General features: G+C 59.8%; 55 protein-coding genes (2 of these 55 cut by a window edge). 25 read left to right on the plus strand and 30 right to left on the minus strand.

The features are described 5' to 3' along the window. The 4 genes in view from C5750_RS12635 to tsaD are tightly spaced (at most 30 nt apart) and all read right to left on the minus strand, a layout consistent with a single transcriptional unit that may run on beyond the window. Positions 1 to 74, minus strand: partial view of an EVE domain-containing protein gene (locus C5750_RS12635; RefSeq protein WP_105734242.1) — the start only. It extends 355 nt beyond the left edge of the window; the window shows 74 of its 429 coding nt (coding positions 1–74); its start codon is at positions 72 to 74; its stop codon lies off the left edge, out of view. A gap of 8 nt (positions 75 to 82) precedes the next feature. Further along, positions 83 to 373, minus strand: coding sequence for a YciI-like protein (locus tag C5750_RS12640; RefSeq protein ID WP_105734243.1), 291 nt, complete (start codon positions 371 to 373; stop codon positions 83 to 85). Between the two features lie 30 nt (positions 374 to 403). Continuing rightward, positions 404 to 1390, minus strand: coding sequence for an NAD(P)H-dependent glycerol-3-phosphate dehydrogenase (locus C5750_RS12645; protein WP_105734244.1), 987 nt, complete (start codon positions 1388 to 1390; stop codon positions 404 to 406). Then, positions 1387 to 2466, minus strand: a complete 1080-nt coding sequence (tsaD, locus tag C5750_RS12650) for a tRNA (adenosine(37)-N6)-threonylcarbamoyltransferase complex transferase subunit TsaD (protein ID WP_105734245.1) — start codon at positions 2464 to 2466, stop codon at positions 1387 to 1389. Before tsaD ends, C5750_RS12645 begins: the two co-directional genes overlap by 4 nt. A 96-nt stretch (positions 2467 to 2562) precedes the next feature. Between tsaD and hemC the strand changes: the two genes are divergently transcribed. The 6 genes from hemC (at position 2563) to C5750_RS12680 (ending at position 8744) form a co-directional block, all read left to right on the plus strand. Next, a complete protein-coding gene (hemC, locus tag C5750_RS12655; protein ID WP_105734246.1) occupies positions 2563 to 3492 on the plus strand; it encodes a hydroxymethylbilane synthase in 930 nt (309 codons plus the stop codon). After that, on the plus strand, positions 3492 to 4217 hold the full coding sequence (locus tag C5750_RS12660; RefSeq protein WP_105734247.1) for a uroporphyrinogen-III synthase: 726 nt from the start codon (positions 3492 to 3494) through the stop codon (positions 4215 to 4217). The genes hemC and C5750_RS12660 overlap by 1 nt, the downstream gene beginning before the upstream one ends. 107 nt (positions 4218 to 4324) lie before the next feature. Beyond that, positions 4325 to 5659, plus strand: a complete 1335-nt coding sequence (locus C5750_RS12665; RefSeq protein ID WP_105734248.1) for a COG4223 family protein — start codon at positions 4325 to 4327, stop codon at positions 5657 to 5659. 13 nt (positions 5660 to 5672) lie between these two features. Further along, on the plus strand, positions 5673 to 7358 hold the full coding sequence (locus tag C5750_RS12670) for a heme biosynthesis protein HemY (RefSeq protein ID WP_105734249.1): 1686 nt from the start codon (positions 5673 to 5675) through the stop codon (positions 7356 to 7358). A gap of 164 nt (positions 7359 to 7522) precedes the next feature. Beyond that, entirely contained in the window at positions 7523 to 7999 is a 477-nt protein-coding gene (locus C5750_RS12675; RefSeq protein WP_105734250.1) for a tellurite resistance TerB family protein, read from the plus strand. 10 nt (positions 8000 to 8009) lie between these two features. After that, positions 8010 to 8744, plus strand: coding sequence for a glutamine amidotransferase (locus tag C5750_RS12680; protein WP_105734251.1), 735 nt, complete (start codon positions 8010 to 8012; stop codon positions 8742 to 8744). A 5-nt stretch (positions 8745 to 8749) separates the two neighbouring features. Here C5750_RS12680 and C5750_RS12685 read toward each other — a convergent pair whose 3' ends face one another. Both C5750_RS12685 and aqpZ read right to left on the minus strand, forming a co-directional pair. Beyond that, the gene (locus tag C5750_RS12685) at positions 8750 to 9991 is read right to left on the minus strand and encodes an MFS transporter (RefSeq protein WP_105734252.1); all 1242 of its coding nucleotides are present in this window, start codon (positions 9989 to 9991) and stop codon (positions 8750 to 8752) included. 151 nt (positions 9992 to 10142) lie between these two features. Further along, the gene (gene aqpZ / locus C5750_RS12690) at positions 10143 to 10832 is read right to left on the minus strand and encodes an aquaporin Z (RefSeq protein ID WP_105734253.1); all 690 of its coding nucleotides are present in this window, start codon (positions 10830 to 10832) and stop codon (positions 10143 to 10145) included. A gap of 258 nt (positions 10833 to 11090) precedes the next feature. On the opposite strand from aqpZ, the gene C5750_RS12695 reads away from it, so the two are divergent. Then, entirely contained in the window at positions 11091 to 11381 is a 291-nt protein-coding gene (locus C5750_RS12695; protein ID WP_105734618.1) for a YggT family protein, read from the plus strand. A gap of 15 nt (positions 11382 to 11396) precedes the next feature. Further along, a complete protein-coding gene (locus C5750_RS12700; protein ID WP_105734619.1) occupies positions 11397 to 11720 on the plus strand; it encodes a DUF167 family protein in 324 nt (107 codons plus the stop codon). Here the strand turns inward: C5750_RS12700 and ppa are convergent, their stop codons facing one another. The 6 genes from ppa to C5750_RS12730 all read right to left on the minus strand — a co-directional run bounded on the left by ppa (position 11721) and on the right by C5750_RS12730 (position 20151). Further along, positions 11721 to 12257 carry an inorganic diphosphatase gene (ppa, locus tag C5750_RS12705; protein ID WP_105734254.1) on the minus strand — a complete coding sequence of 179 codons (537 nt, stop codon included), beginning with the start codon at positions 12255 to 12257 and terminating at the stop codon, positions 11721 to 11723. Between the two features lie 221 nt (positions 12258 to 12478). Continuing rightward, positions 12479 to 12985 (minus strand): GNAT family N-acetyltransferase, encoded by a 507-nt coding sequence (locus tag C5750_RS12710; RefSeq protein ID WP_105734255.1) that lies wholly within the window; start codon positions 12983 to 12985, stop codon positions 12479 to 12481. A 134-nt stretch (positions 12986 to 13119) separates the two neighbouring features. Next, on the minus strand, positions 13120 to 14949 hold the full coding sequence (gene typA, locus C5750_RS12715) for a translational GTPase TypA (protein ID WP_105734256.1): 1830 nt from the start codon (positions 14947 to 14949) through the stop codon (positions 13120 to 13122). 198 nt (positions 14950 to 15147) lie between these two features. Further along, complete coding sequence (gene mgtE / locus C5750_RS12720; RefSeq protein WP_105734257.1) at positions 15148 to 16533, minus strand: magnesium transporter; 1386 nt, start codon at positions 16531 to 16533, stop codon at positions 15148 to 15150. Between the two features lie 283 nt (positions 16534 to 16816). Beyond that, the gene (locus C5750_RS12725) at positions 16817 to 19258 is read right to left on the minus strand and encodes a GcvT family protein (RefSeq protein ID WP_105734258.1); all 2442 of its coding nucleotides are present in this window, start codon (positions 19256 to 19258) and stop codon (positions 16817 to 16819) included. After that, complete coding sequence (locus C5750_RS12730) at positions 19255 to 20151, minus strand: choline/ethanolamine kinase family protein (protein ID WP_105734259.1); 897 nt, start codon at positions 20149 to 20151, stop codon at positions 19255 to 19257. The genes C5750_RS12725 and C5750_RS12730 overlap by 4 nt, the downstream gene beginning before the upstream one ends. A gap of 175 nt (positions 20152 to 20326) precedes the next feature. Here C5750_RS12730 and C5750_RS12735 point away from each other — a divergent pair, with 175 nt between their 5' ends. Continuing rightward, positions 20327 to 21133, plus strand: coding sequence for a DeoR/GlpR family DNA-binding transcription regulator (locus C5750_RS12735; RefSeq protein ID WP_105734260.1), 807 nt, complete (start codon positions 20327 to 20329; stop codon positions 21131 to 21133). Positions 21134 to 21161: 28 nt separating this feature from the next. After that, entirely contained in the window at positions 21162 to 21731 is a 570-nt protein-coding gene (locus tag C5750_RS12740) for a methylated-DNA--[protein]-cysteine S-methyltransferase (protein WP_199537992.1), read from the plus strand. Here the strand turns inward: C5750_RS12740 and C5750_RS12745 are convergent. Continuing rightward, positions 21728 to 23113 carry an aminotransferase-like domain-containing protein gene (locus C5750_RS12745; protein WP_105734261.1) on the minus strand — a complete coding sequence of 462 codons (1386 nt, stop codon included), beginning with the start codon at positions 23111 to 23113 and terminating at the stop codon, positions 21728 to 21730. The two genes, C5750_RS12740 and C5750_RS12745, sit on opposite strands and share 4 nt — an antisense overlap. Positions 23114 to 23311: 198 nt before the next feature. Between C5750_RS12745 and C5750_RS12750 the strand changes: the two genes are divergently transcribed. Continuing rightward, positions 23312 to 23704, plus strand: a complete 393-nt coding sequence (locus C5750_RS12750) for a DUF983 domain-containing protein (RefSeq protein WP_105734262.1) — start codon at positions 23312 to 23314, stop codon at positions 23702 to 23704. Positions 23705 to 23740: 36 nt separating this feature from the next. Here C5750_RS12750 and C5750_RS12755 read toward each other — a convergent pair whose 3' ends face one another. Beyond that, positions 23741 to 24481, minus strand: a complete 741-nt coding sequence (locus C5750_RS12755) for an SDR family oxidoreductase (RefSeq protein ID WP_105734263.1) — start codon at positions 24479 to 24481, stop codon at positions 23741 to 23743. A 99-nt stretch (positions 24482 to 24580) separates the two neighbouring features. Here C5750_RS12755 and C5750_RS12760 point away from each other — a divergent pair, with 99 nt between their 5' ends. Then, a complete protein-coding gene (locus C5750_RS12760; protein WP_105734264.1) occupies positions 24581 to 25192 on the plus strand; it encodes a TetR/AcrR family transcriptional regulator in 612 nt (203 codons plus the stop codon). 29 nt (positions 25193 to 25221) lie between these two features. Here the strand turns inward: C5750_RS12760 and C5750_RS12765 are convergent, their stop codons facing one another. The 5 genes from C5750_RS12765 to C5750_RS12785 form a co-directional block, all read right to left on the minus strand. Further along, positions 25222 to 26397: an acyltransferase family protein gene (locus tag C5750_RS12765; protein WP_105734265.1), complete on the minus strand. Its 1176-nt coding sequence runs from the start codon at positions 26395 to 26397 to the stop codon at positions 25222 to 25224. A gap of 210 nt (positions 26398 to 26607) precedes the next feature. Then, positions 26608 to 27048, minus strand: a complete 441-nt coding sequence (gene rpsP, locus C5750_RS12770) for a 30S ribosomal protein S16 (protein WP_105734266.1) — start codon at positions 27046 to 27048, stop codon at positions 26608 to 26610. Between the two features lie 18 nt (positions 27049 to 27066). Then, positions 27067 to 27375, minus strand: a complete 309-nt coding sequence (locus C5750_RS12775; protein WP_105734267.1) for a chorismate mutase — start codon at positions 27373 to 27375, stop codon at positions 27067 to 27069. A gap of 2 nt (positions 27376 to 27377) precedes the next feature. After that, a complete protein-coding gene (ffh, locus tag C5750_RS12780; RefSeq protein WP_105734268.1) occupies positions 27378 to 28949 on the minus strand; it encodes a signal recognition particle protein in 1572 nt (523 codons plus the stop codon). A gap of 244 nt (positions 28950 to 29193) precedes the next feature. Then, a complete protein-coding gene (locus C5750_RS12785; RefSeq protein ID WP_162800133.1) occupies positions 29194 to 29502 on the minus strand; it encodes a BrnA antitoxin family protein in 309 nt (102 codons plus the stop codon). Between the two features lie 88 nt (positions 29503 to 29590). On the opposite strand from C5750_RS12785, the gene C5750_RS26825 reads away from it, so the two are divergent. Continuing rightward, positions 29591 to 29854, plus strand: a complete 264-nt coding sequence (locus C5750_RS26825; protein WP_245421092.1) for a hypothetical protein — start codon at positions 29591 to 29593, stop codon at positions 29852 to 29854. 197 nt (positions 29855 to 30051) lie between these two features. Continuing rightward, positions 30052 to 30873 (plus strand): lytic murein transglycosylase, encoded by an 822-nt coding sequence (locus C5750_RS12800; protein ID WP_105734271.1) that lies wholly within the window; start codon positions 30052 to 30054, stop codon positions 30871 to 30873. A 58-nt stretch (positions 30874 to 30931) separates the two neighbouring features. On the opposite strand, the gene C5750_RS12805 is transcribed toward C5750_RS12800, so the two are convergent. From C5750_RS12805 to C5750_RS12820, 4 genes are all read right to left on the minus strand, one after another. Further along, positions 30932 to 31342 carry a DUF4440 domain-containing protein gene (locus tag C5750_RS12805; RefSeq protein WP_130502081.1) on the minus strand — a complete coding sequence of 137 codons (411 nt, stop codon included), beginning with the start codon at positions 31340 to 31342 and terminating at the stop codon, positions 30932 to 30934. A gap of 3 nt (positions 31343 to 31345) precedes the next feature. Next, positions 31346 to 32014: a carbonic anhydrase gene (locus C5750_RS12810; protein WP_105734273.1), complete on the minus strand. Its 669-nt coding sequence runs from the start codon at positions 32012 to 32014 to the stop codon at positions 31346 to 31348. A 145-nt stretch (positions 32015 to 32159) separates the two neighbouring features. Further along, positions 32160 to 33044 (minus strand): pyridoxal kinase PdxY, encoded by an 885-nt coding sequence (gene pdxY / locus C5750_RS12815; RefSeq protein WP_105734274.1) that lies wholly within the window; start codon positions 33042 to 33044, stop codon positions 32160 to 32162. Positions 33045 to 33091: 47 nt separating this feature from the next. Continuing rightward, complete coding sequence (locus C5750_RS12820; protein ID WP_105734622.1) at positions 33092 to 33352, minus strand: hypothetical protein; 261 nt, start codon at positions 33350 to 33352, stop codon at positions 33092 to 33094. A gap of 139 nt (positions 33353 to 33491) precedes the next feature. On the opposite strand from C5750_RS12820, the gene C5750_RS12825 reads away from it, so the two are divergent. The 5 genes from C5750_RS12825 to C5750_RS12845 all read left to right on the plus strand — a co-directional run bounded on the left by C5750_RS12825 (position 33492) and on the right by C5750_RS12845 (position 41934). Next, entirely contained in the window at positions 33492 to 34112 is a 621-nt protein-coding gene (locus tag C5750_RS12825; protein ID WP_105734275.1) for a LemA family protein, read from the plus strand. 42 nt (positions 34113 to 34154) lie between these two features. Next, on the plus strand, positions 34155 to 34988 hold the full coding sequence (locus C5750_RS12830) for a TPM domain-containing protein (protein WP_162800132.1): 834 nt from the start codon (positions 34155 to 34157) through the stop codon (positions 34986 to 34988). A gap of 8 nt (positions 34989 to 34996) precedes the next feature. After that, a complete protein-coding gene (locus C5750_RS12835; protein ID WP_105734277.1) occupies positions 34997 to 35629 on the plus strand; it encodes a TPM domain-containing protein in 633 nt (210 codons plus the stop codon). Between the two features lie 107 nt (positions 35630 to 35736). Further along, entirely contained in the window at positions 35737 to 40530 is a 4794-nt protein-coding gene (locus C5750_RS12840; protein WP_105734278.1) for an NAD-glutamate dehydrogenase, read from the plus strand. Positions 40531 to 40566: 36 nt separating this feature from the next. Continuing rightward, complete coding sequence (locus tag C5750_RS12845) at positions 40567 to 41934, plus strand: MFS transporter (protein ID WP_105734279.1); 1368 nt, start codon at positions 40567 to 40569, stop codon at positions 41932 to 41934. Here the strand turns inward: C5750_RS12845 and purH are convergent. From purH to htpX, 4 genes are all read right to left on the minus strand, one after another. Further along, entirely contained in the window at positions 41924 to 43540 is a 1617-nt protein-coding gene (gene purH / locus C5750_RS12850; protein ID WP_105734280.1) for a bifunctional phosphoribosylaminoimidazolecarboxamide formyltransferase/IMP cyclohydrolase, read from the minus strand. The genes C5750_RS12845 and purH overlap by 11 nt on opposite strands. Positions 43541 to 43654: 114 nt before the next feature. After that, positions 43655 to 45364: a heparinase II/III family protein gene (locus C5750_RS12855; protein WP_105734281.1), complete on the minus strand. Its 1710-nt coding sequence runs from the start codon at positions 45362 to 45364 to the stop codon at positions 43655 to 43657. A 184-nt stretch (positions 45365 to 45548) separates the two neighbouring features. Next, positions 45549 to 46928 (minus strand): RsmB/NOP family class I SAM-dependent RNA methyltransferase, encoded by a 1380-nt coding sequence (locus C5750_RS12860; RefSeq protein ID WP_105734623.1) that lies wholly within the window; start codon positions 46926 to 46928, stop codon positions 45549 to 45551. Then, a complete protein-coding gene (htpX, locus tag C5750_RS12865) occupies positions 46925 to 47896 on the minus strand; it encodes a zinc metalloprotease HtpX (RefSeq protein ID WP_105734282.1) in 972 nt (323 codons plus the stop codon). The genes C5750_RS12860 and htpX overlap by 4 nt, the downstream gene beginning before the upstream one ends. Before the next feature lie 115 nt (positions 47897 to 48011). Between htpX and C5750_RS12870 the strand changes: the two genes are divergently transcribed. After that, positions 48012 to 48245 carry a DUF1674 domain-containing protein gene (locus C5750_RS12870; protein WP_105734624.1) on the plus strand — a complete coding sequence of 78 codons (234 nt, stop codon included), beginning with the start codon at positions 48012 to 48014 and terminating at the stop codon, positions 48243 to 48245. 10 nt (positions 48246 to 48255) lie between these two features. On the opposite strand, the gene C5750_RS12875 is transcribed toward C5750_RS12870, so the two are convergent. After that, complete coding sequence (locus C5750_RS12875) at positions 48256 to 49656, minus strand: MATE family efflux transporter (protein ID WP_105734283.1); 1401 nt, start codon at positions 49654 to 49656, stop codon at positions 48256 to 48258. A 191-nt stretch (positions 49657 to 49847) separates the two neighbouring features. On the opposite strand from C5750_RS12875, the gene C5750_RS12880 reads away from it, so the two are divergent. The 3 genes from C5750_RS12880 to C5750_RS12890 all read left to right on the plus strand — a co-directional run bounded on the left by C5750_RS12880 (position 49848) and on the right by C5750_RS12890 (position 52050). After that, positions 49848 to 50162: a type II toxin-antitoxin system RelE/ParE family toxin gene (locus tag C5750_RS12880; RefSeq protein WP_342588464.1), complete on the plus strand. Its 315-nt coding sequence runs from the start codon at positions 49848 to 49850 to the stop codon at positions 50160 to 50162. Further along, a complete protein-coding gene (locus C5750_RS12885; protein WP_105734285.1) occupies positions 50143 to 50430 on the plus strand; it encodes an addiction module antidote protein in 288 nt (95 codons plus the stop codon). Before C5750_RS12880 ends, C5750_RS12885 begins: the two co-directional genes overlap by 20 nt. Before the next feature lie 354 nt (positions 50431 to 50784). Continuing rightward, positions 50785 to 52050: an SAM-dependent methyltransferase gene (locus C5750_RS12890; protein ID WP_105734286.1), complete on the plus strand. Its 1266-nt coding sequence runs from the start codon at positions 50785 to 50787 to the stop codon at positions 52048 to 52050. Positions 52051 to 52089: 39 nt separating this feature from the next. On the opposite strand, the gene acs is transcribed toward C5750_RS12890, so the two are convergent. Then, positions 52090 to 54042 (minus strand): acetate--CoA ligase, encoded by a 1953-nt coding sequence (acs, locus tag C5750_RS12895; RefSeq protein ID WP_105734287.1) that lies wholly within the window; start codon positions 54040 to 54042, stop codon positions 52090 to 52092. A gap of 296 nt (positions 54043 to 54338) precedes the next feature. Between acs and C5750_RS12900 the strand changes: the two genes are divergently transcribed. Beyond that, positions 54339 to 54881 (plus strand): YcbK family protein, encoded by a 543-nt coding sequence (locus C5750_RS12900; protein ID WP_105734288.1) that lies wholly within the window; start codon positions 54339 to 54341, stop codon positions 54879 to 54881. Between the two features lie 10 nt (positions 54882 to 54891). Here the strand turns inward: C5750_RS12900 and C5750_RS12905 are convergent, their stop codons facing one another. Further along, entirely contained in the window at positions 54892 to 55557 is a 666-nt protein-coding gene (locus C5750_RS12905; RefSeq protein WP_105734289.1) for a YggS family pyridoxal phosphate-dependent enzyme, read from the minus strand. 119 nt (positions 55558 to 55676) lie between these two features. On the opposite strand from C5750_RS12905, the gene leuS reads away from it, so the two are divergent. Next, a protein-coding gene (gene leuS, locus C5750_RS12910; protein ID WP_105734290.1) for a leucine--tRNA ligase crosses the window boundary here: on the plus strand, positions 55677 to 56416 show its 5' portion. 1885 nt of this gene lie beyond the right edge of the window; the window shows 740 of its 2625 coding nt (coding positions 1–740); the start codon lies at positions 55677 to 55679; its stop codon lies off the right edge, out of view.

Raw genomic sequence — 56416 nt, forward strand, 5'->3', positions numbered from 1 at the left:
CCCTTGGCGCCCGCTTCCTTCTGTTTCTCCCAGGACCACGCGTCGGGTTCGGATTTGAAAAGCCAGAATGCCATGTTTGAACCTATTTGCTGTCTGGATTCTTGATTGCCCAGTTCCATGGGCGGATATCGACCGATGCGAAGAGGCCAGCCTTGGCATAGGGATCGTTTGCAGCGATTTCCCTGGCGCCGGCGACATCGGCGGCGTCGATCACAACCAGACTGCCGTTGGGCTTGGAATCGTCTCCAAGGAAAGGCCCAGCGAATTTCAGGCGGTCGCCGAGACCGTTGAGATAGTCAAGATGCGCGGCGCGGGTATCAAGACGCACCTGCAGATGGCCAGGCTTGTCGTTGCAAAGTAAGGCATAGAGCATTCGGTTTCTCCGATACGGACAATCAGATTTCTAATCTTCGTTTTTCAGCGGTCTTGCAAGCAGGGCTTCGACCGCTTCGTCAATAGTAATGCTGCGGTCCAGAATGCGCGCAACCGCTTCGATGATGGGTGCTTCGATGGAGTGCCGGGCGACCAGCTCCGCGGCGATGGCTGCCGTCGCCACGCCTTCCGCCAGCGGCCTGCCGGTCAGGTCGTCGCCCCGGCCAAGGGCAAGGCCGTAGGAATAGTTGCGCGACTGGGATGTCGAGCAGGAGAGCAGCAGATCGCCGAGGCCGGAAAGGCCCATGATCGTCTCCGGCCGGGCGCCAAGTGCATGACCCACACGCCGCAGTTCGACAAAGCCGCGGGTCACCAGCGCCGCCTGTGCGCTTGCGCCAAATCCCCGGCCGATGGCGGCACCGGCGGCAATGGCAAGCACGTTCTTCAGCGCGCCGCCGATCTCGACGCCGACAAGGTCATCCGTCGAATAGCAGCGGAATGCCGGACCCGAAAGGGCAAGCGCGATTCGGTCAGCCACGGTCTGGCTTTCGGCGGCAACGGTGACGGCGGTCGGCAGGCCCCTTGCCACGTCGCTGGCAAAGCTCGGCCCGGACAATGCTGCGATGAGCTGATCCGGGATGATCTCCCTGACCAGGCTGGACATCAGCAGACCGCGTTTGCGATCAATGCCCTTGGCGCAGATGATCAGCGGCACGGCTCTCGGGATCAGGGGCTTCAGCTCCTCAAGAGCGCTGGCCATGGCCTGCGCCGGAATGACGCAAAGAATGAAATCGCTGCCCGCAAGAACACTCGCTGCGTCCGTACTGGCGGTCAACGGCGCTGGCAGATCTATGCCCGGAAGGTAAGTTTCATTGCGGTGAAGCGCGTTGATGGAATGAACACTGGCGGCGTCGCGGGCATAAAGGCGCACGCTGTGTCCATTGTGCGCTGCCATGGCGCCAAGGGCCGTGCCCCAGGCACCGCCGCCAAGAACCGCAATGTTGTGTACGGGGCTCATGCCTTGGCTCCTCGACGCCCGGCGCCGATCAGGGGGGCGGATTGCATGTCCAGCGGCCAGCGCGACCGCGGCGCGATATCGAGCGAATCGGCGGCCATATGCCCGGCCCGTTCCACCCCGGCCCAGGCGATCATCGCGGCATTGTCGGTGCACAGCGCCATGGGCGGCGCAATGAAGCGGAAGCCGTTTCCGGAACACAGGTCCTGCAGGCAGGTCCGCAGGACCTTGTTGGCGGCAACGCCGCCGGCGACGACCAGCACAGGTTCCTTCACACCGGGAAACCTGGCGCGAAAACGGGCAAGCGAGCGCGATACGCGGTCATTCAGCGTATCGGCAACAGCGGCCTGAAACGCGGCGCAGATATCGTTTACATCCGTCTGCGACAGCGGTTCCAGTGTGGTTGCCAGTTGGCGCACGGCCGTCTTCAGGCCGGAGAAGGAGAAGTCGAGCCGTTCCTCGCCCTTGAGCGGCCTTGGCAGGGAAAAGCGGCTGGGATCACCCAGAGACGCCGCCTTCTCCACCTCGGGGCCACCCGGATAGGGCAAGCCAAGCAGTTTTGCTGTTTTGTCAAAGGCTTCGCCGAGGGCATCGTCGATGGTTGTGCCAAGCCGTTCATAGTCACCGAGGCCCTTGACCAGCACCATCTGGGTATGGCCGCCGGAAACAAGGAGAAGCAGATAGGGAAAATCGATCTGGTCGGTCAGACGGGGGGTCAGGGCATGACCTTCGAGATGATTGATGGCGTAAAACGGCTTTTGCGCCACCATGGCAATGGCCTTGCCGGTCATGAGGCCGACGATCAGCCCGCCGATCAGGCCGGGACCGGCGGTTGCTGCCACCGCATCCACCTCGTCCAGGGTCATGTGAGCCTCATGCAGCGCCTGCCCGATCAGCCGGTCGAGCACTTCCACATGGGCACGTGCGGCAATTTCGGGCACGACGCCGCCATAGGGTGCATGATCGTCAATCTGGCTAAGAACCACGCTGGACAGAATCCGTCCCTGGCCGTTGTGATCGCGCTCAACGACCGCCGCCGCCGTTTCGTCACAGCTTGTTTCTATGCCCAAAACCCGCATCGATGACCCTGACATCCTTCGCCGCATTGCCCGTTGCACAAAAGCCCGTTAGTTAGGGCCGGATAATTCAAACTCGCGTAACACGGACTGCGACTAATGCAAACAAAAACGCTCAAGATCGGTACACGTGGGAGTGCGCTGGCACTCGTACAAGCCCGTGAGACGCGTGATCGGCTGGTTAAAGCCCATGGCCTGCGCGAAGAGGACATCGAGATCGTGGTGATTTCGACCAGCGGCGACCGGATTCAGGATCGTCCGCTGTCGGAGGTTGGCGGCAAGGGGCTGTTCACCCTTGAGATCGAAGAACAGCTGGCGGATGGCCGCATCGATCTGGCCGTGCACTCCTCCAAGGATATGCCGACCTTCCTGCCCGAGGGCCTGCATCTCTCGGTTTTCCTCGAACGCGAAGATCCGCGCGATGCCTTCATCGGCCGTACGGTGAGAACGCTGGCGGAATTGCCTTTGGGTGCGGTTGTCGGGTCTGCCTCGCTGCGGCGCCAGGCGCTGATTCTCAAATCGCGGCCGGATCTGAAAGTTGTGAACTTTCGCGGCAATGTGGAAACGCGCCTGCGCAAGCTGGCCGATGGTGAGGTAGACGCTACTTTCCTCGCCTATGCCGGTCTGCGCCGCCTTGGCCTTGGCGATGCGGCGACTGCGCTGATGGATGTGGCAACCTTTCCACCGGCGCCCGGACAGGGCGCGATCACACTGGAAACACGAATCGGCGACGCGCGAATCGATGCGCTGGTCGCGCCGCTCAATCATTTCGCGACGTCAACGGCGCTGGCCTGTGAACGTGCTTTCCTCGGTACGCTCGATGGTTCGTGCCGCACGCCCATCGCCGGTCTTGCGACGATTTCCGGCAGCATCCTGAAATTTCACGGCATGATCCTGCTGCCGGACGGGACGGAAGCCCACGAAGTGACTGGCGAAGGCGATGTGGCGGATGCGGCGGCCATCGGGCAAGATGCCGCCGCACGCGTCCGGGCAAAGGCCGGGGCGCATTTCTTTACGGATTGGCTCTGATGGAAAAAACCGTTCTGGTCACACGGCCCCTGCCAGCTGCGACCAGAACCGCCGACCGGCTGCGCGCCCAGGGCTATGTGCCCCTGCTGTTGCCGCTCACGGAAATCGTTCCCCTCAACCCGGCATCGCCCGAAGGCACGTTCAATGCCCTTGTTGCAACGAGCGCCAATGCGCTGGCCCATGCCAGCGATGCGCTGCTTGCGCCGTACCTCCAGCTACCTTGCTTCACCGTAGGCGAAGCAACCGCGGATGCGGCGCGTGCCCGCGGCTTTGAGACAGTGACGACAGGCGATGGCGATGGAGAATCGCTGGCGCAAACCATTGTCGAAGAATTGTGTTCAGGTGCCTCCATTCTGTACCTGACCGGCCGGGTGCGGTCGCCGGGTTTTGAACGCGCGGTGGCGAAAGCGGGATTCCCGTGCGCTTCGTTGGCCGTCTACGATACCATTTCAGTCAGTTATACAACTGAGTTTTTGATCAAAACCCTCGGGTCAAGAAATATTGATTACTGCTTGCTGTATTCGCAGATGAGTTCGGATGTGCTGTCCACTCTGATCAAAGCGGCGAGATTGGCGGAACTCTTTGATAAGACACTATTTTTATGCCTGTCGCGGCGTATTGCCGATGGTCTCAAGGGCCTCAACGCGCCATCTATTGGGATTGCCCGCCGCCCCGATGAAGACGCGCTGTTCGACCTCCTGGCGGGGTTGCAGGGCGATGGATGAACGGCAATCGTCGCTGCATGACGTTTCCGAAGTGGAACTTCCCTGTTAGCTTGGGGTTTCAGTCAACCCAATTGTTCTGAAGCCCAATTGTTCTGAAGAGAGTGTCCATGGCCAAATCATCCGTTCCCCGTCATTCCAAATCAGCCCGGAAGCCTGTGACGATAGAACTGGAGCCATCGGACATTGTGAAGAGTACACCGGCCAGCACGAATGTGCCGCAGCCTGAACCTGTCGGCTTCAGCCCGAAGACCGACGCCAAGCCGCAGCCGCCGAAGGACGAGCCGGTCAAAGCCGCTTCTGCAGGCAATGCGGAGAAGCCCAACACAGACAATACATCGCAGCAAAGCCCGTCGTTTGGCCGGTCGCCATCTGCCGAAGCGCCGAAACAGGCAGCATCTGCATCTGCTGTCGTGCCGCCGAAGACGGGTGATCCGCTCGGGCGTTTAACGTCCGGTCTCATCGGCGGCGTGGTGGCTCTGCTTGGCGCTGCGACCCTGCAATGGGCCGGGGTGTTGCCATCGCCCAAGGCTGACCTCTCCGCCGTCGAGCAGCAGATTGCCGAATTGCGTGCGGCCGCTCCGGCGAAAGCCAGTCTTGATGAAGGCGCGCAAGTGGCATTGAATGGCGCGGTGGAAAACGCCAAGCAGGCTCTGGGTCAGGTGTCCGGCATTGCCGCTGACGTAAAAACCCTGAAGCAAACCCTGGCGGACGCCCAGACAAAGGCTGCAAGCGCCGGTGGTGCTGTTGATACCAGTGCTATCGATGCGCGTATCGCATCGCTTGAGACGCAATTGACCGCCAGCCAGCAGAAAGTGGAGCAGGCTGCCGGTGCACTTGCGGGGGAAGCGCAGGCGTCAGCGGCTTTGCAGACGCGGCTCGATGCGCTTGAGACCAAAGTGCAGGACAATGCGGGACAGAACACCATGGCGCTGGCCATCGCCGCCACCGGCCTGAAGTCGGCGATTGACCGGGGCGGGCCTTTTGCGGCGGAGCTTGATACATATCTTGCTGTCGCGCCGGCCTCTGCCGATGCCGAGGGGTTGCGCTCCGCCGCTTCGGCCGGTGTTCCGACCGTCAGCATGCTGGCGAGCCAGTTCGGCGACGTGGCGACGAAAATCATTGCGACAACGCGCAAGGTTGACCCGAATGCGGGTATTGTCGACCGGCTGTGGGCGAGCGCCAGCGGCCTTGTCGAATCGCGTCCGGTGGGCCTCGTCGAAGGCGAAGGTGTCGATGCCATCACTGCGCGCATAGAGGCGCATCTCAACGGCGGCGACTTGCCAGCCGCCATTGCCGAATGGGACAGGCTGCCCGAAACGGCCAAAGCCGTCTCGGCCGATTTCGCCAATGCCATGCGCGCCCGGCAGAAGGCCGGCGATATCGTTTCCAAGGCGCTCTCCAACGCGTTGACCGGCATGAAGACGCCGGCTGCGGCGCAGTGAGGGAAAGACGATCATGATCAAAGTCCTGTCCTTCCTCATCGTCGTTCTCGTGCTCGGGTTTGGTTTTGCATGGCTGGCCGACCGGCCGGGCGATCTCGTCGTCACCCTCGCCGGGATGCAGCACAAGGTCAGCCTCATGGTGGCCGCATCCGCCATCGTGGCGCTTGTGGCCGCTGTCATGCTTGTCTGGTGGATCATCAAGAGCGTCATTGGGTCTCCCTATGCCCTGCGCCGCCATTTCCGCGCCCGCAAGCGTGATCGCGGCTATCAGTCCCTGTCCACCGGTCTGATTGCAGCGGGTGCAGGAGACGGGCAGACGGCCCGGCGCATGATCAAGCAGGCGGAAAAACTGCTCAATGTCGACCAGGAGCCGCTGATCAAGCTTCTGGACGCACAGGCAGCCATGCTGGAAGGCCGTTCGGATGATGCGCGGGCGAAATTCCAGGCGATGCTGGATGACCCGGAGACGAAGCTGCTCGGCCTGCGCGGGCTTTATCTTGAAGCGCAACGCCTTGGTGCGCGGGAAGCGTCGCTGCAATATGCCGAACAGGCGGCGTTTCTGGCACCCAACGTCGAATGGGCGGCCACGGCGGCTCTCGGGCAAAAGACAGCCCATGGCGATTGGGATGGCGCTCTGGAACTGCTGGAGAAGCAGAAATCCACCAAGCAGATCGACAAGGATACGGCAAAGCGTGAACGCGCTGTTCTCCTGACTGCCAAGGCGATCGATACATTCGAAAGCGATCCGGCGGGATCGAAACCCATTGCCATCGAGGCGAACAAGCTTGCGCCGGATCTGATCCCGGCCGCCATCATCGCCGCCAAAGTGCTGTTCCAGCAGGGTGACCTGCGCAAGGGGTCGAAAATCCTGGAGCATGTGTGGAAGAAACAGCCGCATCCGGAAGTGGCGGAAACCTATGTGCATGCGCGCCTGGGGGATTCGGTGTTCGACCGCTTGAAGCGCGCCCGCAACCTGGCTTCGCTCTATCCGCACCATGCGGAATCGAACCTTGCCATTGCCCATGCGGCGCTGGCCGCGGGCGAATTGAAGGAAGCGCGCGAGGCTGCCGAGACCGTGTTGCGCACGGCCCCGCGCGAAAGCGCCTATCTGCTGCTGGCCGATATCGAGGAGGCGCAAACGGGCGATCAGGGCCGCGTGCGCCAGTGGCTGTCGCGGGCCGTCAAGGCGCCCCGCGACCCTGCCTGGACCGCCGACGGCTATGTTTCGGAGCGCTGGGCGCCCGCTTCACCGGTCACCGGCAAGCTGAACGCGTTCGAGTGGAAGGTTCCTGTCGAGCAATTGGGAACAATGATCGATGCGCGGGATGATTTTGACAGTGCGCTGGCCGCCAAACCTGTCCAGCTCGCACCCCGGCGCGAACCTGCAGAACCCTTGATCCCGGCAAAGTCCGTGGTGGTGCCTGCGGAAAGGCCCGCGGCACGGGTTGTTGAAGCGGATGGCTATATTGCGGATGCGGAAATCGTACCGGCGGAGCCTGCGGTGAAGCCCGTGGCGGCAAAACCGGAAGAGCCGCATGCCCATGAACGCATTGCGTCCGTCCTGCCATCCCTGGCGGAAACGGCGCCTGCCGCGGTGCAGCGCGAGGAAGAAAAACTGGTCATTCCGGTGCCGGATGACCCGGGCGTGCAACGGGATGACGAGGAGGACCGGCCCAACAAGAAGTTCCGTCTCTTCTAGAAGAGCTTTTCCGGTCCAGATGGCCGGAACTGCCCTGGTGTGTCGATCCTAACACATTAATTTCAATAGCGGTCTTTGCGGCAAGATGCACAATGACAGGGCCCTGTCAGCCAAGCTATCAGTTGATTCGGGTCATTGATAACAACGCTGAGAGATCTGTTTTGATGCTGGACCGCCTTGTCACCTTCTTCAAAGCTTTGCCGTCGGGCGAAAGCGGGAAAGGCCATTTTTCGAGGAACGATCCGCGCCTTGCGGCGGCCGCGCTGATGTTTCATGTTATGGATGCGGACGGAGAGCGGCGCAAGGTGGAGCGCAAGCGCCTGTCGCAGCTGATTTCCGAGGCCTACGGGCTCAAGGGCGAGGCGCTGAAGCGCCTGCTGGAGGACAGTGAGCAGGCGGATCAAGAAGCCGTCGATCTCTACAGCTTTACCAGCGTGCTCAAACGCAATCTTGACGAAGCGGCGCGCATTCACTTCATTGAACTGATGTGGGACGTGGTTTTTGCCGATGGTTCCGCGCATGAGCTGGAAGAAAATGTTGTCTGGCGGGTTGCGGAACTGATCGGAGTCTCGTCCCGTGACCGGGTCACGATGAAACAGAAGGCAGCCCTTCGCGCCAAGCAGGCGGTGCAAGAGGAATAGGATCAGAAGCATGTTCCAGACAGACTGGATGGAGAACAGGCAAGTGAAGCGCCCGAAAATCCTCACGGTACTGCATCAGGAACGTTCAAGCCCCGGCCGTGTCGGCCAGCTGCTGCTGCAGTCCGGCTTTGATCTGGATATCCGCCGTCCGCCGCTGGGTGACGGCCTGCCCGAAACGCTGGAGGATCATGCGGGCGCTGTCATTTTTGGTGGCCCCATGAGCGCCAATGATCCCGATGAATTCGTTGACCGGGAAACCGACTGGCTGTCCGTGCCGCTGGCGGAAAACAAGCCGTTTCTCGGCATTTGCCTTGGTGCGCAGATGCTCGCCAAGCATCTTGGCGGCACGGTGGGGCCGCATCCGGAAGGACTGGTCGAAATCGGCTGGTACGAACTGGAAGCCACCGAGGCCGGCAAGGCCCTCATGGACTGGCCGTCCATGGTGTATCATTTTCATCGCGAGGGCTTTGGCCTGCCGCGCAGCGCCACCCTTCTGGCAACCGCCAAGGCTTACCACAACCAGGCCTTCCGCTATGGCGAGAATGCCTGGGGTGTGCAGTTCCACGCGGAATTGACCCGTGCCATGATGCAACGCTGGGTCGTGCGCGGTTCGGAACGCTTCACGATGAACAATGCCCAGCCGGGGCGCGAGCACCTGGAGGGCCGCCTGGTTTACGATGCGGTGCTGAAAGCCTGGCTTCAGCGCTTCCTCGGTACGATCTTCGGCGCGCCGGTTCCGGCTTAGGCCGTCTACGTCCGGCCCTGCAGGTTGCGTGCTTTGCGCAATTGCGGAAACCAGTAAGCCCACAGGCCTGCCACGGCAATGGTGCCGACGCCGCCAAAGACCACGGCAGGGATGGTGCCGATCAGCGATGCCATGATACCGGCCCGGAATTCACCCAGTTCGTTCGACGCACCGACAAAGACCATGTTGACCGCATTGACGCGGCCGCGGACGTGGTCTGGCGTCCAGAGCTGCAGCAGCGTTTCCCGGATGTAGACGCTGATCATGTCGGCGGCGCCCATGAAGGCCAGCAGGGCGATGGAGAGCCATGCAAGGTTGGATACGCCGAACATGATGGTAAGCAAGCCGAACAGCGCGACAAACAGGAACATGATCATGCCGGCATGGTCGCGGATGGGATGACCGGCCAGCCAGAGGGCGGTCAGAATGGCGCCGATACCGGGCGCTGCCCGCAACATGCCAAGTCCCCAGGGGCCAAGCTGCAGGATGTCCCGGGCATAGACCGGCAGGAGCGCCACGGCGCCGCCGAGCAAGACGGCAAACAGATCGAGCGAAATCGCGCCGAGAACGACTTTTTCTTTCCAGATGTAGTGGAAGCCTGCCAGCAGTGTCTGCAGTGATTTTTTCTCGCTGAGCGTGTGCTGGGCGGGTTTGGGGATGGAGAAAATGCAGATCGTGGCGGCAGCCAGCAGGATTGTCGCGATGCTGTAGGCGATGGCGGGCGACAGGCCGTAGAGCAGGCCGCCGGCAACCGGGCCGACGATCGTGGCGATCTGCCAGGCGGAGGAGTTCCACGATACCGCATTCGAAAATACTTCCGTGGGAACCAGATTGACAACCAGCGAGGCGGAAGCCGGCCCAAGAAAGGCGCGTCCCACGCCGAAACCGGCGAGAATGGCAAAGACGGTGAGCGGGGTGAATGTATGGGTGAGGGTCAGCAGCAACAGCAACGCCGCGCAGATCACTTCCGCACCCAGTGCGAGCCCCATGATGAAGCGGCGGCCGAACCGGTCTGCGGCGGCACCGGTGACGAGAACCAGCAGAAGCGAGGGCGCGAACTGGACGAGGCCGACAAGGCCAAGATCAAAGGGGTCGCGCGTCAGATCGTAAATCTGCCAGCCAACCGACACGCTGATGATCTGGATGGCGAAGGAGCCGAAGAAGCGTGCCAGCCAGTATCGGGTGAAGGAGGAATGACGGAAGGCGGCATAGCGATCATGCGCCGCGTTCGTTTCTGAGAGGGACATTGCGATGAAAGGCTCCGGAATCTGGAGATCTCTTCTAGAACAAATCCGGTCAAAGGGGGATCAATAAATATGAATTATTATATCGTTTCGGCAGGGCGAAAAAATGGGCCGGATCAACCGGCCCAAAATCAGGTGTGAAAGGATCGGGAACTCACTCCTTGCCGAGAAGGACCTTCCAGATGGTCGCACCGACAACGGCGCCGACCAGGGGAGCCACCCAGAAGAGCCACAACTGGCTGAGCGCCGCTGTCTGGGCAAACAGGGCCACGCCCGTGGAGCGTGCCGGATTGACGGATGTATTCGTCACCGGAATCGATACCAGATGGATCAAGGTCAGCCCCAGACCAATCGCGATGGGCGCAAAGCCTGCCGGAACCGAAGATGACGTTGCCCCAAGGATGATGATGATGAAGAAGGCGGTCAGAACCACTTCCGTAACCAGGGCGGCGGTCAGTCCAAAGCCGCCTGGAGAAAGTTCAGCATAACCATTGGAAGCAAAGCCTTTGACGCCGGCGAAATCCGCCTTACCCGAAGCGATCAGATAAAGCACGGCCGCCGCCGCGATAGCGCCGATAACCTGCGCGATCCAGTAGGGAATGAGATCCTTGACATCGAACCGTCCCGCCACGGCAAGGCCAAGCGAAACGGCGGGATTGAAGTGGCCGCCGGAAATACCGCCGACCGCATAGGCCATGGTAAGAACCGTAAGACCAAACGCAAACGCAACACCAAGAAAGCCGATGCCTGTGCCCGGAAATGCGGCGGCCAGAACGGCACTGCCGCACCCGCCAAGAACGAGCCAGAATGTACCGAAAAATTCGGCTGACAGTTTATTGAGCATGAAAACCCCCTAGATAATTGCTTGCCGGAACTGCCCGACTCACAACTAGAAGTTAATCTTGTTTGGCAAATTCAACAATAACGTTCAATTGTATAGTGATGAATACGGTTGTTCCGCCGCTGGGCTGCGCCGTTTGACACGGAAATACTTGGCGGCTGGAATGGAGCGGTGCATCTGGTTTCGCCGTGGGGGAAGCTGCTGCCCCTTGCCCGAAAGCGCGCCAATCGCTACATGTCGCGTGACTATCAGGAGAAACCCATGCTCGCCCTTCTCGAAACCATCAATCTGGCGCTGACGCTCTATTCCTACATCATCATTGCCAGCGCAATTTTCTCATGGCTCCATGCGTTCAACGTGATCAATTCAAGCAATCACTTTGTCGCGTCGATTGGTGAATTTCTGTATCGTGTGACGGAACCGGCGCTGCGTCCCATACGCAGGTTTATTCCTGATCTGGGCGGCATCGATATTTCACCGATCATCCTGCTCCTGATCATTTTCTTCCTTCAGCGGTTTCTCGCAACGACGATTGCGCCAGCGCTGCTCTAAGTCAGCGCCTTGGCTTTGCGCGGGGTATTCTTTCGCAAAGAGCGCAACGGCGTCACGCTCTTTGTCCGGCTGACGCCAAAGTCAGCCAAAGACGCGGTGGAGGGTGTCGAAGCGACGGATGATGGCAGGGCACATCTGAAAGCGCGTGTGCGGGCAGTGCCGGAAGACGGAAAGGCCAATGCGGCGCTGGAGAAGCTGCTGGCGCAATGGCTTGGCGTTGCAGCGCGGGATGTTTCCATTGGCGCAGGCGCCACATCACGGCTGAAGCAGGTGAAGATTTCGGGCGATCCTGAGGCGCTCGCATCGAAGCTTGCGCGGCTGGGATCGCCCGACGAATAATCAGGCCTTCTTGGCGTTGTGACGCTCGATGGCTTCAGTGATCAGCTTGCGGGCTGCATCTTCATCGCCCCAGTCGCCGATCTTCACCCACTTGCCGGGTTCCAGATCCTTGTAGTGTTCGAAGAAATGCTGGATCTGCTTCAAGGTGATGTCGGGCAGGTCCGTGTAGTTATGGACCTTCTCGTAACGCAGTGTCAGGTGCGGCGACGGCACAGCGATGATCTTTTCATCCTGGCCCTTGTTGTCTTCCATCACCAGCACGCCGATGGGGCGTACATTGATCACGCTGGTGGGCATCAAGGCACGGGTGTTGCAGATCAGCACGTCGATCGGATCACCATCGTCCGACAGGGTGTGCGGCACGAAACCGTAATTGCCTGGATAGGTCATCGGGGTATGCAGGAACCGGTCGACAAACAGGGCGCCGGAATCCTTGTCGAGTTCGTATTTGATCGGCTGGCCGCCGACTGGAACCTCGATGATTACGTTGACATCTTCAGGAGGATTATTGCCGACCGAAATGGCATCAATGCGCATATTTTCAGAGTCCTTGTTGGTTTGGGAGTGCTGTAAAGATTTTTATGGCCTGGCGCAAGAATTGCATCGCATATCTACGTCCCGAAAATGCGGGAACAGGCTGAATTGACCGGAAGAAGCGCCGGCAAGGCCATGCAATGGCAGGCAAAACGACACATATTGCGTTTCAAAATGATGGGACAACCCATCACCGCGCAGGTGGAAAAAAGCATGTCAGGCAGTCAGTTCCAGACAAAGGCGATTTTCTTCAACGTCTTGCCTTCGAAACATTCAACGCCTTCGGCCACATCCCTGCCGCCTGCGCTGGCATAGAAGCTGACCGCAAGATCATTGTCTTCAAGCGCCCAGACAACCATGCCCTTCAGCCCCTGATCGATGAGGCTGCGGCGGGCAGCGCCCAGAAGCCGCGTTCCCAGGCCCAGTCCCTGATACTCGGGGCGGATGTAAAGTTCATAGACTTCGCCCTTCTGCGGCAGCTGCCGCGCCCGGTTGGGGCCGAGCGTGGCATAGCCGGCGACAACGCCGCCAATGTCGGCGACGAGAATTTGGGTGGAGCGGCGGATGGCTCTTGCCCACCAGTCCGCGCCGCGGCGATGCAGCATGGTATTGAGCGAACGGTGCGGAATAATACCCGTATAGGCACCTTGCCAGGCAGCCAGATGCACGGCGGAAATTGCGCCCGCATCGGCCAGTTCAGCGCGTCTGATCTCGGTCACATGGGTGTTCATGGTTTCTTAACCATAGACCCGGTCACCGGGACTTCGCAACTGGCTTTCAAAACGATTTTTCGTGTCGTGCACCAAAAAGAAAAAGCGGCGAAAATCGCCGCTTTTTCCGATTGTTAAGCCGTCACATCGTCGCCTTATGCGGCGCCGGCGGTCTTGTTGCTCTTTTCAAAACGCTTGCGTTCGTTTGGATCGAGGTACAGCTTGCGCAGACGGATCGACTTCGGCGTGACTTCCACCAGTTCGTCATCCTGAATCCACGACAGGGCGCGTTCCAGCGTCATGCGGATCGGCGGTGTCAGCTTGACGGCTTCATCCTTGCCGGCCGCCCGGATGTTGGTCAGCTTCTTGCCCTTGAGCACGTTCACTTCCAGATCGTTGTCGCGCGAGTGGATGCCGATGATCATGCCGGCATAGACCTTGACGCCGGCTTCAATGACCATCGGGCCGCGATCTTCCAGGTTCCACATGGCGAAGGCAACAGACTCGCCCTGGTCGTTGGAGATCAGAACGCCGTTGTTACGGCCGGAGATTTCACCCTTGAAGGGCTCGTAGGCGCGGAACAGACGGTTCATGATCGCCGTGCCGCGTGTATCGGTCAGAAGTTCCGACTGATAGCCGATGAGACCGCGGGTCGGCGCGTAGAAAACCATGCGCACGCGATTGCCGCCGGATGGCCGCAGCTCGACCATTTCGGCCTTGCGCTCGGACATCTTCTGCACAACCGTGCCGGAATATTCCTCGTCGACGTCGATCAGCACTTCCTCGATGGGCTCGAGCATGTTGCCGTTCTCGTCCTTCTGCATGACAACGCGCGGACGCGAGACGCCAAGCTCAAAACCTTCGCGGCGCATATTCTCGATGAGAACGGCGAGCTGCAATTCGCCGCGGCCCGAGACGAAGAACGAATCCTTGTCGCCGGATTCCTCGACCTTCAGCGCAACATTGCCTTCGGCTTCCTTGAGGAGGCGGTCGCGGATGACGCGGCTGGTGACCTTGTCGCCTTCGGTGCCGGCCAGCGGAGAATCGTTGACGATGAAGGACATGGTCACAGTCGGCGGATCGATCGGCTGCGCATGCAGAGGTTCGGTGACTTCCGTGGCGCAGAACGTGTCGGCAACCGTGCCCTTCTGCAGGCCGGCAATGGCAACGATGTCGCCCGCATGGGCTTCATCGATCGGCTGGCGCTCAAGACCGCGGAATGCGAGGATCTTGGAGATACGGCCGGTTTCGAGCTGGGTGCCGTCCCCATGCAGAACCTTGACCTGCTGGTTCGACTTGACCGTGCCGGAATGGATGCGGCCGGTGATGATACGGCCAAGGAAAGGATCGGCTTCGAGAATCGTGCCGATCATCTTGAACGGGCCTTCGCCAACGGTCGGCGCCGGTACATGTTCAAGAACCATATCGAAGAGGGCGGACAGACCCTGATCCTGCGGCCCTTCGGGGTTGCGTGCCATCCAGCCATTACGGCCAGAACCGTAGAGGATCGGGAAGTCGAGCTGTTCGTCGGTGGCATCCAGGGCGGCAAAGAGATCAAAAACCTCGTTGACGACTTCCTCGTAACGCGCATCCGGACGGTCGATCTTGTTGATCGCAACGATCGGGCGCAGGCCAACCTTGAGGGCCTTGCCGACCACGAACTTGGTCTGGGGCATTGGGCCTTCGGCCGCGTCAACGAGAACGATCGCGCCGTCGACCATGCTGAGGATACGCTCGACTTCGCCGCCGAAATCGGCGTGGCCGGGTGTATCGACGATGTTGATGCGCGCATCCTTCCAGACAACCGAAGTGGCCTTGGCGAGAATGGTGATCCCGCGTTCCTTTTCGATGTCGTTCGAATCCATCATGCGTTCGGCAACGCGCTGGTTGTCACGGAAATTGCCGGACTGTTTCAGAAGTTCGTCGACAAGCGTGGTTTTGCCATGGTCAACGTGTGCGATGATCGCGATGTTGCGCAGTTTCATGAGTTTCTCTTTTGGAGGATTGAGGACGCACACATGCTGGCGCCGCTTTGCATTTGCGCGCTCCTTACATGTTTTTTCGCAAATGCGAAAGGGGGGATGCGCGTTTGGCTGGCCGTTGCCTGCATTACAGCTATGCGGATGTAACGGTTCTCGGGCGGTCCCGCGCGCGGCAAATTCGGGGAATTGCCGCGCGTCCGGTCAAAGAAGGGTGCCGGAAAGAAAGACCAGCGCTATCGAGAAATAGATGACCAGCCCGGTCACATCGACCAGCGTGGCCACAAAGGGCGCGGAGGCACTGGCAGGATCGAAACCAATCTTCTGCAGGATGAAGGGCAGCATGGAGCCGACAAGCGAACCGAAGGTCACGATGCCGATCAGGGCGGCGCCGACGGTCGCTGCAATCAGCATCCAGTGCGGACCGTAGTTGTAAAGACCGGCCATCTGCCATGTGGTGATGCGGATAATACCGATCATGCCGAGGAAAGATCCAAGCGCCAGGCCGGTCGGCAGCTCGCGCAGCGCCACCCGCCACCAGTCTTTCAAGCGCAGTTCCTGCAATGCCAGGGCCCGGATCAGCAGGGATGTGGCCTGGGAGCCGGAATTGCCGCCCGAACTCATGATCAAAGGGATGAACAGGGTGAGAACCACGGCCTTTTCCAGTTCGCCCTCGAAATACTGCATGGCACTGGCCGTCAGCATTTCGCTGAGAAACAGCACGCCGAGCCAGCCGGCGCGCTTGCGCAGCATCTGGACGAAACCGATCTGCATGTAGGGCTTGTTGAGCGCCTCCATGCCACCGAATTTCAGGGTATCTTCGGTCATTTCCTGGGTCATGGCGTCGATCACATCATCGACGGTTACGATGCCGATGATGTGATTGTCGTCATTCACCACGGGAACGGCGAGCAGATCGTGCTTGCGGAACAGACGGGCCACGTCTTCCTGATCGGTGAGCGGGCCAACCGTGACCGGTGCCACGTCGCGGCCGACGCTCATGATGGAATCATTCGGTTCGCTGGTGATCAGGCGGCGCAAGGCGACGGCGCGCAGCAGCCCCTTGGTCCTTGGATCGGTCACATAGATCGCATAGATGGTTTCGCGCGACCGCTCGACCTCGCGAATGTGCTGAAGCGTTGCGGCAACACTCCAATTGGCGGGAACGCTGACGAATTCCGTGGTCATCAGGCTGCCGGCCGTATGCGGCGGGTAATGCAGCAGCTTGCGCAGCGCAGCCTTGGTTTCCTGGCCGAGGCTGGCGGCCAGGCGAATGCGGGTCTCATCATCGAACTGCTGGAAAATATCCGTCACGCGGTCGGCGGACATGGCGTCGAGTAATTCCCGCGCAATGACGGGGGGAAGTTCGGCGATGATCTCGGCGGACGAATGCAGTTCCGGCTGATCCAGAATCAGAACCGCGTGGTCCCGCGGCATTTCCGCCAGAATGCCGACGGCATCCTCGACATCGAGCTCATTGAGCAGTTCGACAGCATCAGCAGCCTGCATGGACGCAAGCTGTTCAGCCACATTGGATGCCGTTGCCAAATCAGCATTGGCCGCATCCTGGTTCAAGCGAAGGTCGTTCATTTTAGCTCGCCTTTCCGTCGATCCGCCGTCATGGCTGATCGGGGCGAGCTGATCTCTTGGAATCAGGCCACGATCGCCGATGACGGCGCAAACAATCGACTGTAACTGTCGTCGCTGGGCATAAGAGATAGACTCCGGTTTGGTGATACGCGGTTGAAAATATATCAGCTGCGTGCTGCCATTTGGTCCCCTCTACAGGGAAAGTCAACCCCCTGGAAATTATGCCGCAGGGCGCTGAATTGCTGCTGTTTCGGAGGGCTTGCCTGACGGTGCGTCTGACGCTTCACACCTTCACTTTTGCGTTGTGCGGATCATAGAGCGGTTCCAGATGGATTGCAGCGGGAAAGCGCTCATTGGCGACGACAAGCTCATAGGTCCCCCCGGTCAGAAAGTCATCCGTGACGCCATCGGCATGGCGCACATAGCCGAAGCCAATGGGCTTGCCGACGGTGTAGCCAAAGCCGCCGCTGGTCAGATACCCCACCGTCTCGCCATTGCGCAGGATTGTCTCGCGCCCGAGAAGAACCACGTCGTCCCTGGCAACCGTAAACCCGGCAAAGCGCTTCTTGAGCGGTGCGGCCTGAATGGTCTCGCTCGCCTTCCGGCCGAGAAATTCCGTGTCCTTGCGCAGTTTGACGGCCCAGCCCAGCCCAGCCTCGAAAGGCGAGTCATTGGGCGTGATGTCGGCACCCCAGGCGCGATAACCCTTTTCCAGCCGCAGGGATTCCAGTGCCCGGTATCCGACCGGCTTGATGCCGAAATCGGCACCGGCCTGCATCAGGGCATCGAAGACGGCGCCGGTCGCGGCAATCGGGATGTGCAGTTCCCAGCCAAGTTCGCCGACATAGGTGACACGCAGGGCGCGAACCGTTGCCCCGGCAATGATGATTTCCCTGACATGACCAAAGGGAAAGGCGCTGTTGCCGACATCGGTATCCGTGACACGGGCAAGAACATCCCGCGCTTTCGGCCCCATGAGGGAAAGTGTGCCGAAATGCTCGGTGATATCGGCCAGACGCGCATCCAGCCCTTCACCGATGTGCTCCCTGATCCAGGCAAAATCATGGGTGCGAAAGCCGGTGCCGGTGACGATGTAGAACTTGTCTTCGGCAAGCCGCGCCACCGTGAGATCACACTCAATGCCGCCGCGCGTGTTGAGAAGTTGTGTATAGGTCAGGCGGCCGGCGGGCTTGGCGATATCGTTTGCGCAGATGTAATCGAGCGCGGTTTGTGCGTCCTTGCCGGTCAGTTCATATTTGGCAAAGGACGACTGGTCGAAAATGCCGACCTTTTCACGCACCAGCGCATGTTCTTTGCCGACCTCATTAAACCAGTTCTGCCGGCCCATGGAATAGACGTCGGCGGGCTCTGTTCCCGCAGGGGCAAACCAGTTGGGCCGCTCCCATCCGAGCTTTGAACCGAAGACCGCGCCATGCTCCTGCAGGCGCTTGTAGAGCGGCGAGACGATGGCTGGACGCCCGGATGCATATTCCTCGTGCGGGAAGCCGATGGTGTAATGCTTGCCATAGGCCTCCAGCGTGCGGTCGCGGACCCATTCGCGGTCGCGATGCAGATTGGAGAAACGCCGGATGTCGACGGTCCACAGATCGAGCGGCGCTTCGCCATCGACAACCCACTGGGCCAATACCCAACCGGCACCGCCGCCCGAGGCGATGCCGAAGGCGTTGAAGCCTGCGCCGACAAACATGTTGGAGCATTCCGGAGCACGGCCAAGGATGAAATTGCCGTCCGGAGTGAAACTTTCCGGCCCATTGATCATCTGTTTGACCCCAACGGTTTCGAGCGCCGGAATGCGTTCGATGGCCTGCAGCATGTGCTGCTCGAAGTGATCGAAATCGTCGTCGAACAGGCGAAACTGCCAGTCTTCCGGCACGTCGCCGGTCACCCAGCCCTGCGGATTGGGTTCATAACCGCCCATGACCAGCCCGCCAACCTCCTCCTTGAAATAGGTGCGCCGGTCCGGATCGCGGATTGTCGGCGCATTGGAGGACAGGCCATCGATCTTTTCCGTGATGATGTATTGGTGCTTGACGGGCTGCAAAGGCACATTGATCCCCGCCATCGCCCCGACCTGCCGTGCCCATTGCCCGGCACAATTGACCACCTTTTCACAGGCGATATCACCCTGATCCGTCTTGACCTTGACGATGCGTTCGCCGTCCATCTCGAAGCCGGTCACGCGGATGTTTTCGATGAGTTTGGCGCCGTTCATGCGGGCGCCGCGCGCCAGCGACTGGGTGATGTCGGAGGGGCTTGCCTGCCCGTCTGTCGGCAGCCAGCTTGCGCCCACCAGATCGTCAACCCGCATCAGCGGCCACATGGCCTTGACCTCCGCCGGTGAAAGCAGGTGCATCTCCATGCCGAAGCTGCCAGCGGTCGTCGCCAGCCGCCGGAACTCGGTCCACCGGTCCGGATTGGTGGCAAGGCGCAGGCAGCCCGTCATTTTCCAACCCGTTGCCAGACCGGTCTCCGCGTCGAGGCGCTTATAGAGATCGACGGAATATTTCAGGACGCGCGTGATCGATGCGGAGGAGCGCAGCTGACCGACCAGGCCCGCCGCGTGCCAGGTGGAGCCGGACGTGAGTTGCCCCTGTTCGAGCAGAACGACATCGGCCTTGTGATCTTTGGCGAGATGATAGGCGGTGGAGCAGCCGATGATGCCGCCGCCGATGACGACGATCTGGGCGTGACTGGGCAGGGTCATGATTTGTTTCCATAGGTGGTTCGAAACCGGTCGAGCGCCTGATCCAGCCGCTCCAGATTTTCGTGGGTATAGGCGACGTAGTCGACACCGGGTGCGTTGAGATACAATTCCGATACCATCGCCCACATCGCCTCGCGCAGCAGCGAGGCACATTGCATGGCGGCATGGGCGCGCTTCAGCCCGTAATCCGGCGCAGTCCCGAAATAGGTGGTGAGAAGCGTGTCCGATTCATCGTCGCTCAGGCCGGCATTGGAGGCGATGCCGGCGAGATCGAACATGGCCGTGGAAAATCCGGCATATTCGAAGTCGATCAGCCAGAGACGGTTGCCATCATCAAGAATATTGGCGGGCAAAAGGTCATTGTGACTGAAGATGATCGGCAAGGGCTTTTGCGCGGCTTCCATCTCCGCGGCCAAGGCGAGGTAGCGGTCCAGATGGCTGGCCATGCGGCTTGCGCCGTTTTTGAGCGTGCGGGCGTAATCGCGGATCACATGGAACACCCAGAACATGAAGCCGGGGCCGGTGATATGCTCAGGCATTGCCGTATGAAACCGCCGGATCAGCTCTGCAACTCCGGCGATGTTGCTGCGCACGTCCTGGGCCTCATAGGTTTTCGCGCCGAGAAACGCCGATACCATGATGCCGTCATCCGCGTGGAACAGTTCCGGCGCGAAACCGGCGCGATGGGCGGCCTTTGCCGTCATCGCTTCGCGGTCGCGGAAGACATGGTGGAAAGGATAATCCTTGCCGAAGCGCACCACATATTTGCGGGCGCCATCCTCGACGACATAACTCTCGTTGCTGATCCCACCCTTGAGCGCCGATATCCGGATGTTGCCCTGCCAAAGCGGCAAGGCAGCAATTCGAGCTTCACTGGTCTGGGTCTGCGGCATGGGGCAATCCAGAAAACAAGGGCCCGGATTGGGCGCTCACTGCAGCAAATCTCATCCGCATGTCGGGCGTTGTCAATCCAGATTTGTGAGATTTTGTGGTTTTTATGACTGTTTTATAAAATTTATGTGGTATTAATATTGGAATGTACACGAGTTTGCGGGATTAAAGAGGTGTTTGATGAGTTCCAAACGGCGTGGCGAGATTGCCAGGGTGTTGCAGGATGAGGGCACGATCTCGATTTCGGATCTCGCGCAAAGACTGGGTGTCTCGCTCGAAACAATCCGGCGCGACGTGAAGCCCCTGACGGACGAAGGCGTGATCGTGCGCACCCACGGCGCCGTGGGCTTGCCGCAGCATCTGGGGGAAGCACCGTTCGAGCGGCGCATGCGGGAGAACGCCAGTGCCAAACGGGCAATTGCCCGGCATGTGGCGGGCACCATCCGCAGCGGAGACTCGATCATGCTCGATACGGGAACGACCACCAGCTTTCTGGCGCGTGAGCTTCTGCACTGCCGCAATCTGACCGTCGTGACCAATTCATCCGACATTGCCCGGACGCTGGCGACGGTCAACGGCAATAAGGTGTTCATGGCGGGCGGCGAATTGCGCAGCGACAATGGCGCGGCGTTCGGCGCGTTTGCCATCGACTTTGTCAGCCGGTTCAATGTTGCGCATGCGATCATCTCCATCGGCGCAATCGACGCTGCGCATGGGTTGATGGACTACAATCTGGAAGAGGCCGAGTTCGCACGCATGGTCCTGTCGCGCGGCGGACGTTCGGTTGTGGTGACCGACGCCTCCAAGTTTGGCCGGCATGGTCTTGTGCAGGTCTGCGATTTCACCGGTTTCGACGAGCTGGTGACGGAAGCAACCCCGCCCGCCGATATTCTGCAGGCGCTTGGCCGGGCCGGAGCCAGGATCAGTATTGCCGGCGAAGACACCAGGCAAGAATCGGGTGGCGATCAGGCCGCAGGCGGATAGAATCCCCCGGGTGAGTCGGGAGAGCATCGTGACCAAGACCCTGCACTACAGGCATATACAGACACCCATCGGCCCCATGATCGCCATGGCGAATGATGAGGGGTTATCGCTGCTGGAATTCGCCGACCGGCCCGCTCTGCCCGCGGAACTCAATGAGCTGGAGCAGCGCTACCGCTATACGATCACACCGGGCGGGCATCGCTATCTCGATCAGATCGACAGGGAAATGACGGCCTATTTCAACGGCGTGCGCACACGGTTCGAGACGCCGCTGTTTCTGCCGGCGACGCCGTTTCAGCGCACCATCTGGTCAATGCTTCTCGCCATTCCCTACGGCGAAACGCGCACCTATGGCGGCATGGCGCAGGCGCTTGGCAAGCCGAATTCGAGCCGGGCCGTCGGGGGAGCGAACGGGCAGAACCGCATTGCCATTGTGGTTCCCTGCCACCGGATCATTGGCGCGGACGGATCACTGACCGGCTATGGCGGCGGCCAGCCGCGCAAACGTTTCCTGCTCGATCTGGAACATCGGGTTGCGGCGCAGACATCGGAGCAGCCGGTGTTTCACCCGATCACGGCGCAGGGCAGTTTTCTCTAAACCAGAATTCCGGTTGCAAAGCGCGGTTCGTGCAGGAGCCGGTCGAGCAGGACGAGTGCCTGTTCAAGCCTTTCCCTGTTTGGCGCGGCGCCCAGCGACAGCCGTACCGCCTCGGGATGGCTGGGGGCTGCGCTGAAAGCCGAAGCGGGGACGATGCCAATGCCCGAACGGCGGGCGAGAGCGGAGAATTCCGCCGCGCTCCACTGAACCGGCACGTCGAGCCACAGGTGATGCCCGGCGGGATGGGCGGCAAAATGCCAGTTTTTCAGAACCTTTCGAGCTATAGCCTGCCGGGCGCTGCTTTCCTCGCGAATGGCTGCGGCGATCCGGTAAAGGCTGCCGTCATTGATCCAGGCGGTGGCAATGGCCATCAGAAGCGGCGAAGCGGTGGGATTGCTGGCGCGCAGGCTGGATGCGAGTTTCAGCACGTCCAGCGCGGAAGGGCAGACCACGTAGGCGACACGCAACGCCGGTGTGACGCATTTCGATAGCGTGGCGATATGCCAGGTGATGTCGGGCGCTATCGAAGCGATGGCCGGCAGCGGCGCATCGAGAAGTTCCGCATAGGGGTCATCCTCGATGATCATCACGTCATTGCGCTGGGCGATGCTGACGATTATCTGCCGGCGTGAGGGCGGCATTGTCACCGTTGTCGGATTGTCGATGGAGGGGCAGAGGTAGATGGCTTTCGGCTTCAGGGCTCTGCAGCAGCTTTCGAACACGTCGGGAATGATGCCATTCCTGTCCATGGCCAATGGGTGCAGGGGAATATCAAGCGCCGCACAGACGGATTTCAGGCCGGGATAGGTCAGGGTTCCCGCGCAGATGGAGCCGCGCCCGGCCAGAAGGCTGCAAATGGCGAAGAGCGCACTTTGGGCGCCTCCCGCCACCAAAAGCCGGTCGGCCGATGGGGCTTCGCCAAAACGCGGTGCCAGCCATTTGGTCCCGGCGGCCCGCGCCGCTTCCGTCCCCGTGCTTTCCTGGTAACTGAGAAAATGGCTTGAAGCGCCATTGAGCACATGGCTGACGCCGTGGATCAGGTGACTGTGGAGATCGGCTTCCGGGGGCTGCGGAGGAATGATCATGGTCAGGTCCAGATCGGTCAGAAGGGACGCCATGCCCTGGACCGACTGTGCCGGTGCACCCTTAATGATCGTGCCTGAACCAACCTTCGCCTCAATAAGGTCGAGACGGTGCGCTTCGGTCATCGCCCGCGTGACGGTCGTCAGGTCGATTCCAAGCTGCTTTGCCATCGCGCGCTGCGGCGGCAGCGCATCGCCGGGTTTGAGAAGGCCCGACCCGATGTCCGCGACCAGCGCATCGACAATCCCCTGATGCTTGTAGCGGGAACTGGCTGCGATACGGGGGGTCCAGGTGGTCATGACGGGCTCTTTGTATGGATTTAAGCCATACAATTACCCGCGATCCGCCCTTGAGGCAAGGACAAATCTCCCGTGTGACAAAGCGCCATGCTTGCATAAATACATACAATCCATATATTAAATCAGAATAGTATGCTAATTGTATGTTTATATCTGTATAATGCCATACAATAGAGCTTTGTTAGAAAGGCATCAGCCATGTCACAGACAGGCCACCACCACGCGACCGACAATCCGATGAAGACTGGTATTCTCGGACGCTGTCCGCAATGTCAGCAAGGACGGCTGTTCCACGGATTTCTGAAGCTTGCGCCCTCCTGCGAGGTCTGCGGGCTCGACTATGCCTTTGCCGATCCGGCCGACGGTCCGGCGTTCTTTGCAATGACCATCGTGGCCGTTCCGGCCATGCTGTTCGCGCTCTGGCTGCAAACGACCTACGAAGTTTCCATCTGGGTGCATCTGTTCACCACGCTGCCCCTGACGCTGTTCGGGAGCCTTATCCTCCTGCGGCCGCTAAAAGGCTGGCTGGTATGCTCGCAGTTTTTCCACAAGGCGGAAGAGGGTCGTCTGGTGCGCAAGGGCGAGCAATGAACGGCCCGAACACCAGGCTTGGGCCGTTCCGATTGATCAGGTATTGGCGCCGCCGTCGATCGTCAGCGATGTGCCATTGATGAACCGGCCTTCTTCGCCGGCAAGAAAAGCCACCAGTCCGGCAATGTCCCTGGCTTCGCCGAAGCGCGGAATGGCCATGCGGGCGCGCTGGCCTTCGGCATGATCGCCATCGGCAGGATTCATGTCCGTATCCGTCGAGCCGGGGTGGACGATATTGGCGGTAATTTCCCTGGGCCCAAGATCGCGTGCAAGCGCCTTGGTCAGGCCGATCAAGGCAGCCTTGCTGGTTGAATAGGCAATCAGGCCGGGGAAGGGAACGATTTCCGCCAGGTTGCTGCCGATGCTGATGATGCGCCCGCCAGCGGGCATGAGCGCTGCGGCTGCCTTTGCCGCGACGAAACTGGCGCGGACGTGGATCGACATCACCCGGTCGAATTCCTGCAGTTCCAGCGCGTCGACAGTGTCCATGGTGTAGACCCCGGCGCTGTTCACAAGAATGTCCAGCCGCCCAAGCCTGGCGTGGGCTTCATTGACTGCGTTTGCCACAGCTGCCGCATCTGTATTGTCTGCCTTGATGGCGATTGCCCGGCGTCCAAGCTTCTCGATGGCCTTGACCGTCGTGTCCGCCTTGGCTGCAGCGCTGGTATAGGTGATGGCGATATCGGCACCGTCTCCGGCCAGTTTGAGGGCAATGGCTGCGCCGATACCGCGGCTTCCGCCGGTGATGAAGGCGACTTTGTGAGAGAGACGAGACATCGATTTTCCTTTATGTAATGATTGATACATAAATAACTGCCACTCTTGCGCCGAAGCGTCAAGCGATTTATGTATTGATTGTTACAAAAGGAGATTGCCATGTTGCCGAAGGGCAGACCCCGCGCATTTGACCGTGATGCCGCGCTAGAGCGCGCGATGCGTGTGTTCTGGCAGAAAGGGTATGACAGCGCTTCCATGTCCGATCTGACCGAGGCCATGCAGATCAACGCGCCAAGCCTTTATGCGGCTTTCGGCAGCAAGGCTGGCCTGTTCAGGGCGGCGGTGGAATTGTACACCGGTCAGGTCGGGCAGCGCATCAAGAACGCTTTGCCGATGGCGGCGACCGCAAAAGAGGGGGTTGCGAATTTTCTCAAGCAAACCGCAATTTCCCACACGCATCCCGGCCAGCCGCATGGATGCATGGTTGTGCTGGGCGCGCTGCATGGCGAGGAGGGGGCGGATACACCCTGTTCCCTCTTGCGCGAGCGACGGCTCGATAATGTTACGCTGTTGCGCGAACGGCTGGAACGCGGCGTGCGCGAAGGCGAGCTTTCCGCGAAGGCTGATCTCCAGCAGATCGCCGAATTCTATGCAACCGTGCAGCACGGCATGTCGATCACTGCCCGCGACGGAGCGACGCTGGATCAGCTGATGAAAACCGCACATGCGGCCATGGCCGCATGGGAGGGGTTGACGGTAACCCCGGGATAGAATGATCGAAGACCGGCCTTCGTCAGGGTTTAGACGGGCGCGGATGCGGGATTGTGATGCCCTTCGTGTTCTCCTCGTCCCAATTCTACGCCGGGGCGTTCGACAAACAAATGAACGGCCAGGGCGAAAAGTACCAAGCTGACAAGAACACCGAGGATGGCAATCCAAAAGTTGAGGTCAGACGCCATCGCAAAATCGCGGAAGGGCTGAATGGCAAACAGCGCATACAGAACCAGCCCCTGCATCATGTAGACCGCATAACTGATTTCGCCGAGCCTGATGCAAGGCTTTGCAATGAGGAATCCGAATAAATCCGCGCCGCTGATCAGAAAATAAAATGCGAGGCCGAGAAGCAACGCTACCTCCGGCCGGTAAGCGCTGCCGTAAAGCAATATAATGGCAATCAGGCATCCGGTGCACAGGACGGATAAGACAAACTTTGGCAACTTGAGCAGATAACCGGAGACCTCAAGCGAAGCGCTGACCATTCCACAGGCAAAGAAAACGTAAAAGACCAGGGTTGAACTGCCGCTCATGAGAACGAGAACCAGTGCCGTCAACAATGTCACGATCGCAAAAGGCAGGTGGGTGTTCGCCTGTCTGGCGAAGATGGCTAGAGCAGGCAAAGCAAAATAGAACTGCCATTCATATTGCAGCGTCCAAGTAACGCCTGCCAAAATTGTTGCTGAACTTGGCTCATTGTTCATCCCGGTGAACGGAAAGATTCCGATGGCCATGTTTTGGATGATCTGAAGAAGGTATTGCGACAGCGGTATCTTCAGGACACCGCCGGACTTCCAGAAGATAATTGCGACAGCGAGAGAAACTGCTAGGCAATAAACGGGCGCAAGTCTGAAAAATCTGCCCTTCATCAGCTCGGCAAAGTCCAGACGTCCCTTTGAGCGGACAATTTTCGCCCAGAATAAATAGCCGGTTATCATGAAAAAACATGCAACACTGACCTGTCCGATAAGCGTGTAGAATCGTGAGGGGGGAACCTGCCATATACCCGACCGGACGAACTGATAGTAAATTACGGAATGGTGGATCGCCACTCCCAGCGCGAGAAATCCGCGGACACCGTCAATGGCATTCACACGAACCGCCGTTGATTTGAAGCCGGCCCGATCAAAGCCCGGAAGATATGTCAAAAGCATCAGTAGGGCGAGGCACACGAATGTCGGCCAAATCGAATATACGGTCATGAATGTACCCGCGTAGTACTTGATCCAAGCACCCTGTGGTGGCTGGTTGTGATGCGTGAGAGATGATTGCCGTCAAACGGCACAGAGGTGGGTAAATGATGTATCGGGCGTTCGCTGTTTTTTAAAGTCGTGTTCTTTCGTTGCAAGAGCAAAAACAAAAACGGGTGGCTGCGAGCCACCCGTTTTGCTGTCTTAGCGATGCAGTAAAGCTTATTCGCTGGCAGCAGCTTCTTCAGCCGGTGCTTCGGCAGCGGCCTTGGCGGCTTCTTCAGCTGCCTTTGCAGCTTCAGCTTCAGCGGCAATCTTTGCCTTTGCGTCTTCTTCGGCCTGCTTGGCCATGGCAACGCGTTCCTGAGCCTTCTTGCCCGGAAGACCCTTTTCAGGGTTGCTGCGCGTGTCGCGCTTGGCAATGCCGGCCTGATCGAGGAAGCGCAGAACGCGGTCGGTTGGCTGCGCGCCGTGGCCGATCCAATGCTGGATGCGGTCAGCGTCAAGCTTGACGCGGTCGCCGTCCTTGGGAAGCATCGGGTTCCATGCGCCAACGGTTTCAATGAAACGGCCATCGCGCGGTGCACGAACGTCAGCAATGACGATGTGGTAGTAAGGGCGCTTCTTGGAGCCGGCGCGTGCCAGGCGGATTTTCAGTGACATAGGGTATTCTCCTGTTGGTTAGGTCGCGGCGTTTTCCTTGGCCGCAGTTGTTTCGTGATGTCTGATCACTTCCTTGACGATGAAGTTGAGAAACTTCTCGGCAAAATCCGGGTCGAGGTCGGCCGACTGGGCGAGGGCGCGCAGACGTTCGACCTGTTGTTTTTCGCGCGCGGGATCAGCAGCTGCGAGGCCATTTTTGGCTTTCAGCACACCCACGGCTTTGGTGCAGCGGAAACGTTCCGCCAGCATGTGAATCAGCGCCGCATCGATATTGTCGATGGAGGCACGCAGTTCGAGCAATTCTTTTGGCAGAGAGGAAGACGTCATGATTATCCCTTCTTCTTCGGCAGGCCGGGAAGCCCGCCACCAAGGCCGGGCAAACGCGGGAGGCCGCCGCCCAAACCACCACCGAAGCCGCCCGGAAGACCGGGAAGACCGCCACTCTTGCCGAAGCCTGCGGCTTCCGCCTGCTTCTGCAAGGCCTCAAGCTGTTTCGGGTCCATCTTAGAGAGGTCAGGCATGCCGCCCATGCCACCCAATCCGCCGAGACCCATCTTGGCGCCAAGGCCGCCCATCATCTGTTTCATGATGCCGCCTTTGCCCTTGCCGCCCATTGCCTTCATCATGTCCGCCATCTGGCGGTGCATTTTGAGCAGCTTGTTGATGTCGGCTGCGTTGGTGCCGGAGCCCTTGGCAATACGCTGCTTGCGCGAATGTTTGAGCAAATCCGGATTGGTGCGCTCGGCTGCGGTCATCGAGGAAATGATCGCGAGCTGGCGCTTGAAGATGGAATCGTCAAGACCGGCTGCTGCCATCTGATCCTTCATCTTGCCCATGCCGGGCATCATTCCCATGATGCCGCCCATGCCGCCAAGCTTCTGCATCTGGCCGATCTGGTCCGCCAGATCGTTGAGATCGAACTTGCCGGACTGCATCTTCTTGGCCATCGCCGCGGCTTTTTCCGCATCGATGTTTTCGGCTGCCTTCTCAACGAGCGAAACAATGTCGCCCATGCCGAGAATACGGTCAGCGATACGGCGAGGATAGAATTCCTCCAGCGCATCCATCTTTTCGCCGGTGGCGATCAGCTTGATCGGCTTGCCGGTGACAGCGCGCATCGAAAGCGCAGCACCGCCGCGGCCGTCACCGTCCATACGGGTCAGGACGAGACCGGTGATGCCGACGCGTTCGTCGAAGGATCGGGCTAGATTGACGGCGTCCTGACCGGTCAGGGCATCGGCGACGAGCAGGATTTCGTGCGGATTGGCCTTTTTCCTGATGTCGGCCATTTCGACCATCAGCGGCTCGTCAATATGCGTGCGGCCGGCGGTGTCGAGAATGACGACGTCGTGGCCGCCGAGCTTGGCGGCCTGCACGGCGCGCGCGGCGATCTCAACCGGCGTCTGGCCGGCGATGATCGGCAGCGTGTCGACGCCGGTCTGTACGCCAAGCTGGCGCAACTGTTCCTGGGCAGCCGGACGGCGGGTGTCGAGTGACGCCAGCAGCACCTTCTTCTTCGACCGTTCGGTCAGGCGTTTGCCGATCTTGCCGGTGGTGGTGGTCTTACCGGAGCCCTGCAGACCGACCATCATGATGACGACGGGTGCCGGGGCATTGAGATCAATCGTCACGCCTTCGGCGCCAAGCATGTCGACGAGTTCGTCATGGACGATCTTGACGACCATCTGGCCCGGCTTGATGCTTTTCAGGACTTCGGCGCCAACCGCCTTGGCGCGAACCTTGTCCGTGAACGAGCGGACAACATCGAGGGCAACGTCAGCTTCGATCAATGCCCGGCGCACTTCGCGCAAAGCCGCCGCGACGTCGGCATCCGACAACGCGCCACGGCCGGTCAGGCCATTCAAAATCGAACCTAGTCGTTCCTGTAAGCTCTCAAACATCCGTTTTCCTTTATCCTTCCGGGAACCGTTTCCCCGAGAGGTAAGCATCCTCCGCGCCAAAGCCCATAGTCAAAATGCGGCTCAAAGCAAAATTGCACCCGAGGGCGCATCGCGCTGTCGGGTGTTGACCTCCGGGATCGTCGAACCCTTGCGGGGTCCCGGTCGGCTGCTCGGAGTTTGGAACTCGTCGCGGATTGATGGGCGGCTTAAACAGGAAATGCGGCTCAAAGTCAAGACAAGGGCATCAAGCGTGCTTTTTCAATCCTGCGGCTTCACGCAAGGCCTCGTCGATGCGGCTCTGCCAGCCGGGGCCGCCGGAACGGAAATAATCGAGCACATCGGGGCTGAGACGGATGGAAACCGGGGTCTTGGTGATATCCGCGACCGGCCTGCCCGGCTTACGCTTGCTCAATTCGGTAATCAGCACCGTATCCGGATCCTCCAGTGCAGCCTTGGTCAGCACGGCATCTTCTTCGGGGGTGATGCTGTCCAAAGCCGCTTGAATGCGAGCTCTGTGCGCGGCGCGTTGTTTCTCAGTCATATTCGCTTGCATATCTTTTGATCTCAGTCGTTGTCGATCTGCGCAAGAAGATAACTCTAATCTGGTCACCGCGTTCGGTGTAAATAAGTGTGAAAAGCGTATGCCCGATAAAGCCTATCGCCACGATCCGCTCTTCTGCTTAGTTTTCCCGATCGTCCAAGCGTTCCAAAGCCGTGCTGAACTGAAAACATTTCGCACATTCGAAATCCACGCCATGCTTGCGCAAATTGCTTCTGGCCTTTTCGTCATCCCAATCGAATTTACGCATGAAAACCGCGGCCATTTTACAATGAAAATCGAACAGTGCTGCTTATCAATACGTCTAATACGAGCAGCCGAATCAGGTTGTATGCAGCAATTCTAGGTTGTGAAGAGTCCGAGGTTCATGGACTTGCTCCCGGCCCTCAAAATGCCTTCGAGTGGCGTCAAAAGCCCGAAACCGGGCCAAAATAAACGGAATTGGCGCGGTTTCGCCAGATATCGCGGGATTCTGCCAGATGACAGCGGATCAGAAAAATGGCAGATAGGTTCAAAGAAGATTCAACTTTTAAGGAGATATCCATGGCATTTGTTGCCAAAGCCAGGTTTTTTGCAGGGGTCGCTGCAGCGGTTTTTCTGACTGCGGGTGCAGCACAGGCTGCCGCCCAGTGCGGCAACAACTCCGCCGGGTTTCCGGCATGGGTTCAGCAGTTCAAGCAGGAAGCCCAGTCGCAAGGGATCGGCAGCAAAGGCCTCAATGCGCTCAATAACGTGACCTATTCCACGAAGACGATTGCGCTCGATCGCAATCAGAAGAGCTTCAAGTACTCGCTCGACAAATTCCTGCAGGTCCGCGGCGGCCAGACCATCGTGTCGCGCGGCAAGAAGCAGAAGGCGCAGAATGCGGCGCTCTTTGCCAGCATCGAAAAGCGCTATGGCGTACCGGCCGGCCCGATCATTGCCATCTGGGGCATGGAAACGGGCTTTGGCGCCTATATGGGTGACCAGCACACGCTGTCCGCCGTATCGACGCTCGCCTATGACTGCCGCCGCAGTGATTATTTCCGCCAGCAGCTTTACGCGGCCTTGAAGCTCATCGATCACGGCGATCTGGCGCCCGACGCGCGCGGCGCGTTGCATGGCGAAATCGGCCAGACCCAATTCATGCCCGCCAATGTGCTGAAATATGGTGTTGATGGCGATGGCAGCGGTCACATTGACATGGTGCGCTCCAAGGCCGATGCCCTGGCATCCACCGCAAATTTCCTGGTCGGCCACGGCTGGCAGCGGGGCGCCGGCTATCAGCAGGGCGAGCCGAATTTTGCGGCAATCCAGGGCTGGAATGCCGCTAGCGTTTACCAGCAGGCGATCGCCATCATGGGTGCGCAGATCGACGGCAAATAAAGCCTTCCGTCCGCTCCATCAAATTCAAAAGGCCGGTGTGTTCGCACCGGCCTTTTGTTTAGAAGCCTTCACAGGTCTCGCCGATGGCGCCTTGTGCACTGGCGCTGATCTTGCCGTCGCGGAAGCTGAATATCTCACGGGAATAGGTGGTGTTTTCGGGGAATGCGTAGCAGACGAGCATGGTCATCCGGCCGTTTTCGGTTCCTTCAAGCCGGTGCTTTACGGTGGTGTTTTTTACGGCGTTCTCCCATTCGGCGAGCGACGCGAGGAATTCGCTCTTGTTCAGTTCGACTTCCTGATCTTCCAGCACAATGGTTGCATCATCCGTCAGAAGATTGGCGAACTCGGCCCGGTCAGCCGTCATCAATGCCTTGTACCAGCGCTCAACGAGTGTTTCAGGTGTATCTTCGGCAAGCGAAGGCACCACGAGGCTGAGAAGCAGCGTGATTGCGATCAACAGTCTTTGCATCGGTTACTGCCCCGGCTGCAGGTCGACCAGTTCAGGGTCGGGACGCAGGAAATCCCCGGTTTCAGGGTTCATCACCCAGAGCTCGCCCGTCGAGATATCGAACCAGGCGCCATGCAATGTGAGGCGTCCCTTCTTCTCCAGAATATCGACACAGGGAAAGCTGCGCAGGTTCCGCAGGGAATAACGGATGGAGATGCGCTCCAGCGCCGTCTGGCGCTCGAACGGGGTCATCAGCTCATTTGCGGCGACCGCTTCGGCGGCGGGCGCCACGAGGCTCATCCATTTGCCGATGAAGTCACCGGGGGAAAGCGGCTTGCTCTCCGTATCGAGCGCTGCCTTGATGCCGCCGCAACGCCCATGCCCCAGAACGACGATGTTCTTCACCTTGAGGCTCTGCACGGCAAATTCAAGCGCGGCCGATGTCGCATGGTACTCGCCATCAGGTTCATAGGGCGGCACCAGATTGGCGACATTGCGGATGACGAAAATCTCGCCGGGACTGGTATCGAAAATGATTTCAGGGGCGGCGCGCGAGTCGCAACAGGCGATCACCAGCGTTTCGGGGGTCTGGCCCTGTTCGGCCAGCTGGCGGTAGCGCATGGTTTCATTGGCATAACGCTGTGCCATGAAGGTGCGATAACCGGTGAGCAGTTTCTCAGGAAGCATGGTCATGATGGTGCATTAATCCCGATTGAAGGGAAGATCAATTGGTCTTGCGCCGGTGGACGCATCGCCACAATGCGAGACCCCAGAATAGGGCGGTTTCGCGGCGTGTCACCGAAATTGCGAACAGCGCACCGTGTCGAAACGGCGCAGGTCAGGCCCGGATGCCTTTGCTCGGGTGCGTGAGGCGGCGCATCTGGATCATTGCCATTGGACTGGACAGGCTGGAAGCATCCGCCTCGAGCATCAACTCATCGGCGCCGCGCTTGGCGGAGCGAGCCATGATTTCAAAGACTGACGCGGTGGTCCGCTGCAAAATCTGTTCATGATCAAGGCCGGCCAGCATGCGTGCCAGGAAGAGTGCCGACGTCAGGTCGCCAAGCCCGTTCGTCGGCCCGGTGACAAGGCGATGCTCCGCCAGCATGGCGAAGGAGTGGGTGACCAGGAGATTTCCGGTACCGCCCGCCAGCATCGGATGGGCCGAGGTGACCAGCATCGTGCCGGGACCGGCATGAAGAGCGGCCTGCATGATCGCCTTGTTATCGGGAAGATCGGCGCCGGCAAGCCAGGCGAGTTCGAAACGGTTGGGTGTGGAGATATCGGCCAGCGGCATGAGTTCATCGCGAATGCCGATGGCCGTCGCTTCGGGGACATATAGTCCTTTGGTGTCGCCAATGACGGGATCGCAGAGGTAAAGCACATCCTTGTTCTGGCTTTTGACCTTCCTGACCAGGCGGGCAACGGATGCCGCCTGCGCGGCATTGCCGAGATATCCGGTCATGATGGCGCGCACTTCGCCCAGCCACGGCGCACGTTCCAGATCGGCGATCAGGTCGTCGAACTGCTGCGGTTCCGGCACGATGCGCTTGGCCGCCCCATGCCCGGGATGCCATGGCAGGATGACTGTCGGCACTGCCCAGACCGGGTGCCCGAGGGTCTCAAGCGCAAACACCGCTGCACGGTTGCCAACGGAACCGCGCACCACGTGGCTTGAAATGACAATGACAGCATTGGAGGAGGGGGCAACAGAACCGGTCATGGGAATACTCGTAAAGGAGTTCGGAAAAGCGGGATGAGCGCGCAGACTCAGCTTTTGCCGGTAACAGAACTGATCAACCAGATAAACATGGCGAGCAGCACAAGCAATCCCAGAAACCTTCCGATGCGCGTTCCCCAGATTTCGATCGGATCGCCGGCATCGGCATCCCGTGCAGTGAAATGCCCTTTGGTTCTGGCTACGGCCCGGTCAATCACGGTTCCGCTGCCCGCATTCGACTCATGGTTGACGCGTTCCAGAATCCGCGCCGATTCTGTTACAGTCTGACGTTCTTTGTCATTGGCAGCCATGGCGATTCCGCTTGATCCCTGTTGCAAGGCAGCATAGCGCTTTGCCAGTTCCTTTTGCAGCAAAAAATGGCTACGCTCAGCCTGCTTCGTTCCAAAACGGCCAACCGGTCAGGAAAATGAGTGTTGAGGAGAGGGTTTTATGCAGAAAATGGCGTCGTCGTCCGGCTTTTTGCCACGCAATGTTTTTTCGGTTCTTGCGCTTGCCATTCTCTTACCGCTGCTTTCCGCATGCGGTTTCAATACGATTCCGACCAATGAAGAACAGGCCAAGGCTGCGTGGAGCGAGGTGCTCAACCAGTATCAGCGCCGTGCGGACCTGATCCCGAACCTGGTGGAAACCGTCAAAGGTTATGCGGCTCAGGAAAAGGATGTGCTGACGTCCGTGGTCGAGGCGCGCGCCAAGGCGACATCGGTGCAGGTGACACCGGATACGCTGAAGGATCCCAATGCGTTCAAGGCGTTCCAGGACAATCAGGCCAATCTGACCGGTGCCCTGTCACGGCTTCTGGCCGTCGTTGAAAACTATCCCGATCTCAAATCCAACCAGAACTTCCTGGCATTGCAATCACAGCTGGAAGGCACGGAAAACCGCATAGCGGTTGCCCGCCGTGATTATATCGAGGCGGTGCGCGTCTACAACACGTCGCTGAAAACCATGCCGACAATCATCTGGACATGGATCTGGTACACCGGCAACCAGCCCTATCAAACCTTCACGATCGACGATTCCGCCAAGCAGACGCCCCAAGTCAAATTCTAGGCTTTCAGAATGCGCACCATCCGCCAAAGCGCGGTTACTGCCATGCGACACCCCGCGCTGATGCGGATGTCGTATGGCCTGCTGCTGATTCCGGTCCTGCTCGCGCTGCTGCTGGGCAATGCCCTTGCGGCTGACCTGCCGGTTCTGACGGGTCGTGTGGTCGATGGCGCGAACGTCATCGACGCGGCAACCCGCGATGCCATCACCCAGAAGCTGGCGGCGTTCGAGGCGAAATCGTCCGACCAGGTCGTCGTGGTGACGGTCCCAAGCCTTGATGGCGAGGCGATCGAACCCTATTCCAACCGGCTTTATCGTGCCTGGGCGCTCGGCCAGAAGCAGGAAAACAACGGCGTGCTTCTGGTTGTCGCGCCCAATGACCGCAAGGTACGCATCGAGGTCGGCTACGGGCTGGAAGGCACGCTCACGGATCTGTTGTCCAGGCTGATCATCGAGAATGCCATTATTCCTGGCTTCCGTTCGGGTGACTATTCCGGCGGCATAGCGCGTGGGGTCGACGATATACTGACCGTGCTTTCCGGCGATTCGGCGGAACTCCAGGCGCGGGCAAAGCGGAATATCCAGAAGGAATCCTCCAATATCGACTGGTTCGGGGTGATTTTCATCTCAATCTGGGTGCTGATCTTCTTCGGCGGTTTCGGCATGGCGATCATGGCATCGGTTTTCGGCCAGAAGATCGGGCCCGGCCGCTACAAATGGCTTGGCATGACCATCGACACACGATCCTCCTCGGGCGGCGGTTCCGGCGGCGGGTGGTCGTCTGGCGGTGGCGGATGGTCCTCCGGTGGCGGCGGTGGCGGCGGCTTTTCCGGCGGCGGTGGTTCGTCCGGCGGCGGCGGCGCTTCGGGAAGTTGGTAGGAGAGAGCATGTCAATGATGAGCGACGAGGATCACGCCCGCATTGCCGAGGCGATCCGTGATGCGGAAAGCCGGACCAGCGGCGAAATCTACGCGGTGCTTGCCCGCCGCAGCGACAGCTATTTCTTCGTCGCCGGTTTTGTCGTCACCGTTGCCATCCTCATTGCAGCCGTCGCGGTTGCGCTGGCTGCGCACTGGTACTGGTTCACGATTTCCCTGCCGCTGTTCGGCCTGGCCATTCTCGCAGCGTTTCTCACCGCTATCCTGCTGATCCGGCTGGTTCCGGGCCTGGGCATGCTGTTCGTACCCAAGCGCATCCTCTATCAGCGCGCGCACCTCAATGCGGTTCAGCAATTCCTGGCGCGCAATGTTCACCTGACGGAAAAGCGCACCGGCATTCTGCTCTTCGTGTCCCTGGCCGAACACTATGCGGAGGTTGTGGCAGATGCGGGCATCAATGCCCGGGTGCCGCAGGAGGAATGGAACGGCATCGTCGCAACCCTGACAGATCATGCGGCGCTGGATGATCACGCCTCGGGTTTCCTCAAGGCCATCCAACATGCGGGACAACTGCTCGAAACACACTTTCCAGCGGGTCCCGACAACATCAATGAACTCGATGATCATCTGGTGGAACTGTAGCCCGTCCAAATGTCATGCGAATTTTACGTCCGGCGTGCAGTTTGCAGTCGAAAATGCAATTTCAGTGGCTATGATGAGCCAAAATGCCTGTTCAGGGAGAGAATCTGATGGCTTCAAAAACAAAATCGGGCGCGAAAGCCGCTCCGAAATCAAAAACAGTAAAAGCCACGAAAGAAAAAAAGCAAACACCCGGGTTGTTTGAAGAACTGCTGTTTGCGCGGGCACCGGCAGAAGACCTCGCTGATTATGATGCCGGGGCACTGACAATATCCGCCACGCTTGCCGAGGATGCGCTGAGCCGGTTCAAGCCGGGAAAGCCGCTGATCGACCTTTCCGATGGCAGCACGGTTTCCCGTGATGGCAGGCCGGTCACGGTCGTTACCCTGATCAACGACAACATGCCCTTCCTGCTCGACTCGGTTCTGGGCGAGATCAGCGAGCGGGTCAGCTCGGTTTATCTGGTTCTGCATCCGGTGATGGATGTGGACAGGAAAAGCGGTGCGGTTATCGGGGCTGCAGGCCCCGACAAGCCCGGCAAGGACGAGCTCCGTGTCTCCGTGATGCAGATTCATGTGCCCGCACTGGATGCACCGGTGCGCGAAATCATGTTCGAGGCGCTCAATCTCGTGCTCAAGCAGGTGCGCGAAGCGGTGAATGACCGCGCCGCCATGGTCGCGCGTCTCGGCGATGCGATCGAGGCCTACAAGTCCGGCAAGACACCGATGAAGAAAGCCGCCGCCGAAGAGGCGGTCGAATTCCTCGAATGGCTGCGCGACAATAATTTCACCTTCCTCGGTGTGCGCGAATACGACTATCAGGGCGACGGCAGCCAGGGTGAACTGGAGCGGTCGGGCAAGCCGGGTCTTGGCATTCTGCGTGATCCCGATGTGCGCGTGCTCAAGCGCGGCAACCAGGGCGTGACGACAACGCCGCAGATCATCGCATTCCTCACGGGTCCCGAGCCGCTGATCGTCACCAAGGCAAACACCAAGTCGCTGGTGCATCGCCGCGGCTACATGGATTATATCGGCGTCAAGACCTATGATGCCGAGGGCAAGGTGAGCGGCGAGCTGCGCTTCGTCGGCCTGTTTACGTCCGGGGCCTATACACGGTCCGTGCTGAAGATCCCCTATCTGCGCTCGAAGACGGAAAGCGTCATCAGCCGTCTCGGATTCAACCGCGAGGATCACTCGGGCAAGCAGTTGATCAAGGTCCTTGAGAGCTATCCGCGCGACGATCTTTTCCAGATCGACGTCAAGACACTGACCCGCAATGCCGAGATCATCCTGGCCTTGGGCGAGCGTCCGCGCGTGCGTGTTCTGCCACGCATCGATCCATTCGGCCGCTTTGCCTCCATCATCGTCTATGTGCCGCGCGAACGTTACGATTCCATCGTGCGCGAAAAGGTCGGTTCCTATCTCGCGGCAACCTATGAGGGACATGTTTCGGCCTATTATCCGGCGTTTCCGGAAGGCAATCTGGCGCGTGTCCATTTCATCATCGGCCATGCGGAGAATGACTTCCCCAAGGTCAAGCGTGAGGCTCTGGAAGAAACCGTCCGTTCGATTGTCCGCACCTGGGAAGATGCGGTCGCCGAAGTGGGCGACCGCAGCGGCCTGGCGGAATTCTCGTCTCTCGCCGCGGTATTCCCCGATTCCTATCGGGAAAACTTCTCACCCGATGAAGCGCTGATCGATGCCAGCCGGATTGCCGGGCTGTCGCGGACCAATCCGCTGTTCGTTGATTTCTACCGTCACCGGACCGACGGCCCGAATGCGGCGTCGCTGAAAATCTATCACTATGGCTCGGCCGTCGCCCTGTCGCAACGCGTGCCGCTTTTGGAAAACATGGGCTTCCGAGTGATCAGCGAGCAGACATTCGCCCTGCCTGCCGCCGATGGAAGCCCGCTTTTCGTGCATGACATGGAATTGGTCAGCACATCGGGATCGCCTATCGATCTGAGGGACAATGGCGACCTGTTTGAAGATGTATTCCGCAACATATGGGGCGGTGCGTCCGACAATGACGGTTACAATGCGCTCGCCTTGACCGGGCAGCTCACAGCGCGCCAGATCATCATCCTGCGCGCCTATGGCCGTTATCTGCAGCAGGCCGGCATTCCCTACTCGCAGGATTACATTGCCATTGCGCTCAACCGTTACCCGGCGATTGCCAAGCAATTGTTCGATCTGTTCGAGCAGCGGCTCAATCCGAAAAAAGGTGCTGCTGCGCAATCGGAACGCAAGCAGGCAACGATTCGCGCCGCCATCGAAGAGGCGTTGCAGGGTGTGCCGAGTCTTGACGACGACCGTATCCTGCGCCGTTTCCTCAATCTGATCGAATCGACATTGCGCACCAATGCCTTTGCGCCGGAGGAAGACGGCAGCGAGCGCGTGACGCTGGCCTTCAAGCTGGACCCGCGTGCGCTGGATGATCTGCCGGAGCCACGGCCCTATCGCGAAATCTTTGTCTATGGTCCTGAAGTCGAGGGTGTGCACCTGCGCTTCGGTCCTGTCGCGCGCGGCGGGCTGCGCTGGTCGGACCGGGCACAGGACTACCGCACGGAAGTGCTGGGCCTGGTCAAGGCGCAGCAGGTCAAGAATGCCGTCATCGTACCGGTTGGTGCCAAGGGCGGGTTCTATCCCAAGCGCCTGCCGACGGGCGGCGACCGCAATGTGATCTTTGAGGCCGGACGCTCCGCCTACATCACCTTCATCGCGACACTGTTGTCGGTGACCGACAATCTGCACGGCGAAACCGTGGTGCCGCCAGACAATATCCTGCGGCTGGACGGTGACGATCCCTATTTCGTCGTGGCCGCCGACAAGGGTACGGCGACATTCTCCGACACCGCCAATGCCATCAGCCAGGCGCATGATTTCTGGCTGGACGATGCTTTTGCATCGGGCGGTTCGGCCGGTTACGACCACAAGAAGATGGGCATCACCGCTCGCGGCGCCTGGGAAGCCGTGAAACGGCATTTCCGCGAAATCGGCACGGATATCCAGAAAGTGCCGTTTATCGCCGTTGGCGTCGGCGACATGTCCGGCGATGTGTTCGGCAATGGCATGTTGCTGTCACCGCAGACGAAACTCGTTGCCGCGTTCGACCACCGCGATATCTTCATTGATCCGGAGCCTGACGTCAAAGCCAGCCTGAAGGAGCGGCAGCGCCTGTTCAATCTGCCGCGTTCGAGCTGGCAGGACTATGACAAGTCGAAGATTTCAGCCGGCGGCGGCGTGTTCTCCCGTTCGCAGAAGTCGATCACGCTGTCGAAGGAAGCCGCCAAGGTGATCGGCCTTGCCAAGACCACGGCAACGCCGTTCGAAATCATGACGGCCATCCTGAAAGCGCCGGTCGACCTCCTGTGGTTCGGCGGCATCGGCACCTATATCCGCTCCAGCTTCGAGACGGATGCCGAGGTCGGGGATCGCGCCAATGATGCCATCCGCATCACCGGGCTTGATGTGCGGGCCAAGGTGATCGGCGAGGGTGCCAATCTCGGCGTGACGCAGAAGGCGCGCATCGAGTTCGGTCTCGCTGGCGGACGCTGCAATTCCGACGCCATCGACAACTCAGCCGGCGTGAACACCTCCGACGTCGAGGTCAACATCAAGATTGCCCTGGCGCAGGCCATGCGTTCGGGAAAACTGCAGCGCGACAAGCGCGATACACTGCTTGAATCGATGACGGACGAAGTGGGGCATCTCGTCCTGCGCAACAATTACCTGCAGACGCTGGCTCTGTCGCTGGCGCAGCGGCGCGGATTGACCGATCTTGCCTATCAGTCGCGGTTCATGAGCGAACTGGAAGCCCGGAAGCTGTTGAATCGCAAGGTGGAAACATTGCCTGATGACAAGGCTCTGGCCGAACGGCAGGCTGACGGCATAGCGCTGAGCCGCGCCGAACTCGGCGTTCTCCTTGCTTATGCCAAGATCGTGCTGTCCGATCAGCTGCTGGCCAGCACCCTGCCGGATGATCCTTATCTGGAGCGCGGACTGCTCGACTATTTCCCGAAGCAGATGAAGGAAGGCTATGGCGAAGAAATCCGCACGCACCGTCTGCGCCGGGAAATCATTGCGACCCAGCTCGCCAATGATGCCATCAACCGCGGCGGCCCGACCTTTGTCAGCCGCCTCGCCGATCTGACGGGGCAGTCGGCACCGGATATCGTCCGGGCCTATGTGATCGTGCGCGATGGTTTCGAGGTCGATGGGCTGTTTGCCGATATCGATGCGCTCGACAATGCGTTGCCCGGCGATGTGCAGAACGGCTTTTACGCCAAGGTGGCGCAGATGCTCAACTGGACAACGGCGTGGGTTCTGCGCAACCGGACCGGTGGCATCGGCCTGGAGGCGGCAATCAAGGAAATCAAGGCGGCCCGCAGCACCCTGCAGCCCAAACTGGAGAAGCTGCTGCCGCTGTCCATGAGCAATCAGCTGCGCGACGATACGGCCTATTACGCCGGACAGGGCGCACCTGCGCCCTTGGCGGCTCAGCTCGCCCGGCTGGAAATTGCGCCGATCATTCCGGATATCGCAGCCGTCGCCCAACAGGCCGGTACCGACATTGCCAGTGCCGCCAAGGCTTATTTCGATATTTCCGAAGCGTTCCGCATCGGCCGTATCGTCGAAGCCGCCCGGGGCGTTTCCGTCGCGGATTACTATGACGGTATCGCGCTGGCGCGCGCATCGGACCTGATTTCGCAGGCGCGGCGCGGTATTGCCGTGGCGGCGCTCAGCGAGCATGGCAAGACGTCCGATCCGGCGAAGGAATGGCTGACGGGGCGCGGTACGCAGGTCGACGAAGTGCGTCAGCGTATGGCGAATATCGTCGAAGGCGGGGACCTCACGGTCTCGCGTCTCGCCGTTGCCGCCGGATTGCTTTCCGACCTGTCCTAGAACAGGCCGAAGGGCGGATCAGGGGAAGGAAACGACATGGCTGCGTCTACACGGGGCATCTGGGGATGGATGCTCTTCGACTGGGCGGCGCAGCCATTCTTCACCGTTGTCACGACCTTTATCTTCGGTCCCTATTTCGTCGCGCGGATGGCGAGTGATCCCGCCATCGGCCAGGCGGCCTGGGGTTATGGCATTGCCATATCCGGTCTCGTCATTGCCGTGCTGTCGCCCGTCCTCGGGTCGATTGCCGATCAGACCGGGGCGCGCAAGCCGTGGATCGGCTTCTTTGCCGTCATCCAGATCATAGCCCTGTCGATGCTGTGGTTCGCGGCGCCAGGCTCCAGCCTGATTGCTCCTCTGATCTTCTTCTCGCTGGCATCGATTTCTGCGGAATTTTCCATCGTTTTCAACGACTCCATGATGCCGCGGCTGGTGCCGGAAAAGGACATCGGGCGCATTTCCAACATGGCGTGGGGGCTCGGCTATCTCGGTGGCATGATTGCCCTGATCTTTGTGGTCGCCTTCATGGCGGGGTCGCCGGACACCGGAAAAACCATGCTGGGATGGCAGCCAATCCTGGGGCTCGATCCCGCGGCGGGCGAGGGTGACCGCGCAACCGGACCGCTGTCAGCGCTGTGGTATCTGGTTTTCGTGCTGCCGATGTTCCTGTTCACACCTGACAGCGCAAGGGGGCTGCCCATCGGCAAGGCCGTGCGCGGGGGGCTTGCGGAGTTGAAATCCACCATTGGCGAAGTGCGCCAGCGTCCGGGCATCTTCCGCTTTCTCATTGCCCGCATGATTTACCAGGATGGTGTCAACGCCCTGATCGCGCTTGGCGGGGCATTTGCCGCGACCATGTTCGGCTGGGCGACGGCGGAGATCGGCATCTACGGCATCATCCTGAACGTCGTTGCGATTTTCGGCTGCCTTGCCGCGAGCTGGCTCGACACGCGGATCGGCTCGAAGGCCGTGGTGGTAATTTCACTGGTGCTTCTGACCATCGCGACCATCGGCATTGTCTCGACGGGGCCTGGCTATACCCTGTTCGGATGGTGGCCGCTGACAGGCGCCGATACGGCCGGGTTGTTCAAGACACCCGCCGAGAAGGCTTTCATTGTGTTCGGGCTGCTCATCGGTGTTGCCTTCGGCCCGGTGCAGGCGTCGTCGCGCTCCTACATGGCCCGCAGCGTGTCGATCGATGAAGCGGGCCGCTATTTCGGCATCTATGCCCTGTCGGGGCGGGCAACCAGTTTTCTCGCGCCATTTATGGTTGCCACTGTGACAGCGCTAAGCGGATCGCCACGCCTCGGCATGGCGATGATCATCGTCTTCCTGCTGGCCGGACTGGCTGTCCTGTTGCGAACACCCTATCCCGCTGCAATTCCGGCAAGGCCTAGTGTCTGAAATGGCGCATGCCGGTGAACACCATGGCGATGCCATGTTCGTCGGCGGCAGCGATAACATCCTCGTCCCGCATGGAACCACCGGGCTGGATCACTGCCGTGGCTCCGGCGGCGACCGCTGACAGCAAACCGTCGGCGAAGGGGAAGAATGCGTCGGAGGCGACGACCGAGCCCTTGGTCAGAGGTGTTGCCAATCCGGCAGCTTCCGCGGCATCTTCCGCCTTGCGGGCGGCAATGCGCGCCGAATCAACGCGGCTCATCTGACCGGCACCGATGCCAACCGCCGCGCCATCCTTCACATAGACAATGGCGTTGGATTTGACATGCTTGGCGATGCGGAAGGCAAGCTTCAGATCGGTCATTTCCTGCTCGGTCGGCGCGCGCTTGGTCACGACCTTCAGATCGAGATCGTCGACCACGCCGCTGTCGCGTGACTGGACGAGAATGCCGCCGGCAACGGTCTTTGCGGTGATGCCGGATGCGCGTGGATCGGGCAGGCCGCCGGTGACAAGCAGGCGGAGATTCTTCTTGGCGGCAACGATTGCCTGGGCTTCCGGCGTCGCGTCCGGCGCAATGATCACTTCGGTGAAGGTCTTGACGATTTCTTCCGCCGCATCGGCATCGAGCGTCTTGTTGAGTGCAACAATGCCGCCGAAGGCCGAAACGGGATCGCAGGCCAGGGCCTTGAGGTAAGCGTCCTTCAGTGTCGCGCCCTCAGCCACGCCGCAGGGGTTGGCATGCTTGATGATGGCAACGGCGGCCGTGCGGGCCGGATCGAACTCGGCAACGAGTTCGAAAGCTGCGTCAGTGTCGTTGATGTTGTTGTAGGAAAGCTGCTTGCCCTGCAGCTGCGTTGCCGTGGCAACGCCCGGACGCTTTTCCCCTGTGAGGTAAAAGCCCGCGGACTGGTGCGGGTTTTCACCGTAGCGCATGACGGAATGCAGGTAGCCGCCGATGGCCCGGCGCGAGGGTGTCTCGGTCATCAGCGCTTCGGCAAACCATCCTGAGATGGCCGCATCATAGGTTGCCGTGCGGGCATAGGCCTTGGCGGCGAGGCTCTGGCGGAAGGAATAGGGCAGCGATCCCTCATGCTTGTCGAGCATGGCAATCACCATCTCGTAGTCGCCCGTATCGGTGACCACGCCGACATAGGCATGGTTCTTTGCCGCAGCGCGGATCATGGCCGGTCCGCCAATGTCGATGTTCTCGACGATAGTGGCGTAGTCGGCACCGGAATGGCGGACTTCTTCGAAGGGGTAGAGATTGATGACCGCCAGATCGATGGCGCCGATGCCGTGCGCCTGCATGGCCTCCGCATGGTCCGGATCGTCGCGCACTGCCAGAAGGCCGCCATGGACCTTGGGGTGCAGGGTCTTGACGCGGCCGTCCATGATCTCGGGAAAATTGGTGACCTCGGAAACGTCAATGACGTGAATGCCTTCCGCCGCGATGGTCTTCGACGTTCCGCCCGTCGACAGGATTTCGATACCGTGCCGGTGCAGCGCATGGGCAAGGGCTGTCAGGCCCGCCTTGTCGGAAACCGAAATGAGCGCGCGCTTGACGGGATGAAGGTTCGGAGCGGGAATGGATTTTGCGGTGACGGCCATGGGAGAATTCGTCCTCAGCGGAAAAGTTTGGGGGATTTGGACAGCCGGTTAGCACAGGCGGCCGAGGAATCCTACTTCCGATCGCATATTCAGACGAATAGAGGCGGTTTTCCCCTAGCCATAGGCACCGAGGGATGTCCGGGTGAACTGCCATTCGACCTCCGGCAGTTGCGCGGCACTCAGCGAAAGCGTGATCTGGCGTGTTTTGACCGGACCGCGGAACCCGGCAAAGAACAGCGAGTCTTCGATGAAGGGCTGAACGGTGGCGGAAAACATCCAGATATCGTCATTGTCCACCTGCAGGATGATCAGGCCGTTGCCATCGACGCTGACATTGACCGCCGGATGGAGATGAAAGCGGATAACCACATTCTCGCGGCCGGTTCCGCGCAGCGGATTGCGGCCAGCGGCGAAGAAACTGTCGATGCCCTCGATGACACTGCCATTGTGCGACAGGACGATCTGGCGTTCATGGTAAATGCCGAATGGCCGGACATAGCCATTGTGGTTGGCGACGAAGCCGACCGCGCCCGGCCGTTCGATCCGCTCGACATTGACCTTTGTCGGTCCGGCGATGATCGGGGTGCCAATCATGGTGGAAAGGCCGGAGGTCGCGCTGAAGCGGCATGACGAGGTGTCATTGATCGTCGCGGTGGAATGCGCGGCCGTAGAGCGTGCCAGCGGGCGGAATTCTTCCGGACCGTAGCGGTCGACACCGGCATTGACGATGTAGCGATTGCGCCCGGACGACATTTCGAAGGACAGGCACCCGGCATGGGCGTCGCGCGATGCGGTGACTGGCGGCGCAAGGCCGGTATCGGCAATGATGGTGGTCGAATCCATCGAGAGCCTCTCATAACCCGAATGCAGCGCATGGGTCAGCGGCAGGCCGCCAATATCGTCATGGCGCAGAACGGCGATGACGCGTTCGGGCATGGTCGCGCCGACGCCGTTGAACAGGGCCAGATTGCCGTCGTGATGGCGGAAGAAACGCAATGCGGGCAGCATGCGCTCGATGGCTTCCATCAGCGCCTTCGGCGGTGCCTCGGTGCCGCTGGCATAGGTCTGGCGCAGCGGAAGAAGGTCGGCCAGAAGTTCGAGCACTGTCAGCGGATTGCGGGAGATATGCCCGCCGTCCGGCAGGATCTGATGAATGAGTTCCAATTCGAGATTGCGGCGGGCCGAGCGCGCCGTATTGGATGAAACGGGCAGCGCCAGCGCGGCAAAGGCAAGCGCAATGCGGGCGCGCAGCTTCTCTTCGCCGTCGTCCATCACGGCGGCCATGGTCCGCAGGTAACGCACCTGGGTGGCGAGCGAACGCATGAATTGCCGGTAGGCCCGCAAATCTGCGCCCGCCAGGATGAGGCTGGAATGCTGGAGCCAGGCGATAATGCGCTGGGCTGTGACCTCGGGAGCCCAGGCAGGGCCGCCGATCGAGCGGCCGTGGGTCGCGATCCAGTCGCTGAGCAGGGCGCGGGCATTGGCGGTGGCCAGCTCGGTGCCGGACGCACGCATATGACGCAGCCAGCCGAAATTGTGCAGCGCGGCCTGCCAGGCGGCATTGGGCGGCTCGACGACGAAGGGCGAGCGCCCGCCTGTCTCCACCACCCGGCCGGCAAGCGCAAAGCGGCCGTGATAAAATTCTTCCGCGAGCTGCGGGTCGGCGGGGCGCAGATCCTGCGGCGCAATCAGCACGCGTTCGGGGGTGAAGCCGGTGAAACGCCAGCGGAACAGCGGCCCCATGCGCAGGCGCCTGCGGAAACGGCGCCACAATTGCGCAGTCGCAAGTCCCCAGAGTTGCGGTGTTTCGCTAAAGGCGACCATCTCGCGGTATTTCCTCGCTTCGCCGCGTTCCGGCGCACTTCAGTCTGCTGTTATGCATGTTCGCGAAACATGTCCCGCATGGCGGAATCCTGTTCCAGCTCCCTGAAATCATTGCTTTGGTTTCACCCATCGACGACAAATCGGGACTATGCAAGTAAAACAGTTAAAATTTTAGTATTTGATTTTAATCTTTCCGGCGAAACCTTGCGGCGAAGAAACCATCCATGCCCGAAAGCGCCGGATCTTCGTTGGCAAGGTCAGCGGGCGTGGAACGCACATAGCCCTCGCGGGTGATCAGTTCGGCAAGTCCTCCCACCTCGTCCCTGCTGACGGGCAAAAGTTCAATGGACGGGTTTTTGGCCAGAAGATCGTTGGCAACCTTTTCGCCTTCCAGCGGATCGAGCGAACAATTGGAAAAGACCACGACACCGCCGGGGCGAACCAGGGTGACAGCATGATCAAGCAGCTTGGCCTGAAGTGTTGCCAGTTTCTGGATATCGGCTGGTGATTTCGTCCAGGGAACGTCTGGATGCCGCCGCACAGTGCCTGTCGAGGAGCAGGGCGCATCGAGCAAAACCGCATCGAACGGCTCGGCTGGCATATAGGCGGCGAGATTGGCTTCCACGGTTTCCGCCGTCAGCTGCAGGCGCTCAAGGTTGGATCGCAGGCGTTTCAACCGGTTGGCCGACAGGTCAAGCGCCGTGACATGCGCACCGGCCTGCGCCAATTGCGCCGTCTTGCCGCCGGGAGCGGCACAAAGGTCGGCAACCCGCTTTCCCTTGATATCACCGAAGAGCTTTGCGGGAAGGCTTGCCGCCGTATCCTGCACCCACCAGTCGCCTTCCGCAAAGCCTGCAAGGCTGGTCAGCGCACCATCGACCTGGGCGATACGCACCGATCCCGTCGGCAGGGCAATGCCGCCGAGGCGCTCTGCCCATTCCTGCGGATCGCCCTTGACGGTGAGGTCAATGGGCGGTTCCTTGCTCTGTATATCCAGAATAGCTTTGGCTTTTTCCTTGCCATAGGCGGCGATCAGGCCATCTTCGAACCATGCAGGCACATTGCTCGCGTCCGAGACAATAGTCTCTCGCTCGCGCGATAGGCGGCGCAGCACGGCATTGACCATCGATGCGAAGCGGCGATTGCGCGGATCGTTGTTGGCGGCGGTCACCGCCAGGTCGACGGCTGCACGATCGGGAATATCGAGATAAAGAATCTGTGCTGCAGCCACATGCAGCAGGTGACGCAGGGCGACGGCGTTTTCAGGCAACGGCCGGTCGATCAGCTGGCCGATGGCCGCTTCGATGGTGCCGCGGTTGCGCAGGGCAGCGCCGAGGATGGCGCGGACCAGCGACCGGTCGCGGTCGTCAAGCGCCATGTATTGCGGATGGCCGTTGCTGTTGTCGGTCAGTCCGTCCAGGGACGTCTGCTTTTCAATGACGGCGCCCAGCAGCCGGGTCGCGCATTGACGCGCCGCCAGCCCCGGCCGGTCTTCGGCCTCGTGGTGATTGGACGCGCTGTTCTTCTTGCCAGACGGCCGCTTTCTCTCCTGTGCCGCGCTCATGCCCATGGGCCTTTGCGCGAGGAACCGTCACGGCCCCAGGGGGACGGCGTTTCGTCCTCAGGCTCCTCCTGGGCAGGAGTGGCCGGCGTTGCCGTTGGCTGCGGTGCGGCGGGGCGCTGGCGGAACTCGTCCACCATGGCCTGCAGTGCTGCGATACGGTTTTCGGTGCTCGGATGGGTGGAAAACAAATTGTCAGCTCCTTGGCCGCTCAATGGATTGATGATGAAGAGCGACGCGGAGGCCGGGTTGCGCTCGGCTTCCTCGTTGACGATCTCTTTGGCACCGCGGGCAATCTTGTTGAGCGCGGAAGCGAGCCATAGCGGATTGCCGCAAATCTCCGCGCCGCGCCGGTCCGCCGAATATTCGCGCGTCCGGCTGATGGCCATCTGCACGATCATGGCCGCGAACGGCGCAACGATCATGGCAACGAGAACGCCGATGAAACCGAGGGGGTTGTTGTTGTTGCGATTGCCGCCGCCAAAGAACATGGCGAAGTTGCCAAGCATGGAGATCGCCCCGGCGAGGGTGGCTGTGACGGTCATGGTCAGGGTATCGCGATGTTCGACATGCGCCAGCTCATGCGCCATGACCGCTGCAACCTCGTTCGGTGACAGGCGGTGCAGCAGTCCGGTGGACGCGGCGACTGCAGCGTTCTGCGGATTGCGTCCGGTGGCGAAGGCATTCGGCTGATCATTTTCAATGAGATAGACGCGTGGCATGGGCAAGCCAGCGCGCCCGGCGAGATCGCGCACGATTCCATAATATTCCGGGGCGCTATTCTGGTCGACTTCGACGGCGTTGTACATCCGCAGGACCATCTTGTCGGAATTCCAGTAACTGAAGAGGTTCATGCCCGTCGCAACGACGAGGGCAATCAGCATGCCGCCGGTGCCGCCAATGAGAAAACCAACGCCCATAAACAAGGCGGTCATGAAGGCGAGCAGCATTCCGGTGCGCATTACATTCATGGTATCATTCCCTGCATTGTGAACATTTCACCTATCAAGATCATTCCTTTTGTTCGACATCTTCCGGTATATGATGGTGTTTCACACAGCAAGCTTCAATGATGGACAGACCGGAATGACAAGCGACCAGACATCGGAGACGCCGCAGGCAGAGGCCGGCGAACAGCCGTCAGGCAAGCCTTTCGATCAATTGCCGCCTGCCGCACAGCGTGCATTGCTGGAAGCCGAAGCGCGCCGCAAGGCCGAGGAAAAGCAGGCTGGCCAGCCGCGGGAGATCGGCGGGCGCGGTGGCAAGGATCCTGCCCGCTTCGGCGACTGGGAAATCAAGGGCCGCACCATCGATTTCTGATCCTGTCCACCTAGTGCCGGATGATTTCGATACCCAGTTTTTCCCGCCGCAGCCAACGGCTCATCAGCAAAATGGCAGCGGCAGCCAGGCCGGACAGCAGGCCGAGCCAGATGCCAGCACCTTCCAGTTTCAGCCAGAAGCCGAAAGCGACGGAGAGTGGCAAGCCGATGCCCCAATAGGCAATGGCCGCATAGATCATCGGTATCGTCGTGTCATGCAGGCCGCGCAGCATGCCGCTGGCAACAGCCTGCCCGCCGTCGAAAATCTGAAAAAGCGCAGCAAAAGCCAGGAATGACACGGCGAGGGACACGACCGGGGCATTGGCCGGATCGCTGACATCGATGAAGGCACGGATGAGCTGGTGCGGTGCCAGCAGCATCAGCAGTGCGGTGAGGACCATGAAGCCCGTGCCTGCGGCAAACGCCACCCAGCCCGCCCGCTTGATGCCATCCTTGTCCTGCGCGCCATAGGCACGGCCGATGCGCACGGTCGCCGCCTGGCCAAAGCCCATGGGTACCATGAAGCTGATCGATGCGATCTGGATGGCGATGGCATGGGCGGCCAGCGAATCAGGCCCGATGATCCCCATCAGGAAAGCGGCTGCGTTGAAAATCGTCACCTCGAAGCTGAGGATTGCCGCAATGGGCAGGCCAAGACGCAACAGCTCGCCATAACGGGCCCAGTCTGCACGCCAGAACCGGCCAAACAGGCGGTAGCGGCGGAACTGCCGGTCGCGCGATACGACAATAACAAGGCCGATGAACATCAGTGCGGAGGACAGCGTCGTGGCAATGCCCGAGCCGACAATGCCGAGTTTGGGGAAACCGAAATGGCCGAAGATCAGGCACCAGTTCGCCAGAGCATTGAACATGACGGCAAGGATGGCGATCACCAGTGCCCAGCCGGGACGCTCGAGTGCGGCCAGGAATGAGCGGACGACGATGTAGCAATAGAATGGCAGGGCTGCCCATTGCAGAGCCCGGACATACGCACCTGCCTCGGCAGCGAGCGCCGGATCCTGCCCCATGGCGGTCAGGATGTGCTGGGTGTTCCACAATACGCACCAGATGGGAATGGAGATCGTCACGGCAATCCACAGGCCCTGACGCACGGTCCGGCGGATTTCCCGTACGGTGTACTTATTGCGGCCAAGCTCGCGCGCCATCATCGGCGATGTCGCCAGCATAAGACCAAGGCCAAAGATCATTGGAACGTAGTAGAGATTGGTCCCCAGTGCACCGGCAGCCAGCGTGTGTGCACTGACCCATCCCATCATCATGACATCGGTCGCCGTCATGGCCGTCTGGGCCAGATTGGTGAGAATCATCGGCCAGCTCAAGGCCAGCATCGCAATGATTTCGTCACGCCATGCACGCTTGGGTGCTGCGTTTGGGGTTGGAAGGGCGGACATAGCGGGTCTTTCCGAGGGAATTGCCTCTTATAGAGGCAGGGCGCACCATTTTCAGGCAGAAATCTTGGTATCACCAATTTCAGAAAGAGCAAAGTGCATCACGGATACAATCTGGCGTTGGTTTTATTTGGAATGTCATCCGGCTAATACTTGGTAGAGTTGACATTCTGTGATTTAAAAAATACATTTTGATGCAGATCAAACAGACGGATACCTATCGAAAATGGGAACGGAAACTTAGAGACGGCAGGGCAAGAGCTGCTATTGCCGCCCGGCTGTTCCGTTTGGCCAATGGTCAGACTGGCGATGTTGCGTCCGTGGGACAGGGCGTCAGCGAGCTGCGTATTCACTACGGACCCGGCTATCGCGTTTACTTCAAGCTGCACAAATCCGAGATTGTCATTCTCTTGTGTGGCGGGAACAAGAGCACGCAACAACAGGACATTCGCAATGCAAAACTGTTGGCTGCAGAATGGAAAGACGAAAATGGCGACAAAGCTTTATGATTATGATCCAGCCGATGCTTTGAAATCGGATGATGCAATCGAAGTGTTCCTGGCCGATGCTTTCGAAACGGGCGACGCAGGTTATATTGCAAAAGCGCTGGGTGTCGTGGCGCGCGCCAAAGGGATGACGAGCATTGCCCGTGCAACTGGCTTGGCGCGCGAACAACTGTACAGGTCTTTGAGTGAGGACGGAAATCCGACGCTTGAAACAACCATTGCCGTCATGAAGGCGATCGGTTTCCAGATCACGGGAAAACGCGCCGCCTGAACGGAAAGGGCCACTCCGAAGAGTGGCCCCGCAATTCCGTCTGGCACAAAGCTGTCGTTTGGCCTTCTTACCCCTGGACTAGCCAGGGTGCTCATTCAACGGAGAGACGATCCCCGATGGAAAGCATCAGACGCCCTGTGGCAGTTTGCGAAATCACGAGACATCGGATCACCTCCTTTTCATTCGTTGAACACAAATTGAGAATGGGGTCTGGCGCGCCAGGTTTCAAGGGAAAATTTTCAATCGCCGTTTTTGGCAGCTCTTGAAAGTGCGTTGCCAGCCGGAAACGAAGCGCATAGGTTCTGCCGAACCTCCGGCCGCAGTGTGCCGGAGCACAGGATTTGGAGTTGTTGCATGGCGGCACAGGAAAGCGCGGCGCGGATCATCCGCACAGTCATACACATGCTGGAGCCGCAATTTGCCGTGGAATTATGGAATGGCGAGCGTATCGGCGACATGGCAGGCCCGGTGCTTGCCATCAACGACCCGATGGCCGTGCGCCGTCTGGCGCTGAAACCCAACATCGGATCCATCGTCGAACTGTGGATTTCGGGCCAGATCGACGTGAAGAACGGCACGCTGTTCGATCTGGTCGAGCGCGGGCCCAAGGGCAAGTTCAAGCAGAAGCTCAAAACATTGCCCAAATGGCAATTGCTGAAGGACGTGCCGGCCTTGCTGCTCGGCGGCCGCGGCACGGACGCCTCGGGCGTCGACGGACAGAAGCCGTTTGTCAGCGGCTCCGACAAGGCGGCCATTACCCACCACTATGACGTGTCGAATGAGTTCTACCAGCTCTTCCTGGACGAACGGATGGTCTATACCTGTGCCTACTTCACTGACTGGGCCAACAGTCTGGACCAGGCGCAGGAGGCCAAGCTCGACCTGATCTGCCGCAAACTGCGGTTGAAGCCCGGCGAAAAACTGCTGGATATCGGCTGCGGCTGGGGCGCGATGCTGATCCATGCGGCCAAGCATTACGGCATCACGGGAATCGGCGTGTCGCTTTCGGAAGCCCAGACTGTCCTTGCCCGGGAGCGGATCAAGGCAGAGGGACTGGAAGACAAGATCACGATTCACGTCAAATCCTACGAACATCTCGACGAGGAATTCGACAAGATTTCATCGATCGGCATGTTCGAACATGTCGGCATTGCCAATTACGATACGTATTTTTCCAGCGTGCACCGTTTGCTGCGGCCGGGCGGCCTCTATCTTCATCACGCCATCACCCGGCGCATGAAGCGCAACAAGAAGACGTTCGGCCGCAAGAGTGCCGAGCATCTGGCGCTGGTGAAATACATCTTCCCGGGCGGTGAACTCGACCATCTCGGCATGACCATCGAAAACCTCGAGGGGTATGGTTTCGAGGTTCACGATGTGGAAAATCTGCGCGAGCACTATGGCCGGACCTGCCGTCTCTGGGCGGAGCGGTTGCATGCCCGCTTTGACGAGGCGATTGCGGAAGTCGGTGCGCCGAAAGCCCGGCTCTGGCTGCTCTACCTGACCGGTTGCGCGCTGGCGTTCGAACGCGGGACCGTGCAGATCAACCAGACGCTGGCATCCAAGCGCAAGCGCGGGATTTCCGCCGTACCACAGACAAGAGCCGATCTCTATCGCTAGAGAGCGGGTCTTGTTGGGGTTTTTGTAACGGCTTGCCGCTCAGCCCTTCTTGTTCTGCCGGTTGGCGATCAGGTCGTCGACGACAGCCGGATCGGCCAGGGTCGAGGTGTCGCCTAGAGAGCCGAAATCGTCCTCGGCGATCTTGCGCAGGATGCGGCGCATGATCTTGCCCGAGCGTGTCTTGGGCAGGCCCGGTGCAAACTGGATCTTGTCCGGGGAGGCAATGGGGCCGATTTCCTTGCGCACATGGGCGACAAGTTCCTTGCGCAGCTCGTCGCTGCCTTCAAGGCCAGCCATCAGCGTGACATAGCAATAGATGCCCTGTCCCTTCAGGTCGTGGGGATAGCCGACAACGGCGGCTTCCGAAACCGTGTCGTGGGATACGAGCGCCGATTCAACTTCAGCAGTGCCCATGCGGTGACCCGAGACATTGAGGACGTCATCGACGCGGCCGGTAATCCAGTAATAGCCGTCCTTGTCACGGCGGCAGCCATCCCCGGTGAAATACTTGCCCTTGTAGGTGGAGAAGTAAGCCTCGATGAAGCGCTTGTGATCGCCATAGAGCGTGCGCATCTGGCCTGGCCATGAGTCGGTGATGCAGAGATTACCGTCGGCGGCCCCCTCCAGCACATCGCCTTCATTGTCGACCAGCTGTGGCTGCACGCCGAAGAACGGGCGCGTGGCCGAACCCGGTTTCAGGTCGGTGGCACCCGGCAGCGGGGTGATGAGAATACCGCCGGTTTCCGTCTGCCACCAGGTATCGACGATGGGCGAGCGTTTGTCACCGACCACCTGATAGTACCATTCCCAGGCCTCCGGATTGATCGGTTCGCCGACCGACCCGAGGATGCGCAGCGATTTGCGCGAGGTCTTCTTGACCGGCTCATCGCCGGCGCTCATCAGCGCGCGAATAGCGGTGGGGGCGGTGTAGAAGATGTTGACCTTGTGCTTGTCGATGACTTCCCAGAAGCGCGAATTGGTGGGGTAATTGGGAACACCCTCAAACATCAGCGTCGTGGCGCCATTGGCGAGCGGGCCGTAGACGATATAGGAGTGGCCGGTGACCCAGCCCACATCGGCCGTGCACCAATAGATATCGCCGTCGTGGTAGTCGAAGACATATTGGTGCGTCATCGAAGCATAGACGAGATAACCGCCCGTGGTGTGCAGTACGCCCTTCGGCTTGCCGGTCGAGCCCGATGTGTAGAGGATGAACAGCGGATCCTCGGCCTTCATCTTTTCCGGCTTGCACTCGGGCTTCACGCTGAGAATTTCCTCGTGATACCAGAGGTCGCGGTTGGGCGCCCAGCTGGTCTTGCCGCCCGTGCGGCGCACAACCAGCACGTTCTTCACCATCACATGATGTTTGGCAGCGATGTCGATGGCCTTGTCCGTATTGTCCTTCAGCGGGATCGGCTTGCCGCCGCGCATGCCTTCATCGGCCGTGATGACGAAGGTGGATTCGCAATCGATGATACGGCCTGCCAGCGCATCGGGCGAAAAGCCGCCGAAAACGACGGAGTGGACGGCGCCGATACGCGCGCAGGCCAGCATGGCGTAGGTGGCTTCGACGATCATCGGCATGTAGATCGTCACGCGGTCGCCCTTCTTGACGCCGTGCTTTTTCAGCACATTGGCAAGACGGCAGACCTGCTCATACAGCTCGTTATAGGTGACTTTCTTGTCGAGGTAGGGATTGTCGCCCTCCCAGATGATGGCGACCTGGTCGCCGCGCTTCTTCAGGTGCCGGTCAATGCAGTTATAGGAGACATTGGTCTGGCCGTCCTCGAACCATTTGATCGCGACCTTGCCTTCGAAGGAGGTGTTCTTGACTTTGGTGTAAGGCTTGAACCAGTCGATGCGCTTGCCGTGCTTGGCCCAGAATTTCTCGGGATCCTTGATGCTCTGCTTGTACCAGGCGAGATATGTTTCATTGTCGATAAGCGCGTTTTTCTTCGCGCTTGGCAGCACGGGATAGACCTTCTCGGACATCAATTTCCTCCAAACCTGAGCTGACGGGCCTCCACCCGGATGCCTCCCGGGGAGAGAGGCGCATGGCGTTCATTATCACCATGCAAATCGATGCGTAAATACAACAAATGCCCCGGAGGGAACGGCGTTCCGTCGCACACAAACCGCTACGCGTTGTAATATTGCGTTACATTTTGTTATGGGGCGTGATCCATTTTGGACACATTTTGCCTTAGACCGTCTCTGCCTTGACTTGGGAGGATAATTTCGGCGCGCCCTGTGGACTGAAGAGCGTGCGCCCAATCAAGGACTGATGGATGACGATGTTACCTTTGCGCGGCGTTGTGTTTCGCGCAAAATCCGCCGCCCTGGCGGTTGCCCTGTTCGGGCTTGCCTTTGCCAATTCCGCCACTGCCGGCACGCTGCCGGAACCTGCCAATCCCTGGAAACGGCTTGGTGCACACCTCTTTGACGAAGAGCATGCGCATCTGCTGGGCGATTCCCTGTTCGACAAGATCAATCCGCTCGTGCTCGCAGCCATGCCGCGCGGCAAGGCCTATATCCAGTACAAGGCTCCGGCCAATTGCGTGCCGGAACGGCTCAAGAATGTCTTGAACCGCGTCTCGGCCGCCTATGGCCCGATCACCGTCAATTCGACCGTGCGGTCACGCAATGCCAACCGCAGGGCAGGCGGGCGGGAAAAATCCTACCACCTGAGCTGCCAGGCTGTTGATTTCCGCGTGCATGGAAGCGCTTCCGGCCTGTTGCAGCATTTGTCGGGCAGCAAGGAAGTCGGCGGTTTCAAACGCTATCCCGCCGGTTACTACCACATCGATACGGGACCGCGCCGCAGCTGGTGACGGCACGTTTTCAGGTTCGGCTGCCAAAGATAGCGGAGCCGACACGCACGGATGTCGCACCAAAGCCGACGGCGGTCTCGTAATCGCCCGACATGCCCATGGAGAGCTTTTCCACGCCGGCTTCATGCGCGATCTTTTCCAGAAGGGCAAAGTGCGGGCCAGGGTTCTCATCTGCCGGAGGGATGCACATCAGGCCTTCGATCGCCAGCCCGTGCACCGTGCGGCAACGCTCGACAAAGGCGACGGCTTCCTTCGGCTCGATCCCGGCTTTCTGCGGTTCGGAGCCGGTATTGACCTGAACATAAAGCTTGGGAAAGCGGTTCTGCTTCTTCATTTCGCCGGCAAGCGCCGCGGCGATCTTTTCCCGGTCGACGGTCTCGATGACATCAAACAGCGCCACGGCGTCTTCACTCTTGTTTGATTGCAACGGCCCGATGAGGTGAAGTTCTATGCCCGTATAGTCCTCGCGCAAACCGGGCCACTTCGATTGCGCTTCCTGGACCCGGTTTTCCCCGAAAACACGCTGCCCGGCATCCAGAACGGGACGAACCTCTGCTGCGTCAAAGGTTTTCGATACGGCAACGAGTGTCACCGAGCCTTCCCTACGGTTGGCTTCCGCTTCGGCTTTCGCAATGGCTTTGCGAACGGCAAGAAGGTTTTCAACGGCGGTCGACATGGTCAAGCGTGTCCTTTTTGATGCAGTTTCGGCCAAACCCTCATTGTCAATGGTTGACGCTCTGGTCAATCCATGGTGAAGGTCCGCCCATCACTATCCTTTGCAAGAGAATCCCGTTCATGGCAACCGAACGATACAATCCCCGCGTAGCCGAGAAGCATTGGCAAAAGGTTTGGGACGAAGCCAAGCTCTTCGAAACCAGCAATGACGATCCGCGCGACCCTTATTACGTGCTTGAGATGTTCCCGTATCCATCGGGACGCATCCACATGGGGCATGTGCGCAACTATGCCATGGGTGACGTCGTTGCCCGCTACAAGCGCGCCAAGGGATTCAATGTTCTCCATCCGATGGGATGGGACGCCTTCGGCATGCCCGCAGAAAACGCGGCGATGCAGAACAAGGTTCATCCCAAGGAATGGACCTATCAGAACATCGCGACCATGCGCAGCCAGCTGAAGTCCATGGGGCTCTCGCTGGACTGGTCGCGTGAATTCGCCACCTGCGATGTCGAATATTACCACCGCCAGCAGATGCTGTTCCTCGATTTTGTCGAGAAGGGGCTGGTGACGCGCAAATCCTCCAAGGTCAACTGGGACCCCGAGGACATGACGGTGCTTGCCAATGAGCAGGTTATCGATGGCCGCGGATGGCGCTCCGGTGCGCTGGTGGAGCAGCGCGAACTGACGCAGTGGTTCTTCAAGATCACCGATTTCAATGAAGAGTTGCTGAGCGCCCTGGATGGTCTCGATCAGTGGCCGGACAAGGTGCGGCTGATGCAGCGCAACTGGATCGGCAAGTCCGAAGGCATGCTGATCCGCTGGGCGCTGGATGCCAAGTCGCAGATCGGCGGCGAGAC

Origin of the sequence: Phyllobacterium myrsinacearum (assembly GCF_002980555.1) — a bacterium.
GTDB classification, from domain to species: Bacteria; Pseudomonadota; Alphaproteobacteria; order Rhizobiales; family Rhizobiaceae; genus Phyllobacterium; species Phyllobacterium myrsinacearum.

Excerpts from the sequence above, each read along its gene's own strand:
- C5750_RS12645 (WP_105734244.1), bottom strand. The coding sequence starts at position 1,390 with ATGAGCCCCGTACACAACATTGCGGTTCTTGGCGGCGGTGCCTGGGGC.
- C5750_RS12680 (WP_105734251.1), top strand. The coding sequence starts at position 8,010 with ATGTTCCAGACAGACTGGATGGAGAACAGGCAAGTGAAGCGCCCGAAA.
- C5750_RS12730 (WP_105734259.1), bottom strand. The coding sequence starts at position 20,151 with ATGCCGCAGACCCAGACCAGTGAAGCTCGAATTGCTGCCTTGCCGCTT.
- C5750_RS12825 (WP_105734275.1), top strand. The coding sequence starts at position 33,492 with ATGCAGAAAATGGCGTCGTCGTCCGGCTTTTTGCCACGCAATGTTTTT.
- C5750_RS12670 (WP_105734249.1), top strand. The coding sequence starts at position 5,673 with ATGATCAAAGTCCTGTCCTTCCTCATCGTCGTTCTCGTGCTCGGGTTT.
- C5750_RS12835 (WP_105734277.1), top strand. The coding sequence starts at position 34,997 with ATGTCAATGATGAGCGACGAGGATCACGCCCGCATTGCCGAGGCGATC.
- C5750_RS12830 (WP_162800132.1), top strand. The coding sequence starts at position 34,155 with ATGCGACACCCCGCGCTGATGCGGATGTCGTATGGCCTGCTGCTGATT.
- tsaD (WP_105734245.1), bottom strand. The coding sequence starts at position 2,466 with ATGCGGGTTTTGGGCATAGAAACAAGCTGTGACGAAACGGCGGCGGCG.
- C5750_RS12905 (WP_105734289.1), bottom strand. The coding sequence starts at position 55,557 with ATGTCGACCGCCGTTGAAAACCTTCTTGCCGTTCGCAAAGCCATTGCG.
- C5750_RS26825 (WP_245421092.1), top strand. The coding sequence starts at position 29,591 with ATGCCCGATAAAGCCTATCGCCACGATCCGCTCTTCTGCTTAGTTTTC.
- C5750_RS12890 (WP_105734286.1), top strand. The coding sequence starts at position 50,785 with ATGGCGGCACAGGAAAGCGCGGCGCGGATCATCCGCACAGTCATACAC.
- C5750_RS12755 (WP_105734263.1), bottom strand. The coding sequence starts at position 24,481 with ATGTCTCGTCTCTCTCACAAAGTCGCCTTCATCACCGGCGGAAGCCGC.
- C5750_RS12675 (WP_105734250.1), top strand. The coding sequence starts at position 7,523 with ATGCTGGACCGCCTTGTCACCTTCTTCAAAGCTTTGCCGTCGGGCGAA.
- C5750_RS12775 (WP_105734267.1), bottom strand. The coding sequence starts at position 27,375 with ATGACGTCTTCCTCTCTGCCAAAAGAATTGCTCGAACTGCGTGCCTCC.
- purH (WP_105734280.1), bottom strand. The coding sequence starts at position 43,540 with ATGGCCGTCACCGCAAAATCCATTCCCGCTCCGAACCTTCATCCCGTC.
- C5750_RS12695 (WP_105734618.1), top strand. The coding sequence starts at position 11,091 with ATGCTCGCCCTTCTCGAAACCATCAATCTGGCGCTGACGCTCTATTCC.
- C5750_RS12745 (WP_105734261.1), bottom strand. The coding sequence starts at position 23,113 with ATGACCACCTGGACCCCCCGTATCGCAGCCAGTTCCCGCTACAAGCAT.
- C5750_RS12845 (WP_105734279.1), top strand. The coding sequence starts at position 40,567 with ATGGCTGCGTCTACACGGGGCATCTGGGGATGGATGCTCTTCGACTGG.
- typA (WP_105734256.1), bottom strand. The coding sequence starts at position 14,949 with ATGAAACTGCGCAACATCGCGATCATCGCACACGTTGACCATGGCAAA.
- C5750_RS12750 (WP_105734262.1), top strand. The coding sequence starts at position 23,312 with ATGTCACAGACAGGCCACCACCACGCGACCGACAATCCGATGAAGACT.
- C5750_RS12875 (WP_105734283.1), bottom strand. The coding sequence starts at position 49,656 with ATGTCCGCCCTTCCAACCCCAAACGCAGCACCCAAGCGTGCATGGCGT.
- C5750_RS12885 (WP_105734285.1), top strand. The coding sequence starts at position 50,143 with ATGGCGACAAAGCTTTATGATTATGATCCAGCCGATGCTTTGAAATCG.
- C5750_RS12800 (WP_105734271.1), top strand. The coding sequence starts at position 30,052 with ATGGCATTTGTTGCCAAAGCCAGGTTTTTTGCAGGGGTCGCTGCAGCG.
- C5750_RS12820 (WP_105734622.1), bottom strand. The coding sequence starts at position 33,352 with ATGGCTGCCAATGACAAAGAACGTCAGACTGTAACAGAATCGGCGCGG.
- ffh (WP_105734268.1), bottom strand. The coding sequence starts at position 28,949 with ATGTTTGAGAGCTTACAGGAACGACTAGGTTCGATTTTGAATGGCCTG.
- C5750_RS12860 (WP_105734623.1), bottom strand. The coding sequence starts at position 46,928 with ATGAGCGCGGCACAGGAGAGAAAGCGGCCGTCTGGCAAGAAGAACAGC.
- rpsP (WP_105734266.1), bottom strand. The coding sequence starts at position 27,048 with ATGTCACTGAAAATCCGCCTGGCACGCGCCGGCTCCAAGAAGCGCCCT.
- pdxY (WP_105734274.1), bottom strand. The coding sequence starts at position 33,044 with ATGACCGGTTCTGTTGCCCCCTCCTCCAATGCTGTCATTGTCATTTCA.
- C5750_RS12640 (WP_105734243.1), bottom strand. The coding sequence starts at position 373 with ATGCTCTATGCCTTACTTTGCAACGACAAGCCTGGCCATCTGCAGGTG.
- C5750_RS12855 (WP_105734281.1), bottom strand. The coding sequence starts at position 45,364 with ATGGTCGCCTTTAGCGAAACACCGCAACTCTGGGGACTTGCGACTGCG.
- acs (WP_105734287.1), bottom strand. The coding sequence starts at position 54,042 with ATGTCCGAGAAGGTCTATCCCGTGCTGCCAAGCGCGAAGAAAAACGCG.
- C5750_RS12900 (WP_105734288.1), top strand. The coding sequence starts at position 54,339 with ATGACGATGTTACCTTTGCGCGGCGTTGTGTTTCGCGCAAAATCCGCC.
- C5750_RS12665 (WP_105734248.1), top strand. The coding sequence starts at position 4,325 with ATGGCCAAATCATCCGTTCCCCGTCATTCCAAATCAGCCCGGAAGCCT.
- C5750_RS12805 (WP_130502081.1), bottom strand. The coding sequence starts at position 31,342 with ATGCAAAGACTGTTGATCGCAATCACGCTGCTTCTCAGCCTCGTGGTG.
- aqpZ (WP_105734253.1), bottom strand. The coding sequence starts at position 10,832 with ATGCTCAATAAACTGTCAGCCGAATTTTTCGGTACATTCTGGCTCGTT.
- C5750_RS12710 (WP_105734255.1), bottom strand. The coding sequence starts at position 12,985 with ATGAACACCCATGTGACCGAGATCAGACGCGCTGAACTGGCCGATGCG.
- C5750_RS12785 (WP_162800133.1), bottom strand. The coding sequence starts at position 29,502 with ATGCAAGCGAATATGACTGAGAAACAACGCGCCGCGCACAGAGCTCGC.
- C5750_RS12840 (WP_105734278.1), top strand. The coding sequence starts at position 35,737 with ATGGCTTCAAAAACAAAATCGGGCGCGAAAGCCGCTCCGAAATCAAAA.
- C5750_RS12725 (WP_105734258.1), bottom strand. The coding sequence starts at position 19,258 with ATGACCCTGCCCAGTCACGCCCAGATCGTCGTCATCGGCGGCGGCATC.
- htpX (WP_105734282.1), bottom strand. The coding sequence starts at position 47,896 with ATGAATGTAATGCGCACCGGAATGCTGCTCGCCTTCATGACCGCCTTG.
- C5750_RS12810 (WP_105734273.1), bottom strand. The coding sequence starts at position 32,014 with ATGACCATGCTTCCTGAGAAACTGCTCACCGGTTATCGCACCTTCATG.
- C5750_RS12870 (WP_105734624.1), top strand. The coding sequence starts at position 48,012 with ATGACAAGCGACCAGACATCGGAGACGCCGCAGGCAGAGGCCGGCGAA.
- ppa (WP_105734254.1), bottom strand. The coding sequence starts at position 12,257 with ATGCGCATTGATGCCATTTCGGTCGGCAATAATCCTCCTGAAGATGTC.
- C5750_RS12660 (WP_105734247.1), top strand. The coding sequence starts at position 3,492 with ATGGAAAAAACCGTTCTGGTCACACGGCCCCTGCCAGCTGCGACCAGA.
- C5750_RS12685 (WP_105734252.1), bottom strand. The coding sequence starts at position 9,991 with ATGTCCCTCTCAGAAACGAACGCGGCGCATGATCGCTATGCCGCCTTC.
- C5750_RS12880 (WP_342588464.1), top strand. The coding sequence starts at position 49,848 with ATGCAGATCAAACAGACGGATACCTATCGAAAATGGGAACGGAAACTT.
- C5750_RS12760 (WP_105734264.1), top strand. The coding sequence starts at position 24,581 with ATGTTGCCGAAGGGCAGACCCCGCGCATTTGACCGTGATGCCGCGCTA.
- mgtE (WP_105734257.1), bottom strand. The coding sequence starts at position 16,533 with ATGAACGACCTTCGCTTGAACCAGGATGCGGCCAATGCTGATTTGGCA.
- hemC (WP_105734246.1), top strand. The coding sequence starts at position 2,563 with ATGCAAACAAAAACGCTCAAGATCGGTACACGTGGGAGTGCGCTGGCA.
- C5750_RS12765 (WP_105734265.1), bottom strand. The coding sequence starts at position 26,397 with ATGACCGTATATTCGATTTGGCCGACATTCGTGTGCCTCGCCCTACTG.